Annotated in this window: 53 protein-coding genes (1 of these 53 running past the window's edge); 13 read left to right on the top strand and 40 right to left on the bottom strand. The window is 64.8% G+C overall.

Features of this window, described 5'->3' with window-relative positions:
- The 5 genes from C1876_RS13205 to C1876_RS13185 all read right to left on the bottom strand — a co-directional run.
- Positions 1-1629, bottom strand: partial view of a molybdopterin-dependent oxidoreductase gene (locus C1876_RS13205; protein WP_114547192.1) — the 5' portion only. Its footprint begins 1002 nt before the window's first position; 1629 of the gene's 2631 nt are visible here — the first part of the coding sequence; it begins with the start codon at positions 1627-1629; its stop codon lies beyond the left edge, outside the window.
- A 151-nt stretch (positions 1630-1780) separates the two neighbouring features.
- Positions 1781-2518, bottom strand: coding sequence for a response regulator transcription factor (locus C1876_RS13200; RefSeq protein ID WP_114547191.1), 738 nt, complete (start codon positions 2516-2518; stop codon positions 1781-1783).
- Positions 2496-4241, bottom strand: a complete 1746-nt coding sequence (locus C1876_RS13195) for an ATP-binding protein (protein ID WP_158544696.1) — start codon at positions 4239-4241, stop codon at positions 2496-2498. The genes C1876_RS13200 and C1876_RS13195 overlap by 23 nt, the downstream gene beginning before the upstream one ends.
- Positions 4242-4377: 136 nt before the next feature.
- Positions 4378-4962: a 4Fe-4S dicluster domain-containing protein gene (locus C1876_RS13190; protein ID WP_227112996.1), complete on the bottom strand. Its 585-nt coding sequence runs from the start codon at positions 4960-4962 to the stop codon at positions 4378-4380.
- Positions 4963-4974: 12 nt separating this feature from the next.
- Positions 4975-7599 carry a molybdopterin-dependent oxidoreductase gene (locus C1876_RS13185; protein WP_114547189.1) on the bottom strand — a complete coding sequence of 875 codons (2625 nt, stop codon included), beginning with the start codon at positions 7597-7599 and terminating at the stop codon, positions 4975-4977.
- A gap of 233 nt (positions 7600-7832) precedes the next feature.
- On the opposite strand from C1876_RS13185, the gene C1876_RS13180 reads away from it, so the two are divergent.
- On the top strand, positions 7833-8510 hold the full coding sequence (locus C1876_RS13180) for a TorD/DmsD family molecular chaperone (protein ID WP_114547188.1): 678 nt from the start codon (positions 7833-7835) through the stop codon (positions 8508-8510).
- Between the two features lie 62 nt (positions 8511-8572).
- Here C1876_RS13180 and C1876_RS13175 read toward each other — a convergent pair whose 3' ends face one another.
- Both C1876_RS13175 and C1876_RS13170 read right to left on the bottom strand, forming a co-directional pair.
- Positions 8573-9151, bottom strand: coding sequence for a 4Fe-4S dicluster domain-containing protein (locus tag C1876_RS13175; RefSeq protein WP_114547187.1), 579 nt, complete (start codon positions 9149-9151; stop codon positions 8573-8575).
- Between the two features lie 14 nt (positions 9152-9165).
- Complete coding sequence (locus C1876_RS13170; RefSeq protein WP_158544695.1) at positions 9166-11850, bottom strand: molybdopterin-dependent oxidoreductase; 2685 nt, start codon at positions 11848-11850, stop codon at positions 9166-9168.
- 246 nt (positions 11851-12096) lie between these two features.
- Here C1876_RS13170 and C1876_RS13165 point away from each other — a divergent pair, with 246 nt between their 5' ends.
- Positions 12097-13782, top strand: a complete 1686-nt coding sequence (locus C1876_RS13165) for an ATP-binding protein (RefSeq protein WP_114547185.1) — start codon at positions 12097-12099, stop codon at positions 13780-13782.
- Positions 13775-14485 (top strand): response regulator transcription factor, encoded by a 711-nt coding sequence (locus tag C1876_RS13160; RefSeq protein WP_114547184.1) that lies wholly within the window; start codon positions 13775-13777, stop codon positions 14483-14485. The genes C1876_RS13165 and C1876_RS13160 overlap by 8 nt, the downstream gene beginning before the upstream one ends.
- 85 nt (positions 14486-14570) lie before the next feature.
- Here the strand turns inward: C1876_RS13160 and nifJ are convergent, their stop codons facing one another.
- Positions 14571-18113, bottom strand: a complete 3543-nt coding sequence (gene nifJ / locus C1876_RS13155) for a pyruvate:ferredoxin (flavodoxin) oxidoreductase (protein ID WP_114547183.1) — start codon at positions 18111-18113, stop codon at positions 14571-14573.
- 165 nt (positions 18114-18278) lie between these two features.
- Positions 18279-18692 carry a very short patch repair endonuclease gene (locus C1876_RS13150; protein ID WP_227113003.1) on the bottom strand — a complete coding sequence of 138 codons (414 nt, stop codon included), beginning with the start codon at positions 18690-18692 and terminating at the stop codon, positions 18279-18281.
- Positions 18693-19045: 353 nt separating this feature from the next.
- On the opposite strand from C1876_RS13150, the gene C1876_RS13145 reads away from it, so the two are divergent.
- The 8 genes from C1876_RS13145 (at position 19046) to C1876_RS13110 (ending at position 28456) form a co-directional block, all read left to right on the top strand.
- Entirely contained in the window at positions 19046-20653 is a 1608-nt protein-coding gene (locus C1876_RS13145) for an ABC transporter substrate-binding protein (protein ID WP_227113004.1), read from the top strand.
- An 82-nt stretch (positions 20654-20735) separates the two neighbouring features.
- On the top strand, positions 20736-21629 hold the full coding sequence (locus C1876_RS13140) for an SGNH/GDSL hydrolase family protein (RefSeq protein WP_114547180.1): 894 nt from the start codon (positions 20736-20738) through the stop codon (positions 21627-21629).
- 185 nt (positions 21630-21814) lie between these two features.
- Positions 21815-22771 carry an ABC transporter permease gene (locus C1876_RS13135; RefSeq protein WP_114547179.1) on the top strand — a complete coding sequence of 319 codons (957 nt, stop codon included), beginning with the start codon at positions 21815-21817 and terminating at the stop codon, positions 22769-22771.
- Positions 22772-22775: 4 nt separating this feature from the next.
- Positions 22776-24803 (top strand): dipeptide/oligopeptide/nickel ABC transporter permease/ATP-binding protein, encoded by a 2028-nt coding sequence (locus C1876_RS13130; RefSeq protein WP_114547178.1) that lies wholly within the window; start codon positions 22776-22778, stop codon positions 24801-24803.
- The gene (locus tag C1876_RS13125) at positions 24800-25660 is read left to right on the top strand and encodes an ABC transporter ATP-binding protein (protein WP_114547177.1); all 861 of its coding nucleotides are present in this window, start codon (positions 24800-24802) and stop codon (positions 25658-25660) included. The genes C1876_RS13130 and C1876_RS13125 overlap by 4 nt, the downstream gene beginning before the upstream one ends.
- 150 nt (positions 25661-25810) lie before the next feature.
- Positions 25811-26803 (top strand): dihydrodipicolinate synthase family protein, encoded by a 993-nt coding sequence (locus C1876_RS13120; RefSeq protein ID WP_114547176.1) that lies wholly within the window; start codon positions 25811-25813, stop codon positions 26801-26803.
- A 13-nt stretch (positions 26804-26816) separates the two neighbouring features.
- Entirely contained in the window at positions 26817-27773 is a 957-nt protein-coding gene (locus C1876_RS13115; RefSeq protein WP_114547175.1) for an ROK family protein, read from the top strand.
- Between the two features lie 11 nt (positions 27774-27784).
- Positions 27785-28456, top strand: coding sequence for an N-acetylmannosamine-6-phosphate 2-epimerase (locus C1876_RS13110; protein WP_114547174.1), 672 nt, complete (start codon positions 27785-27787; stop codon positions 28454-28456).
- 5 nt (positions 28457-28461) lie between these two features.
- Here the strand turns inward: C1876_RS13110 and C1876_RS13105 are convergent, their stop codons facing one another.
- The 28 genes from C1876_RS13105 to rplB all read right to left on the bottom strand — a co-directional run bounded on the left by C1876_RS13105 (position 28462) and on the right by rplB (position 48847).
- Positions 28462-29871 (bottom strand): L-cystine transporter, encoded by a 1410-nt coding sequence (locus tag C1876_RS13105; protein WP_114547173.1) that lies wholly within the window; start codon positions 29869-29871, stop codon positions 28462-28464.
- Between the two features lie 451 nt (positions 29872-30322).
- Positions 30323-31468, bottom strand: a complete 1146-nt coding sequence (nagA, locus tag C1876_RS13100) for an N-acetylglucosamine-6-phosphate deacetylase (RefSeq protein ID WP_114547172.1) — start codon at positions 31466-31468, stop codon at positions 30323-30325.
- Positions 31459-32187 carry a glucosamine-6-phosphate deaminase gene (gene nagB / locus C1876_RS13095; RefSeq protein WP_114547171.1) on the bottom strand — a complete coding sequence of 243 codons (729 nt, stop codon included), beginning with the start codon at positions 32185-32187 and terminating at the stop codon, positions 31459-31461. Before nagB ends, nagA begins: the two co-directional genes overlap by 10 nt.
- Positions 32188-32229: 42 nt before the next feature.
- On the bottom strand, positions 32230-34407 hold the full coding sequence (locus tag C1876_RS13090) for a glycosyltransferase family protein (protein WP_114547170.1): 2178 nt from the start codon (positions 34405-34407) through the stop codon (positions 32230-32232).
- A gap of 94 nt (positions 34408-34501) precedes the next feature.
- The gene (locus C1876_RS13085) at positions 34502-35128 is read right to left on the bottom strand and encodes an adenylate kinase (RefSeq protein ID WP_114547169.1); all 627 of its coding nucleotides are present in this window, start codon (positions 35126-35128) and stop codon (positions 34502-34504) included.
- 124 nt (positions 35129-35252) lie between these two features.
- Positions 35253-37025: a molecular chaperone DnaK gene (gene dnaK / locus C1876_RS13080; RefSeq protein WP_114547168.1), complete on the bottom strand. Its 1773-nt coding sequence runs from the start codon at positions 37023-37025 to the stop codon at positions 35253-35255.
- Between the two features lie 222 nt (positions 37026-37247).
- Complete coding sequence (locus C1876_RS13075; protein ID WP_114547167.1) at positions 37248-38048, bottom strand: J domain-containing protein; 801 nt, start codon at positions 38046-38048, stop codon at positions 37248-37250.
- Positions 38041-38868 carry a DUF5685 family protein gene (locus C1876_RS13070; protein ID WP_114547166.1) on the bottom strand — a complete coding sequence of 276 codons (828 nt, stop codon included), beginning with the start codon at positions 38866-38868 and terminating at the stop codon, positions 38041-38043. The genes C1876_RS13075 and C1876_RS13070 overlap by 8 nt, the downstream gene beginning before the upstream one ends.
- A 2-nt stretch (positions 38869-38870) precedes the next feature.
- Entirely contained in the window at positions 38871-39311 is a 441-nt protein-coding gene (locus C1876_RS13065) for a MarR family winged helix-turn-helix transcriptional regulator (RefSeq protein ID WP_114547165.1), read from the bottom strand.
- 11 nt (positions 39312-39322) lie between these two features.
- Positions 39323-39739, bottom strand: coding sequence for a hypothetical protein (locus C1876_RS13060; RefSeq protein WP_114547164.1), 417 nt, complete (start codon positions 39737-39739; stop codon positions 39323-39325).
- 193 nt (positions 39740-39932) lie between these two features.
- Positions 39933-41213, bottom strand: a complete 1281-nt coding sequence (gene secY / locus C1876_RS13055) for a preprotein translocase subunit SecY (protein WP_114547163.1) — start codon at positions 41211-41213, stop codon at positions 39933-39935.
- The gene (rplO, locus tag C1876_RS13050) at positions 41207-41656 is read right to left on the bottom strand and encodes a 50S ribosomal protein L15 (RefSeq protein WP_114547162.1); all 450 of its coding nucleotides are present in this window, start codon (positions 41654-41656) and stop codon (positions 41207-41209) included. Before rplO ends, secY begins: the two co-directional genes overlap by 7 nt.
- Positions 41657-41795: 139 nt before the next feature.
- Positions 41796-41987, bottom strand: a complete 192-nt coding sequence (gene rpmD / locus C1876_RS13045) for a 50S ribosomal protein L30 (protein ID WP_114547161.1) — start codon at positions 41985-41987, stop codon at positions 41796-41798.
- On the bottom strand, positions 41987-42520 hold the full coding sequence (rpsE, locus tag C1876_RS13040) for a 30S ribosomal protein S5 (protein WP_114547160.1): 534 nt from the start codon (positions 42518-42520) through the stop codon (positions 41987-41989). Before rpsE ends, rpmD begins: the two co-directional genes overlap by 1 nt.
- Positions 42521-42535: 15 nt before the next feature.
- Entirely contained in the window at positions 42536-42904 is a 369-nt protein-coding gene (gene rplR / locus C1876_RS13035) for a 50S ribosomal protein L18 (RefSeq protein ID WP_101723119.1), read from the bottom strand.
- Between the two features lie 36 nt (positions 42905-42940).
- Complete coding sequence (rplF, locus tag C1876_RS13030) at positions 42941-43483, bottom strand: 50S ribosomal protein L6 (RefSeq protein WP_114547159.1); 543 nt, start codon at positions 43481-43483, stop codon at positions 42941-42943.
- Positions 43484-43499: 16 nt separating this feature from the next.
- On the bottom strand, positions 43500-43898 hold the full coding sequence (gene rpsH, locus C1876_RS13025) for a 30S ribosomal protein S8 (RefSeq protein WP_114547158.1): 399 nt from the start codon (positions 43896-43898) through the stop codon (positions 43500-43502).
- A gap of 106 nt (positions 43899-44004) precedes the next feature.
- Positions 44005-44190, bottom strand: coding sequence for a type Z 30S ribosomal protein S14 (locus tag C1876_RS13020; RefSeq protein WP_114547157.1), 186 nt, complete (start codon positions 44188-44190; stop codon positions 44005-44007).
- A 111-nt stretch (positions 44191-44301) separates the two neighbouring features.
- On the bottom strand, positions 44302-44853 hold the full coding sequence (rplE, locus tag C1876_RS13015) for a 50S ribosomal protein L5 (RefSeq protein ID WP_114547156.1): 552 nt from the start codon (positions 44851-44853) through the stop codon (positions 44302-44304).
- Positions 44854-44979: 126 nt separating this feature from the next.
- On the bottom strand, positions 44980-45300 hold the full coding sequence (gene rplX, locus C1876_RS13010; protein ID WP_114547155.1) for a 50S ribosomal protein L24: 321 nt from the start codon (positions 45298-45300) through the stop codon (positions 44980-44982).
- A gap of 15 nt (positions 45301-45315) precedes the next feature.
- On the bottom strand, positions 45316-45684 hold the full coding sequence (gene rplN / locus C1876_RS13005; RefSeq protein WP_009306346.1) for a 50S ribosomal protein L14: 369 nt from the start codon (positions 45682-45684) through the stop codon (positions 45316-45318).
- 51 nt (positions 45685-45735) lie between these two features.
- Positions 45736-45996 carry a 30S ribosomal protein S17 gene (rpsQ, locus tag C1876_RS13000; protein WP_114547154.1) on the bottom strand — a complete coding sequence of 87 codons (261 nt, stop codon included), beginning with the start codon at positions 45994-45996 and terminating at the stop codon, positions 45736-45738.
- Between the two features lie 29 nt (positions 45997-46025).
- Positions 46026-46220, bottom strand: a complete 195-nt coding sequence (gene rpmC, locus C1876_RS12995) for a 50S ribosomal protein L29 (protein ID WP_009306348.1) — start codon at positions 46218-46220, stop codon at positions 46026-46028.
- A complete protein-coding gene (gene rplP, locus C1876_RS12990; RefSeq protein ID WP_114547153.1) occupies positions 46221-46643 on the bottom strand; it encodes a 50S ribosomal protein L16 in 423 nt (140 codons plus the stop codon).
- Positions 46644-47357, bottom strand: a complete 714-nt coding sequence (gene rpsC / locus C1876_RS12985; RefSeq protein WP_009306350.1) for a 30S ribosomal protein S3 — start codon at positions 47355-47357, stop codon at positions 46644-46646.
- A 5-nt stretch (positions 47358-47362) separates the two neighbouring features.
- Complete coding sequence (gene rplV / locus C1876_RS12980) at positions 47363-47704, bottom strand: 50S ribosomal protein L22 (RefSeq protein ID WP_114547152.1); 342 nt, start codon at positions 47702-47704, stop codon at positions 47363-47365.
- A 13-nt stretch (positions 47705-47717) separates the two neighbouring features.
- Positions 47718-47993 (bottom strand): 30S ribosomal protein S19, encoded by a 276-nt coding sequence (gene rpsS / locus C1876_RS12975; RefSeq protein ID WP_114547151.1) that lies wholly within the window; start codon positions 47991-47993, stop codon positions 47718-47720.
- Positions 47994-48016: 23 nt separating this feature from the next.
- Positions 48017-48847, bottom strand: coding sequence for a 50S ribosomal protein L2 (gene rplB, locus C1876_RS12970; protein ID WP_114547150.1), 831 nt, complete (start codon positions 48845-48847; stop codon positions 48017-48019).
- A gap of 371 nt (positions 48848-49218) precedes the next feature.
- On the opposite strand from rplB, the gene C1876_RS12965 reads away from it, so the two are divergent.
- Positions 49219-49473, top strand: a complete 255-nt coding sequence (locus C1876_RS12965; RefSeq protein WP_148044577.1) for a hypothetical protein — start codon at positions 49219-49221, stop codon at positions 49471-49473.
- A gap of 138 nt (positions 49474-49611) precedes the next feature.
- Entirely contained in the window at positions 49612-51576 is a 1965-nt protein-coding gene (locus C1876_RS12960) for a GGDEF domain-containing phosphodiesterase (protein WP_158544694.1), read from the top strand.
- Between the two features lie 97 nt (positions 51577-51673).
- Here C1876_RS12960 and C1876_RS12955 read toward each other — a convergent pair whose 3' ends face one another.
- From C1876_RS12955 to C1876_RS12945, 3 genes are read right to left on the bottom strand one after another with little or no spacing between them, the layout of a single operon-like run.
- On the bottom strand, positions 51674-53017 hold the full coding sequence (locus C1876_RS12955; protein ID WP_114547147.1) for a trigger factor: 1344 nt from the start codon (positions 53015-53017) through the stop codon (positions 51674-51676).
- A gap of 47 nt (positions 53018-53064) precedes the next feature.
- A complete protein-coding gene (locus C1876_RS12950; protein ID WP_114547146.1) occupies positions 53065-56466 on the bottom strand; it encodes an FtsX-like permease family protein in 3402 nt (1133 codons plus the stop codon).
- An 11-nt stretch (positions 56467-56477) separates the two neighbouring features.
- Positions 56478-57179: an ABC transporter ATP-binding protein gene (locus C1876_RS12945; RefSeq protein ID WP_114547145.1), complete on the bottom strand. Its 702-nt coding sequence runs from the start codon at positions 57177-57179 to the stop codon at positions 56478-56480.
- Between the last annotated feature and the right edge of the window lie 492 nt (positions 57180-57671).

The following is a 57671-nucleotide window of genomic DNA, read 5'->3' as shown; positions in this document are numbered from 1 at the left end:
CCATTCCGTGGTCACCGGCAGGATGATGTCGGAGTAGCGGGCGTTCGTCGTCATGAACTGCGCGCGCGTGAGCACGAAGTCGACCGCGCGGTGCGCCTCGATGCCCGCCTTCTGGTGCAGCGACGTTTGCAGCGTGGCGTCCGTCACGTGGAAGATGCCCTTGATGGGGCCGAGCGTCGTGGGGATGGGCTCGTGGAAGCTGCCGTAGGAGTTCGACACGTCCAACACGTCGCCACCGCCGTTGAGGATGAGGTCGTAGAGCTGCGGCTGGCGCACGCCGGTGGAGCAGGGGTTCGTCGTCTTCGGGTTCTTCGCGCTGCCGGCGCTCACGAGGTTCGGACCGTAGTTGCCGCAGTTGGCGTGGTAGGCGCCGCCCGTCGCATGCCCCGACTTGCCCATGTGGCCGCCCATGGCGCCCAACGTCATGAGCATCTGCGGGATCATCTCGGCGCCGTTGCAGCGCACCATGCCGTAGTTGTGCAGCAGCATGGTCTTGTTGTTCTTGCCGAGGATGCGCGCGAACGCCGTAACCTGCTCGGGCGGAACGCCGCAGATCGGCTCGGCCCATGCGGGCGTCTTCGGCGTGTCGTCGTACGTGCCCAGAAGGTAGTCCTTGAGGTTCTCGTCGAGCTTCGCATCGGCCGGCATGTGATCGGCGTCGAAGCCCACCGTGTACGTGTTGAGGAAGTCCCAGTCGACGATGTCGCCCTCTTCGTCGTCGAGGCGCAGCATCTCGTAGGCGGTGGCCAGCATGAAGGCCATGTCGGTGCCGTTGCGCACGGGAATCCAGTCGGCGTCGAGCATCTGCGCGGAGGCGTTGTACAGCGGGTCGACACTCGTGAACTTGACGCCCGCCTCCTTCGCCTGGATGAAGTAGTACGTGGGCGTGCCGGCGGCCGACCACGTGGGGTTCGACGAGTACAGGATGATGTGCTCGGCGTTCAGCAGGTCGAAGCGGTCGTTCGCCTTGCCCGTGTCGGTGGGCGGCAGGCCGATCATGTCGCAGCCGAGCGTGTAGGTGCCGTGCGACGTGGTGTCCCACCCGCGCACGCAGCCGCACATCACGTTGATCACGGCATCGGGCGACTTGCAGTAGAAGCCGGTGGGGCCCAGCTCGTCGCTGATGCGCTTGATTTCCTGGCACGCGAGGTCGATGGCCTCGTCCCAGCTGATGCGCTCCCACTCGTCCTTGCCGCGCATCGCGCCGTTCGACTTCTCGCCGCCGCCGGGCTGCCACCCCTTGCGCTTGAGCGGGTAGAGGATGCGGTCGGCGCCGAAGCACTGTTGCTGCTGCGCCTTGCCGCGCACGCAGCCGCGCTGCTGCGGGAACTCGGCCGAGTCCTCATGCGAGTCGTCCGTCTTCTGGCGAACGACGGCACCTTCCTTCACCATCACCTTGTTCACGCAGCGGCCGCCGCAGTTGTGCCAGCAGGCGGCGGGCACCCACGTGCCGCCCTCCTCGGGGTTCACCGCCGGCGCGGTATCCCCTTCCTTCTTCTTCACCTCGGCCGACGGAGCGCAGCCGAACGAAGAGAGCGCTGCTGCGGATGCCGCAACGGCCAGGCTTCCCTTCATGAACTGGCGGCGGCTCCACGTCGTCGTAGGCGCACCAACGTCATGCGTATCCATACGTTTCCCCCTCTGATCTTCGTTTCACGTCGTTTGGTCGCGCCTCCGCCTCCGAGCTCCACCTCCCCCACGGATGCGCGCGTGCACTCGATCCCTCCCATTCTGGGTGCCTCCTATAGTACCGCACGAGGAGCCCCGGATGCACGTGCACTCACCCCGCCGCGGGTTCGTCCTCCGGCGGCTCGAGCATGCTCTCGTCTCCCAGGCGATATCCCTCGCGCCAGACGGTTTGCAGGTAGCGCGGTTTGGACGGGTCGTCCTCGATCTTGTTCCTGATCTTGCGCACGAACACCGCGATGCTGGCCGACTCGGGCATATACGTCGCGCCCCACACGTTCTCGATGATGCTCTGCGCGGTGAACACCTCGCCCACGTGGTTCGCCAGAAACGCGATGATCTGGAACTCCTTCGGCGTGAGGTTCACGTACTGCCCGTGCACGAGCACCTCGTTCTTTTTGAGGCGTATCTCCATGTCGGCAAGCCGCACGACGGCGCGGCTGCGCCGCTTCGACGCGCCGCTCTCCGCAACGCGCGCTCGGCGCAGGCCGGCCTCGATGCGCAGCAGCAGCTCCTGGCCGTTGAAGGGCTTCGCGATGTAGTCGTCGCACCCGGCGGCGAAGCCGATGCTCTTGTCCACGATATCGCTCTTCGCCGACAGCATGATGATGGGCAGCTTCGCGTCGAGCTGCCGAAGTTCCCGGCACAGATCGAACCCGTTCACGTCCGGCATCATGACATCGAGGATCACCAGGTCGGGGCATTCGGCGCGGTACGCGTCAAGCACGTCGGCGCCATCGCATACCGCCACGCACGTATGGTCGTGGCGCTCCACGATCTTGCACACGGCGTCGCACAGGTCGCGTTCGTCATCGGCAATCAAAATCTTCATCGTAGTCGTCCTCCTCCACGATACAAACGGGCAGCGTCACGGTGAACGTGCTTCCCACGCCCGCCTCGCTTTCCACCCGCACGGTGCCGCCCAGCATTTCGGCCGTTTTCTTCACGAGGGACAACCCCAACCCGCTGCCCCGGTACTTGCGGGAAATGGAGGCATCGGCCTGCACGAACCGATCGAAGATGCCCTCGAGGCGATCGGACGCAATGCCGATGCCGTCGTCGGACACCGCGAACACCACGCTCGTGCTCGGCGCATCGAACGTCGCCCGCAGCGTCACGTGCCCGCCCTCGTCGGTGAATTTCACGGCGTTGCTCATGAGGTTGCTCAGGATCTTGTGCACCTGCGCCCAGTCTTCCTTGATGAGCGGCACGTCGGGGGCAACCTCTGACAGGAGCGCGATGCCTTTGCCCCGCGCGATGGGGTCGGCCAGTGCGGCCACGTCCGTCACGAGGTCGACGAGGTCGATCGGCTCGCGCGCCAGCTCCACCGCGCCCGACTCCACCCGCACCATATCCAGCACGTTGTTCACCATCTCGAGCAGCGTGAGGCTGTGTGTTTTGATCTTCTCGATGCACGTGCGGCTTTCCTCGCTGTGCTCTTCGGGAGACGTTTCCCACAGATCCACGAACGCGAGGATGGCGGTGAGCGGCGTACGCAGCTCGTGGCTCAGGATGGCCACGATGTTCGTGCGGTACTCGTTTTCCTCCTGCAGCTTCTCGTTCGTCTCGGCAAGCAGCTCGTTGGCCTTCGCGATGCGTTCGCGCTGCTGCTCCAACTGCTCGTTCGCCTCGCGGTACAGCTTCGTCCTGCTGTCCACCTTCTCTTCGAGCGTCGTGTACAGCGCATCGAGCTCGCCGGCCATGGCCCGCACGCCCTCGGCGAGGTCGTTCAGCTCGCGCGTGTGCCCCACGTCGTCGATGTCCACCTTGAGGTTGCCCTGCCCCATGTCCACCATGGCCTCTTCGAGGTGCACGATGGGAGATGTGACGTTGCGGCGGAAGAACAGCACGCTGGCCCCGAGCGCCACCGACAGGAACAGCACGAAGAACAGCACCGTGCGCATCGTGTTGAGGTCGATGCCCGCCTGGTAGAGATCGGCCGGCGCCGTGATGGACACCGCGCCGCCGATGTCGCCCACTGCAAGGCCCTCCTTCGCGAACCCGGTCACGTCGAGCTCGCCCTTCGGCCCGCCGTGGCAATCCATGCAGCTGTCCGTGAGGTAGATGGCGCCCACGTAGCGGAACACCCGCTGCCCCTGCTCGTCCTCCACGAGACCGTAGTATTCCTCGTCGTCTTCGCGGTAGAAGCTGTCGAGCGCCTGGCGCTCGAACGCGTCGGGCTCGTCGAGGGCGTTGCGCGGGTCGATGCGCGTGTAGCGCAACGTGTACTGGTAGTCGGTGCTCATGGAGAATATCTTGCCCACGCTCTTGCCCACGAGCGAGCAGTACAGGCCCTTGAAGTTGTACGACCCGTCGCGGTCGTAGTTGATGTTGGGCTGCTCGTAATCGATGAAGTCCCAGGTGGCCTGCACCGATTTCTCAAGCACCCGCGCCTCCGACAGCATCTGCTCTTCCATTTGGCGGGTCTGTTGCCCGTACGACCAGGCGCTGTACGCCGCCACGAGCACCACGGCGATGCACGACATGAGCACGACGTACTGCACGATGAGCCTGCGTTTGCCGCGCGGTGCGGCGGAATCTCGTTGTGCTTTCATGCATCCCCTTCGCTGCATCCAACCCGCCCCCTGCGGGTCCCCCTTCAGCATGCCGAACGATACCCGGAAAACGGTCGCGCCGCAAGCCGGGAGGGAGGAGGCTTGCGGCGCGCGACGCCCGAACGGGCGGATGGATTTACAAGGTGATGGGCACTCCCAGCCCGTCGAGCGCTACGGGACGCGGCTTGATGTACGTGTTCGGCCCCGTCTTGCCCTCGCCCATGGCGGGCAGCGAGGTGACGAGGTCGGCGCCGTAGCGTTGCTGCAGCTCCTCGACATCGCCGAAGTCGAGCGCGCGGTAGGGGCACGCCTCCACGCATGCCGGCTGATAGCCCTGCTTGCGCAGTTCGATGCAGCCGTCGCACTTGTACGACAAACCCGACGCCTCGTCGATGCGCGGCACGCTGTACGGGCAGGCGTTCACGCACGAGGAGCATCCGATGCAGGCTTCATGGTCGATGACCACCGTGCCGTCGTCCTCGTCCTTCGTGATGGCTCCCACCGGGCACACATCCTTGCATGCCGGCACCTGACAGTGGTTGCAGGCGGCGGAGAAATGGTACATCTTCACGCTGGGGAACGTGCCCACCTGGTACGAGCGCACCTCGCGCAGCACCGTTCCCACCTCGAGGCGATTCTTGTCCTTGCACGCCACCTGGCATGTCTTGCAGCCGGAGCAGCGCGTTTGATCGTAGTAGAACCCCACTTGCTTCATAGCCATAGCCGTCCCCCTCTAACCCAGCTCGACGATACGCTGCGGCAGCGCGCAATCGGCGACGAGCGCCGCGCCCTCGTACCGCTCGTAGTTGCAGTTGTAGTTATTGTAGCCCGACGTGCCCATACCGCTGGTCACCGTGCCGCACAGCACGTTGTCGGTTCCCGCGTGGTCGATGCCCTCGTCCTCGTCGTAGTCGAGCCATGCGCCGTGCGGCAGGCCGACGCACCCCGGCATGATGATCTCGGTGACCGACGCCGTGCGCAGCGTGGCCCCGTGCGCGTTGTACACCCGCACGGTGTCGCCGTCGGCGATGCCCTTCGCGGCGGCGTCCGACGCGTTGACGAACACGGGGTTCGGCCACGCCTCGCGCAGCCAGGGCTCGTTGTCGAGCACCGGATGGGCGCGGCGCAGGTAATGGGGGTTGTACACGATGAAGGGGTACGCGCTCGCCTCGCCGCCGATGGCGCCGTCGGCGAAGGTGCCCTCGCGGCCCTCGGGTGCGGCCACGTAGTTCGGGTACGGCTTGAACGTGCCGTCGGGGCTGTAGCCCATGCTGTTCAGCGTGTCGGCCTTGTACTGGCAGTAGATTTCGAACTTGCCCGAATCGCTCGGTCGCGGGTTCGCCTCGGGGTCCTTGATATAGTCCTCGTACCCGATGCGCACGTAGGCGTCGCCCTCGGCGCGCTTGACGGTGTAGCAGCCGTTTTTCAGGAACTCGTCGAGCGCAACCACGCCCTCCTGCGGCTTGCCGTCGCACTGCCATGCGTCGATGTCGTCCTGGCTCACCGTGACGAGCGCCTGCTCGCTCCCCGCCTCATCGACGTACGTGCAGCCCAGAATCTGGTTGAAGAACTGCTGCTTTTCGCTGAGGGGCCAGATGGTCGACGGGTCGATGCCCACCTTCTCGGCCAGCAGCGTGCCGATTTCCTGATCGGTCTTGGCTTCGTACAGCGGCTCGGTGACCTGGGTGTACACGATCACCGTCTCGCGGCTGCGCTGATGGCCGGGGAAGCCGCCCACGCGCTCCCACTCGGTGGTGATGGGCAGCACGATATCGGAGAACTGCGCCTGCGCGTTGAAGAAGTGCGAGGAGCAGGTGACGAATTCGAGCGAGCGCAACGCCTCGATGGCCGTCACCGTGGAAGGCGTGTTCTGCACACGTGCCGCCCCTTCGAGCGACAGGTACTTGATGTCGGCTTCCTTGATATCCTGCGCGTTGAACGTGTCGGAATACGCGAAACCCGTGCTGTTGAACGATTTGTCGAGGATGCTCTGCCACAGCAACGGCGCGGTGATGCTCTCGGTCACCGGGTTCTCCACCGCCGGCAGGCCCGCATCGCCGAACGCCGCGAGCGCCGGTCCGTGCGATCCGGCGAACGTCTTGTAGGCGCCGCCCGTCGCATGCCCCGATTTGCCCATGTGGCCGCCCATCGCGCCCACGGTCATGAACAGCTGCGGCACGTTGTCGGCGCTCGTGCAGCGGGCAAGCGCGTAGTTGTGCAGCAGCATGACCTTGTGATCCTTGCCGATGGTGCCGGCGAACCACGCGATATCCTCCTCGGAGGCCCCGCAGATGGCGCTCGCCCATGCGGCGGTCTTCGGCGTGCCGTCGTACTCGCCCATCACGTAACCCTTGAAGTTCTCGTCGAGCTGTGCGTCGGCCGGCATGTGCTCGGCGTCGAAGCCCACGCAGTACGCGTCGAGGAACTCCTGGTCGATCACGCCCTGCTCGATCATCTCGTAGGCGACGCCCAGCAAAAACGCCGTATCGGTACCCGGGTAAATAGGAATCCATCGCGCGTCGAAGTACGCCGCGGTGGCGTTGTACGACGGCCCCACGTACACGAACTGCACGCCGGCCTCGATGGCCTGATCGAAGTTGTTCATGGTCGAGCCGCCCGACGACCACACCGAGTTGCCGCCCACGAGCACGATGGTTTCCGCGTTCTTCAAATCGAAGCGATCGTTCGTCTCGCCGAGGTCGGCGGAGGGAAGGCCCAGCTTCGTCATGTTGAACGAGTACGTGCCGCACGAGCTAGTATCGGTGACCTGCAGGTAGCCGCCCATGTTGGCCAGCACCTGCTCGATGCCGGGACCGCCGTTGCCCACCACCGCGCGCGGGCCGTACGTGTCGTAGATGCGCTTCGCCTCGTCGGCGATGTAGCCGATGGCCTCATCCCAGCTGATGCGCTCCCAGTCGTCCTTGCCGCGCAGCTCGCCGTGCGCGTTCTCGCCGCCACCGGGCTGCCAGCTCTTGCGCTTCATGGGGTACTTCAAGCGGTCGGCACCGAAGCATTGCTGCTGCTGAGCGCGACCGCGCGGGCACCCGCGCTGCTGCAGCCATTCGAAGCTGTCCTCGTGGGACGTGTCGCTTCCCTGGCGCACCACCACGCCGTTCTTCATGAGCACGCGGTTGACGCAGCGCCCGCCGCAGTTGTGCCAACAGGCGGCCGAGATCCACACGCCCTCGTCGTCGGCGGATTCCGCCGACCCCGTCGCCGAACCCGCGTCTTGCCCGCTCGGCTGGCACGCGACGAGCGACGACGACGCCGCAAGCGACGCGGCAAGCGCGGCGCTGCCGGCAACGAAGCGACGACGACTGAGCGCCTTGCCCGAGATCTCTTCGATGAGACTTCCCATAGACTCCCCCTACTCCTCTTCCATGACTCCGATGATCGCACAGGTTTCGAACGTCGCAGCGGGGGAATTCCAGCCCCGCCCCGCTCCGTTTTTTCCGGGTCTTGATCATCGGTCCCAACACGCTATACTATAGCCGCCCACTTTGCCGGGAACAAGCATATCCCCTGGTAAACAGCATAGTTTTTGGGAAATGAATCTTACTGTCCGGTAATATTTCACCGAGAGGATCAGCTATGGACCATCGCTCGGAGGTTGTGGAAACGCTCCTGCAAAACCGCTGCCTGCTGCTTCCGCTTTTCCGCCGCGTCTTCGCGTACGAGCCCGATGCCGCCTTCGTGGCGGTGCTTGCCGGCGACGAGGCAACCGGCGCGCTCGACCTCGTCGCGACCGACGAAAACGATCTGGCGTCCTTGGCCGGCTTCCTGCGCGCGCTGCCGACGGGCGACGGGACGGGCGCGTTCGTAGACGCCGCCCGAACGGAGTACACCAAGCTGTTCATCGGGCCGCAGAAAGCCCTCGCCCCGTTCTGGGAGTCGGTGTACCTCGACCCGCGCGAGCTGCTGTTCCTCGCAAGCACGGCGGACGTGAAGCGGCGCTACGAAGCCGAGGGCTTTCGCGTGAACGCCGAGGGGCACGAAGCCGAGGACAGCATCGCCCTGCAGCTCGATTTCCTCGCCTGCCTGGCGCAGCGCACCCTCGACGCGTTTCGCTCGGGCGATGCAGCCGAGTACGCGCGGCTCCTCGACGTGCAGCTGACGTTCGAGCGCGATCATATGCTGGACTGGCTGCCCGCGTTCGCCGCCCGCGCGTTGCAGGCGCCGAGCGCCCTGCTGTACCCGGCGCTGTGCGCCGGCGTGGCAAGCTTCACGGCAACTGACGCCGCCCTGCTCGAAGAGCTCGTCGCCGCATAGCGACGACGACGGCCGGAACCCCTAGAGGTTCCGGCCGTCGCGGGAGGGTGGTTCGAAGCGCGCTACAAGTGCAGCTCGCGGAAGGATTCCTCGAGGGCGCGCGGCTTCGCTTCGATGAGCACGCTCGGGGTAGTCTCAGACGACGAAGGAAAACAGGCGATGTCCGCCACCGCATCGGGATGGGCGGCTTGCAGCTCACCGAGGGGGCCGAACTCAATGGCGCGCTGGCCGCACGCCGCCACACAGGTGGGCGCGCCGTCGAAGTCGCGCGTGTCCTTGCAGGCGTAGCACTTCCCCACGATCTTCAGTTCGGGGAAGTAGCGCGGCACGCCGTACGGGCAGGCGTTGACGCACTGCTGGCACCCGATGCACACGTCGTCGTCATGCTGCACCGTGCCGTCCTCTTCGGACACGTGCATGGCGCTCGTCGGGCACGCGCGCACGCACGCCGGGTTTTCGCAATGGTTGCACGTGGTTGCCACGTGGTACATGGTGGCGTCGGGATAGGCTCCCACCTCGAAGGTGTGCACTTCGCGATACGTGATGCCCATCGGCAGGTTGTTGCGCTGTTTGCAGGCAACCTGGCAGGTCTTGCAGCCGACGCAGCGGGTCATGTCGAAATAAAAGCCAAGCTGTTCCATGGTGATTCCCCTTTCTACGCCGTGACTTCGATGGTCTGCTGCCACGCGCTATCGGGCTCAAGCGCCTCGCCCGTCCATTTCTCAACACGCACCCAGGCATTGTTCTGGCCGGTCATTCCCATACCCGACGGCTTGCCGCCGACAAGCGTGCTGCCGCACCCGCCGCGGTCGATACCGTCCTCGCCAACCTTGGGCCATAAGCTGTTGGGCAGGCCCACCGCGCCTTCCATGATCAGTCCGGTGACGCACACCTGGCGCAGCACCTTGCCAACCGGGCTGCTGATCAGCACGTCGTCGCCGTCGGCGATGCCCCGTGCGGCGGCGTCGTTCACGTTCATGAGGAACGGAGCTTCCCACGCCTCGCGCAGTGTCGGCACGTTCGTGTAGAACGAGTTGGCCGCACGCGGGTAGTGCGGGTTGAAACAGCGCAGTTCGTACCCTTCAACAGGGGAAACCTCATGATAGGTGGGGTACGGCTTGAACTGGCTGCCGTCGAAGCTGATCATGTTGTACGTGTCGGCTTTCGCCTGGCAGTACAGTTCGAACTTGCCCGACGCCGACGGCAGCGGGTTCTTTTTCGGGTTGGCGATGAAGTCTGCAAGACCGATATGGGTGAAGACATCCCCCGCCTGACGCTTGAACGTGTAGATGCCCTTCTCCTTGAACTCCGCAAGCGTGACAACGCCCTCCTGAGGCTCGCCTTCGACCCCCATGGCGTCGATGTCGTCCTGGCTGATGGTGAGCAGCGGCTCGTACTCCCCCTTCTCGTTCATCAGCTGCGATCCGGAGAACTGGTTGTACAGCGCCTGCTCGGGGCTGACCGTGTACACCTTCGAGGCATCGTAGCCCAAACGCTCCAGAAGCTGCTCGTTGATCCAGCGATCCGTCTGCGACTCGTCGTCGGGATTGAGCACCTCGGTGTAGTACACCAGCTCCTCGCGCTTGCTTGAGAGTCCTTCGGTTTGCTGACGGCCGCGCACGGGCAGGATGATATCGGCGTAGCAGCTATCGGGTCGGGGCACGTAGTCGCGCATGACCACGAAATCGACGCTTCTGAACGCCTCGATGCCCAACAGGTGGTTGGGAGCCGCTCGCAGTCCACCCGAGCGCTCTCCCCAAATCACATGGATGTCGCAATCCTTTTCCTCGAGGGGCTTCCAATTGCCGCCCCACGGGCTACCCACGTTATGGTATTTCTTGTCGAGCACGGCAGCATACGCCTCCAAGCCGCCGATGTTCTCTTCGGCCACGTGGGGAATCTGCCCTCCGGGAAGCGTCGCCAAAAACACCTGCTCCGGCTCGCACAGCGGCTCGCAGCCCGAGACGTCCCACCCCGCGTTTGCAGAGCCGGCCTTGACCAGGTTCTCACCGCCGCACGCGCTGTAGTCCACCCAATAGGGGCCGTACGCGTTGCCGGGCTTTCCGATGTGCCCGCCCAGGCAGGCTACCGTCAGATACAGCTGCGGCACGTCTTCGGACCCTGTGCAGCGCCCCGCGGCGAAACCGTGCGAGAGCACGGCGTCGGCCTGTTTGCCCACCGCTTGCGCAAAGTACGTGATGTCCTCGACGGGCGTGCCGCACAGCGGGCTCGCCCATTCGGGGGTCTTCGGAACGCCGTCGTAGTCGCCGCGCACGTAGCCCATCAGGTTCTCGTCAAGCTTGGCGTCGACCGGCATGGACTCGTCATCGAACCCGACGCAGTAGGAATGCACGAAGTCCCAATCGACGATGTCGCCCTGCTCTCCGTCCAAGCGCAGCATTTCGTACACCACGGCAAGCAGGAAGGGCGTGTCGGTTCCTGGCAGCACGCGTATCCACTTCGCGTCGAGCATGTTGGCGCTCGCATTGTTGAACGGGCCGACGCAGATGAACTCCGCCCCGTTCTCCTTCGCAGCGCGGAGGTTCCATGCCGCAAACGCGATGGCCGACCACGCGGGGTCCTGCGCATACAGCACGATGAGATTGGAGTTCTCGATGATGTCGAAGCGGTCGTTGATGGTGCCCACCCCGCCCATGCTCACCTCGGGCAACCCGAGCTGGGACAAGTCGGACAGGTAACTGCCGAACGAGCACGTGTCCCACGTCACCATGAAGCCTCCGCACGCATCGAGCACGGGAGACCGCACCCCCCACTGATCCCACGGATAGTACACGGCGCGCGGCCCGTAGGTGGTGTACACCTTGCGCAGCTGCTCGGCTATGGTGTCGAGCGCTTCGTCCCAGCTGATGCGCACCCATTCGTCCTTGCCGCGCAGCTCGCCATGCGGCTCTTCCGGGCTCCAATTCTTGCGCTTCAGGGGGTATGAAATGCGGTCGGTGCCGAACTCGAACTCGGCGGCACAGCGACCGCGCAGGCACGAGCGGAACTGCGGGTACTCCAGCGAGTCCTCGTGCGTGTCGTCGGTCTTCGTCCTGACGACCACGCCGTCCTTCACGAGCGCCTTGGTCACGCAACCGCCACCGCAGCCTTTGTCGCATTCCATGAACTTCCACTCGCCGTCGTTGAGGGTCGTCATGGCTTTGCCGCCCTCGAACGTTCCCTCGGGCGCGAACGACCCGCTTGCCGCACCCTCCGCCTTCCCCTTCGGCGCGCACCCCGTGAGCGAACCCGCTGCGGCCAGCGCCGTTGCCACGGCGGCGCCAGCCGCCACGAAACCCCTTCGGTCCAACATGCGATCGCTCGCCTTGCTGTCGGTCATCATCCACTCCTTCGTCCTATACCCTCAACCGATAGCCCCGAGTATAGAAACCGACGTGCGTAATAGACATTGACAGGGTATAACATTTTCCCGACCAGATATTGATGAATCATTACTTCCCAGTTCAGGGCACGAGTTTTCACCAACGCGACCCCACAGCACCCACGCCTGCGCCCGCGCCGCGCGCAGGGCGCGGGTGCTATACTGAGAACCCATCGGGGACTGCAAGCAGGGGATGCGGGGTCTATGAAATCGTCGGTGTCGCTTCGGGTGAAGTTTATCGTGCTTCTGGTATCGGTCATCGTGGCGATGCTGGGCATGAACGTGCTCTGGCAGCAGTACTCCGGCGGCCAACGCACCGAGCAGGAACTCACCGAGCAAGCTCGCGCGCTCTCGTCCAACATGGATGCGGTATGGTTCTTCATGACGGCCAACCAGGATCTCATCAACTACGATTCCGCTGGAAATTACGAGTTCAAAGGCCTGCAGTGCTCCATCGCCGGCCGCTCCATCGGGGCGCTGTTCTCGCGCGCGACCGATTACCGGACAAGCTACGTATCCCTCTCGCCGCGCAACGACTTCGACGAGCCCGACCCGTTCGAACGCGCCGGACTCGAAGCGTTCGCGAACAACCCGCAGCTCAGCGAATACTACGAGTACGATGAATCCGACGAGGGCACGTACTTCCGCTACCTCAGACGCATGAACATGGAAACCTCCTGCCTGCAATGCCACGGCGAGCCGGTCGGCGAGCTCGACGTGACCGGGTATCCCAAAGAGGGGTTGCGCGAGGGCGATTTGTACGGGGCCATCTCGCTGGCCATTCCCGCGAATACCTACATCGAATCGGCCCGCACCACCATGGAGCAGAGCGTCTTCCTGAGCGCGCTCGCCATCATCGCCAGCATCTCCATCATCTGGATCGCCCTCAGCTCGCTCGTCACTGCACCCATCGCTCAGGTAAAACGGGGCATGGAACGCTTCGAGAAGGGCGCGTACGACACCCGGCTGCAACCGGAAAAATTCTCGAAGGAGATCCAGGTTCTCACGCACGGCTTCAACAACATGGCTGACGAGCTGGAGAAATCGCACGCCATGCTCGAAGACACCGTGGAAGAGCGCACACAGGAACTCAGCCAGGCGAACGCGAAGCTCGAGGCGCAACGCCACGAGCTTGCGAAAACCAACAGCCGCCTGGCCGACGAGAACCAGTACAAGAGCGACTTCCTCGCCATGATGAGCCACGAGCTCAAAACGCCCCTCGCCGCGTCCATGGCCTTCTCGGGCATCCTCAAGGAGCGCAGCCGCCCCTCGGCCGACGACGAGCAGCTGTGGGCGGAACTCGAGATGAACAACCAAACGCTGCTTGCCATGATCGACAACATCCTGGTGATGGCCCGCCTCGAGGCGGGCAAGGAACAGCTGCAGCTCGAGCTCACCGACATGGTGGACGTCGTGTCCGCGCTGCAATCGACCATCGACGCCCTCGCCCGCCGCAAGGGCGTGAGCGTCGCCTACGACATCGCCGACGGCATTCCCCTGTTCGCTGCCGACGCCGAGAAGCTGCACCGCATCGCCGAAAACCTCGCGGGCAACGCCGTGAAATTCACCGACGAAGGCGGGCGCGTCCTCGTCGCCTGCCGCTACGACGATGCGCGCGAGCAGGTGGTGCTCGAAGTGGCCGACACGGGCATCGGCATCGAACGGGACGACCTCGCCCGCATCTTCGACAAGTTCACGCAAGCCGACGGTTCCATCAGCCGCTCGTACGGCGGAAGCGGTTTAGGGCTGGCCATGTGCAAGGAACTCGTCGAGCTGCACGAAGGCAGCATCGACGTGACCAGCACGCCGGGCGTCGGCAGCACGTTCACCGTGCGCATACCCGCCAACCTGCCCCTTGCGGGAGCAGACGAAGGAGCAGACCATGCATAACATCATGCTCATCGACGACGACCCCAGCCTGCAACTGGCCCTCGAGCGCATCATCCGCGACGAAGGCTACGCGTTCTGCTGCGCGTCGGACGGCCGCACGGGGCTCGAGATGCTCGGCCGCGAGCACCCCGACCTGCTGCTGCTCGACGTCATGCTGCCGAAGATGAACGGCTACGACGTGTGCCGCGAGATGCGCGCGCAGGGCCGGCGCATTCCCGTGCTCTTCCTCTCGTCCAAAGGAGACATCGTGGACAAGGGCATCGGCTTCAAGGCGGGCGGAGACGACTACCTGGTGAAGCCCTTCAACAACGAAGAGCTGCTCATGCGCATCGAGGCGCACCTGAACCGGCACAAGTCCGACCTCGCCTTCGCCCGTGCGAACGCCTTGGCGGGCACGAGCCTCATCGGCGATTTGGAAATCGACTTCAGCGGCTACGTCGTGCGCAAGCGCGGCGTGAAGCTTGACCTGACCAGCAAGGAGTTTGAAATCCTGGCGCTGCTGGCCGGCAACCCCGGCCAGGCGTTTTCGCGCGAGCAGATATACGAGCACATCTGGGGCGAGGACAGCGCGGTCGATACCAACTCCATCACCGTGTTCGTCCGCCGCATCCGCGAGAAGATCGAGGACAAGGCAAGCCAGCCGGCGTACGTGCTCACCGTGTGGGGCGTCGGCTACAAGTTCGCCGACCGCATCGACGCGTAGGAGCGACGGGCGGCACGCATGAAAGAAGCCCTTGGCATGGTGCCAAGGGCTTCTTTCGCTCCGCGTGCGGTATTCGCTTCGCGGCTTACGCTTCGGCGTAGAGATCCTTGAGCTTGAGCAGGTGCTCGTAGCGCTTGAGGGCTTCTTCCTCGTTGCGCTCGAACAGCTCGCCGGCGCGCTCGGGGAACTCGCGCGTCAGACGGCTGTAGCGCGCCTCGTTCATGAGGAACTCCTGGTAGCCGCCCGCGGGCTCCTTGGAGTCGAGCACGAACTTCTTGCCGGCCGGAGCCTCGGGGTTGAAGCGGAAGAGGTTCCAGTACCCGCAGTCCACGGCCTTCTTCATCTCGTCCTGGCAGTTCGCCATGCCGCCCTTGATGGAGTGCATCTCGCAGGGCGAGTAGCCGATGATGAGCGACGGTCCGGGATACGCCTCGGCCTCGGCGATGGCCTTGATGGTCTGCGCCGGCTTCGCGCCCATGGCAACCTGCGCCACGTACACGTAGCCGTAGCTCATCGCGATCTCGGTGAGGCTCTTCTTCTTGATGTCCTTACCGGCTGCGGCGAACTGCGCCACCTGGCCGATGTTGGAGGCCTTGGAAGCCTGGCCGCCCGTGTTCGAGTACACCTCGGTGTCGAACACGAACACGTTCACGTCCTGGCCGGACGCCAGCACGTGGTCGAGGCCGCCGTAGCCGATGTCGTAGGCCCAGCCGTCGCCGCCGAAGATCCAGACGGACTTCTTGGCCAGGTAATCCTTGTTCTCGAGGATGTCGGCGGCAACCGGGCAGCCGTCGGCAACCGCAGCCTCAAGCGCGGGGATGAGCGCCTTGGCAGCCGCAGCGTTCGCTTCGCCGTCCGTGGCGGAGGCCAGGTACGCGGCGATGAGCTCCTTGGTGGCTTCCGGCGTCTTGTCGCTGGCGGCCATTTCCTCGAGCTTGCCCACGAGGCGCGTGCGCACCGCTTCGTGACCGAGCAGCATGCCCAGACCGTGCTCGGCGTTGTCCTCGAACAGCGAGTTCGACCACGCCGGGCCGTGACCCTCCTTGTTCACCGTGTACGGCGACGTGGCAGCCGGGCCGCCCCAGATGGACGAGCAGCCGGTGGCGTTCGTGATGTACATGCGATCGCCGAACAGCTGGGTGACGAGCTTCGCGTACGCCGTCTCGGCGCAGCCGGCGCAGGCGCCGGAGAACTCGAGGAGCGGCTGCTTGAACTGGCTGCCCTTCACAGTGGCGTCTTCCAGCTCGGGCTTGTCGGACACGTGCTCCACGCAGTACGCGAACACGTCCTGCTGCGCAAGCTCCTCGGCCTGGTCGACCATCTTGAGCGAGTCGGACGGGCACACGTTCACGCACACGCCGCAGCCCATGCAGTCGAGCGGCGAGATGGCCAGCGTGTACTGCAGGCCGGCCGCAGCCTTGCCCTTCGCCGGGACGAGCTTCGTCGCCTCGGGGGCGGCGGCAGCCTCGGCCTCGGTGAGCGCGAAGGGACGGATGGTGGCATGGGGGCACACGAAGGCGCACTGGTTGCACTGGATGCATGTGGCGGCGTCCCACTCGGGCACGCTCACGGCAACGCCGCGCTTCTCGTAGGCGGCAGCGCCCTGCGCGAACTGGCCGTCCACATGCTCGACGAAGGCGGACACGGGCAGGCGATCGCCGTCCATGCGGCCGACCGGCTCCATGATGTCGGTGACCATCTTGACCACCTCGGGGCGGCCCGCACGCTCGGCGGCCGGAGCGTCGTCGACCGCGTCGGCCCAGCTGGCCGGAATCTCAACCTGCACGAACGCCGTGGCGCCCGCGTCGATGGCGCGGTGGTTCATGTCGACGACTTCCTGACCCTTCTTCAGGTAGGACTTCGTGGCGGCATCCTTCATGTACTGGATGGCCTCGGCCTGCGGCATGACGTTCGCCAGCGTGAAGAACGCCGACTGCAGGATGGTGTTCGTGCGCTTGCCCATGCCGATCTCGCGAGCGAGGTCGATGGCGTTGATGGTGTACAGCTTGATGTCGTTGTTGGCGATGTAGCGCTTGGCCTCGGCGTTCAGATGATGCTCAAGCTCTTCCGGCGTCCACTGGCAGTTGATCATGAACGCGCCGCCCGGCTTGACGTCGTTCACCATGCGGAAGCCCTTCGTCACGTACGAGGGGTTGTGGCAGGCGACGAAGTCGGCCTTGTTCACGTAGTAGGTGCTGCGGATGGGAGCGTCGCCGAAGCGCAGGTGGCTGATGGTCACGCCGCCGGTCTTCTTCGAGTCGTACTGGAAGTAGGCCTGCACGTACTTGTCGGTGTGGTCGCCGATGATCTTGATGGAGTTCTTGTTCGCGCCCACCGTGCCGTCGCCGCCAAGGCCCCAGAACTTGCACTCGATGGTGCCCTCGGCCGCCGTGTTGGGGCTGGTCGGGTCCTCGGGCAGGGACAGGTTCGTCACGTCGTCGACGATGCCCACGGTGAACTCGCGCGCCGGCGCGTCCTTCTCAAGCTCCGTGTAGACGGCGAACACCGAAGAGGGCGGGGTGTCCTTCGAGGCCAGGCCGTAGCGGCCGCCCACGACGGTGAGGTCGCTTCGACCCTCGTGCGCAAGCGCGTTCACCACGTCCATGTACAGCGGCTCGCCGAGCGAACCCGGCTCCTTCGTGCGGTCCATGACCGCGATCTTCTCGACGGTCTCCGGCAGCGCCGCCATGAACTTGCTCGACACGAACGGACGGTACAGGCGCACCTTCACGAGGCCCACCTTCTCGCCGTGCGCGTTCAGGTAGTCCACGACCTCTTCCACGACGTCGCAGAACGAGCCCATGGCCACGATCACACGATCGGCGTCGGGGGCGCCGTAGTAGTTGAACAGCTCGTAGTTCGTGCCCAGTTTCGCGTTCACCTGGTGCATGTAGTCTTCGACGACGGCCGGCAGCGCGTCGTAGGAGCCGTTGCAGGCCTCGCGGTGCTGGAAGAAGATGTCGCCGTTCTCATGGCTGCCGCGCATGGACGGACGCTCGGGGTTGAGGGAGTGCTCGCGGAACGCGCGCACGGCGTCCATGTCGCACATTTCGGCGAGGTCTTCGAAATCCCACACGGCGATCTTCTGCACCTCGTGCGACGTGCGGAAGCCGTCGAAGAAGTTGATGAACGGGATGCGGCCCTTGATGGCGGACAGGTGCGCCACCGCGGACAGGTCCATAACTTCCTGGACGTTGCTCTCGGCGAGCATGGCGAAGCCGGTCTGGCGGCAGGCCATGACGTCGGAGTGGTCGCCGAAGATGCTGAGCGCCTGGGTGGCCACGGTACGCGCGCTCACGTGGAACACGGTGGGCAGCATTTCAGCGGCGATCTTGTACATGTTGGGAATCATGAGGAGCAGACCCTGGGACGCGGTATAGGTGGTGGTCAGCGCACCGGCGGCAAGCGAGCCGTGCACGGCACCGGCGGCGCCGCCCTCGGACTGCATCTCGCACACCTTCACCGTGGTGCCGAAGATGTTCTTCATACCCGCGGCGGACCACTGGTCCACCAAGTCGGCCATCGGGCTCGACGGGGTGATGGGGTAAATGCCCGCCACCTCGGTAAACGCATAAGAAACGTACGCGGCGGCGTTATTGCCGTCCATTGATTTGAATTCTCTCGCCATAAGTCCTCTCCTCGACCTGGTCGAATACCACGGTGTATGATACCAGCCCAACTTTACCGCGCAGGAGTGCATTTGAACGGGGGGCAATCGTGAGGTGCAGCATTTCGGCAAACGGCCTCAATTGTGGCGTACCCGTGGAGGCGGACGGAAGCGAGCGCCTCCCCGTCAGAGGCTTTTGAGTTCTTTTCCTAGCTCTTCCGCCAATTGGGGCAACAGGTCGGCCATGGTGGCGTCGATAGTCTTTTTCTTGAGCTGGCACTCCCAAATCACGTGGACGGTCCACCCCTGTGCTTCGAGGGCCGCGCGGCTGCGCTCGTCGCGCTCCACGTTGCGCTCGAACTTCACCACCCAGTATTCCACGTTGCTCTTCGGCATGCTCGGCTTGCACCGCGGGCAGCGATGCCAGAAGCACCCGTTGACGAAGAGCGCCACCTTCTTGCCCGGCCACGCCACGTCGGGATGCCCCGGCACCTTCCACTGCAGGCGGTAGCCCGTCAGCCCGGCGGCGCGCAGACGCTCGCGCACGAGCAGTTCGGGCTTCGTGTTGCTGCGCTTGTTGCCCTTCATGGACTTGCGCACGGCCTCGCTCGACGCGGGCGGCGCTGACAATTTGACGGGAGCGGGCAGCGCCGGATGCGACAAACGGTCGACGAGGGCGGAAAACGGCCGAATTTCGTGGTCGGAGAACTCCGTTAGCCAACCGTTACTTTTATGTTGCTTTCGAATCATGCGGCGCATGATACCACTGATTTTCCCAGGTCATTTATTTTCTCATGGGAATAATAATAGTAATATTGAGTTTACAGGTTCTTTATTTTCTGCGGATTATCCCTGATAATGGGTGACGCTGTTGTGCGCGTGCGCAAGCACGCACGTACGTTCGGGGCGTCCTGCCCCGATACCGAAATGGAGGGAAACCAATGGAACAGCCTATGAAAGCATCTTTGTCTCGCCGCACGTTCTTGGCGGGCAGCGCCGTTGCAGCCGCAGCGGCCGGCCTGAGCCTTGCCGGGTGCAGCGGTGGCGGCGACACGACGTCCACGCCGTCGACTGATGCGGGCACGACCGACCCCGGTGCGGCCGCCCAGGGTGGCACGCTCACGGGTGCCTGCGCCTACACGAGCACGAACGTCAACCCGATTGGCAACAGCTCCGCGCTGATGCTGGGTGCCACCTGGCACGTGTTCGAGGGCCTGTACGACCTCGACCTGCACACCTACAAGACCTACAACGCGCTCGCCGCCGGCGATCCCACGAAGGTCTCCGACACCGAGTACGAGGTTGCGCTGCGCGACGGCGCCAAGTTCTCCGACGGCACGGACGTGACGTCCGCCGACGTGGTGAACGCGTTCGAGAAGAACATGGCCGACCCGACCTACGGCGCCTTCCTCGAGTTCATCGACACGGTGTCCGCGAAGGACGACAAGACCGTCGCCTTCACGCTGAAGTACCCCTTCGACAGCCTGCTGAAGGGCCGCATGAGCGTGGTCAAGGTGTTCCCCGCCTCGCTCACCGAGGACGACCTGAAGACGAAGCCCATCGGCTCCGGTCCGTGGATGTACGACACCATCAACGGCGACGACGGCGGCTCCATCGAGTTCGTGCCGAACACGAACTACAACGGCAAGTACGCGGCCACGGCCGACAAGATGCACTGGGACATCACGCTTGACAACACGGCCCGCACGACGGCGCTGCAGGAGGCCACGGTCCAGGTCATGGAGAGCGTGCCCGACGCCAACGCCGACCAGCTGGTGGCGGCCGGTGCCACGGTTGACTACATCCAGGGCTTCAACCAGGCCTTCCTGATGTTCAACACGCTGAAGGAGCCCTTCAACGACAAGCGCGTTCGCCAGGCGTTCTTCTACGCCATCGACGCGGACAAGCTCATCAACAACCAGATGGCCGGCCATGCGTCGCCCGTCACGGGCTTCCTGCCGAAGGAGCACGCGAACTACCACGAGGCCTCCACGGTGTACAAGCGCGACGTGGAGAAGGCCAAGAGCCTGCTCAAGGAAGCCGGCGTCGAGAACCTCGAGTTCACGATGGTCACCAACAACAACTGGGTGAAGGACCTCGCCGCCCAGATCCAGGAAGACCTCAAAGAGGCCGGCATCACGATGAAGAACGACGAGCAGAAGATCAACTGGAGCGAGTACGCCGAGTCCGCCGACGTCCTGCCCTACGACGTCATGCTCACCCCGGGCGACCCGACCTGCTTCGGCAACGACCCCGACCTGCTCATGTCCTGGTGGTACGGCGACAACATCTGGACCCAGGGCCGTACGTGCTGGAAGAAGGCCGGCGACGGCAAGTTCGAGGAGCTGCAGACCCTCATGCAGACCGCGCGCGAGGCCACGGACGAGAAGACGCAGCAGGAGACGTGGAACAAGTGCTTCGACCTGCTGGCCGAAGAAGTGCCGCTGTACCCGCTGTTCCATCGCGAGCTGGCCACGGGCTATCAGGCCGAGCAGATCACCGGCTTCGAGCCCATTGCCACGACGGGCCTGGTGTTCCTGGGCGCGAGCGTGAAGGCGTAAGCGTACGTTTCACCTGATGTAATGCTATGAATAGGCTCGCCCCCTTCCGGGGCGGGCCTTTCTTTTCCGAAAAGAGAGACCCATGCAGAACTCCCCCCGACGCGTTTCCATCCTCGGCGACTCCATCAGCACGTTCGACGGGTGCAACCCCGACGGCTTCCGCGTGTACTACACCGGCGAGCGCCGCGAGGAAACCGGCGTGCGCCTCCCGGCCGACACGTGGTGGTCCCAGGTGATCGAGCGCCTCGACGGGCAACTGCTGGCGAACGGCTCGTTTTCGGGCAGCCTCGTGGAGGGGGCGGGATTTCCCGCCGGAAGCAGCCAACCGCGCATCGACGCGCTGGCAAGCGACGGCGTGCAGCCCGATGTCGTCATCGTGTTCATGGGCATCAACGACTACGGCTGGGGCGGCGCGGCGGCGCAGGCCGCCGGCCGCGGCAACGCCCTGCCTGTCGAGCTCGACCTTGACGCCATCGAACCGTGCACCGCGTCCATCGCCGCACCCGACGCCGTCGAACGCTTCCGCGACGCCTACCGCCTGCTGACGCAGCGCCTGCGCGCCGCGTACCCGCAGGCCGCGGTGTGGTGCTGCACGCTCTGCCCCGGCCGCGTGGCCGGTTCGAGCCGCCCCACGTTCGCCTCGAACCTGCGCGGCGCGCCGTTCGCAGGCTACAACGACGCCATCCGCGACGCGGCACGCGCTCACGGCTGTCACCTCGCCGACGTCGCGGCGTTCGGCTTCGACTACGAGGCCCTCGACGGCACCCACCCCACCGCGCGCGGCATGCGGCAGCTTGCCAGCATGATCGCGACGGCCATCGAGGACGGCGCCTCCGACCCTCGCCGCCTGCCCGCCGCGCTCTTCGATGAGTCGCTGCGCTCGGTCGAGCTCTGCCCGGGGGCTTCGTGCATCGGATGCGCGCATGCCAAGAACACGGGAAACAGCTGGTTTCTCGTGTGCGAGAAGGACGCGTGAGCGAACCGGCGCGCCGTGCGCTCGTATTCGGTCCAAGATGGCTCTAATTCCCCGCCACAATCTGCGTTGATCGTATAAAATAGCCTCGTGGTTGTCTCAATCTCACCGCGCCTTTTTGCGCGCGATGCAGGCAGCAGTTTGTCAGTGCAAGCGGGCCTCGGCCCACGAAATGAAAGGGGGATACGGTGAGCAACCTCTTACGATTGATCGGACGTCGCCTCATAGCGCTGCCGATCATGATCTTCGGTGTCACCATCCTCGTCTTCTTCATTATGGCACTCTCCCCTATCGACCAAGCCTATTCGGTTCTCGGAGAGAATGCCACTGAAGCCCAAGCCCAGCAGTACCGCGAGGAACACGGCCTGAACGAGCCGGTCATCGTGCAGTACGGCAACTTCATCGTGGGGCTCGTCCAAGGCGACTTGGGCACCTACGGCGCGAACAACGCCTCCGTGGCCGACCGTATCGGCGAAGCGCTGCCCGTCACGCTGCAGCTCACGTTCTTCGGCCTTATCATCGGCGTGGTGATCGCCGTGATATTGGGCGTGATATCGGCGCTGTACCGCGATCGATGGCCCGACCAGGTCATCCGCGTGTTCTCCATCGCCTGCATCGCGACGCCGTCGTTCTGGCTCGCGGTGCTCATGATCCTGCTGTTCTCATCCATGCTGCACGTGCTGCCGGCCTCCGGCCAGCTGCCGGCGATCACGTCCGATCCGGGCGGTTGGCTTGCCCGCATGGCCATGCCGGCCATCGCGCTCGGCGTGCCCGTGGCCGGCCAGCTCACGCGCGTCATCCGCACGTCCATGGTCGAGGAACTCGACAAGGATTACGTGCGCACGGCCCTCGGCGCCGGCATCCCGAAGCGCGTCGTCGTGGCCCGCAACGTGCTGCGCAACGCGCTCATCACGCCCGTGACGGTGCTCGGTCTGCGCATCGGCTACCTCATCGGCGGCGCCGTGGTCATCGAGGTTATCTTCAACCTCCCCGGCATGGGCATGGCCATCCTTTCGGGTATCCAGTCCAGCTACACCATGCTCGTGCAGGGCGTGGTGCTGGTGGTGGCCATCACCTTCATCATCATCAACATTATCGTGGATATGCTTTATATCCTGATCGATCCGCGAATCAGGACGGTGTAGCAACATGGTGAAACTACGAGGAAACCTCACTGAGAAGATGGAAGCCAACCCCGGCAAGGTGCATTTCCGCCGCTGGAAGGCCATGAGCATCGGATCGCGCATCTCGCTGATCGTGCTCGTCCTTATCGTCATGATCGCCGTGTTCGCCAACATCCTGGCGCCGCACGACCCGTTCCAGATCTTCACGGCTCGCCAAGCACCCGACGCCGAGTTCCTGTTCGGCACCGACGACAAGGGCCGCGACGTGCTGTCGCGCATGATGTACGGTGCGCGCTACTCGCTCATCATCGGTCTCGGCGCCACCACCTTCGCGCTCATCTGCGGCTCCATCATCGGCGCTATCGCCGCGGTGTCGCGCAAGTGGGTGTCCGAAGTCATCATGCGCATCATGGACGTCGTCATGTCCTTCCCCGGCATCGCGCTGGCCGCCACGTTCGTGCTCGTGTTCGGCAACTCGGTGCCCTCGCTCATCTTCGCCATCGGCTTTCTGTACATCCCGCAGATCGCCCGCATCGTGCGCGCGAACGTGGTGAGCGAGTACAACCAAGACTACGTGCGCGCCGTCGTCGTTTCGGGCGCCCGCGCTCCGTGGATTCTCGTGAAGCACGTCATCCGCAACTGCATCGCCCCGGTCATGGTGTTCACCATCGTGCTCGTGGCCGATGCCATCGTGTTCGAGGCTTCGCTGTCCTTCATCTCGGCCGGCATTCCCGAGCCGACGCCGACGTGGGGCAACATCCTCTCCGACGCGCGCGGCGGCGTGCTTGCAGGCCGCTGGTGGCAGGCGCTGTTCCCGGGCCTCGCCATCATGATCACCGTGCTGTGCCTCAACATCCTGTCCGAGGGCATCACCGACGCCATGGCCGCAGCGCCGAAGGCGCCGGTCAAGGCCGACGACGCGGCCGTGCGTGCGAACCGCGAAGCCGACAAGATGGTTGCCGACCCGACACTGGCCTACGCCGCTCAGGCCGAGATGCTCGAGCAGCGCTTGACGCAGCTGCAGACCATCGAGAAGACGCGCACCGACCGCTTCGAAGCGCGCACCGACGTGCCGCCCATCCTGGAAGTCAAGGACCTGTGCATCAAGTTCCCGCGCCACGGCGACGTGAACGTGGTCGATCACGTGAGCTTCGTGGTGCGCCCGCGCCAAACCATGGGCCTCGTGGGCGAATCGGGCTGCGGCAAGTCCATCACCTCGCTCACCATCATGGGCCTGCTCGACCCGAAGGCGCAGGTGACCGGCGAGGTGCTGTACGACGGTCGCAACCTGCTCGACATGAGCCAGAAGCAGATGAACGAGCTGCGCGGCCGCGAGATCGCCATGATCTACCAGGACGCGCTGTCCTCGCTCAACCCATCCATGCTCATCAAGTCGCAGATGAAGCAGCTCACGAAGCGCGGCGGCACCCGCTCGGCCGAGGAGCTGCTTGAGCTCGTGGGCCTCGATCCGAAGCGCACGCTCGATTCCTATCCGCACGAGCTTTCGGGCGGCCAGCGTCAGCGCGTGCTCATCGCCATGGCGCTCACCCGCGACCCGAAGGTCATCATCGCCGACGAGCCCACCACGGCCCTCGACGTGACCGTGCAGAAGCAGGTCATCGACCTGTTGAACAAGCTGCAGAAGGAGCTGGGCTTCGCGATGGTGTTCGTGAGCCACGACCTGGCGCTCGTCGCCGAGGTGGCGAACTCCATCACGGTCATGTACGCCGGCCAGGTGGTGGAGCAGGGCCCTGTCACCGACATCCTGTGCCACCCCGTGCACGAGTACACCCGCGGCCTCTTGGGCTCGGTGCTGTCCATCGAAGCCGGCGGCACGCGCCTGCACCAGGTGCCCGGCAGCGTTCCCAGCCCGAAGGACTTCCCGGCGGGCGACCGCTTCACGCCGCGCTCGAGCCATCCCGATAAGGTCTCGCAGCTGCGCCCCGTGCTCAAGCGCGTCTCCAACAGCGATCATTACTACGCCGAGCTGCCCGACAGCGAGCTCAAGCGCCTCGGCATCAAACCGTACGTCCCAGGAGGTGCCATCATATGAGCGAGCAGGAACGCATGAACGCGGGCGTCCAGCCCGCTGCGGAGGGTGGCGAGCCCACCCCCATCATCTTCCTCGACGATATTCGCGTGACGTTCAAGACGCGCACGGGTTCCCTGCTGCATCCGAACAAGGTGCAGGCCGTGCGCGGCCTCACCCTCAAGCTCATGCCGGGTCAGACCCTGGGCATCGTGGGCGAGTCCGGCTGCGGCAAGTCCACCACGGCGAACGTCATGTGCGGATTGCAGCAGCCCACGTCGGGCAAGGTGTACTTCAAGGGCCAGGACGTGACGAAGCGTTCGGCCGCCGAGCGTCGCCTTATCGGCCGCGTGATTTCGGTGGTGTTCCAGGACCCGGCCACGGCCCTCAACGCGCGCATGAGCGTGCATGACCAGCTCATGGACCCGCTCACCGTGCACAAGGTGGGCGACAAGACGTCGCGCGAGCGCCGCGTGCTCGACCTCATCGAGATGGTGGGCCTGCCGAACTCCGTGCTGGATGCCCTGCCGGGCCAGCTGTCCGGCGGCCAGCGTCAGCGCGTGGCCATCGCCCGTGCCCTGTCGCTCGAGCCCGACGCCATCATCGCCGACGAGCCCACGAGCGCCCTCGACGTGTCGGTGCGTGCGCAGATCCTCAACCTGCTCATGGACCTCAAGCGCGACCTGGGCTTGTCCATGGTGTTCATCAGCCACGACATTCAAACCGTGCGCTACATCTCCGACGAGATCATCGTGATGAACGCGGGCGAGGCCGTGGAGCGCGGCGCGTCGAAGGACGTGTTCGAGCATCCGAAGGACGCGTACACGAAGCTGCTGCTGGGTGCCGCCCCGTCGCTGCTGCACCCCGATCTGGGCAAGTAACCCGTTTGCGTTGACACCGCATGCACCCTGCGCCCTCGACTGTTCGGTCGGGGGCGCATTTTATGTGGTGACCTGCCCTCATTCGTTGACGCTTGCGCTTGTGGAGTTTACCCTTTTACCGTTTACAGACAAACAGAGAGGCTTGCTCCTATGACTGATTCACCGTTTCGCGGCGTCATCCCCCCGGTCGTCATCCCGCTGACCGAAAAGCGCCAGCTCGACCTCGAGGCGCTCGAGCGCTCCATCAACCGCATGATCGAGGCCGGCGTCGACGGTCTGTTCTTCCTGGGCTCTTCCGGCGAGGTGGCCTTCCTCACCGACGCGCAGCGCTACCACGTGCTGCAGGAGGCCATCGCCATGGTGCACGGCCGCGTGCCGGTGCTCACGGGCATCATCGACATGGAAACCATGCGCGTGATCGACCAGGCCAAGCGCGCCACCGGCTACGGCGTGGACGCCCTCGTGGCCACGGCTCCCTTCTACGCCCTCGGCGGCCCGAAGGAAGTGGAGCGCCACTTCCGCGCCATCCGCGAGTACACCGATCTGCCCCTGTTCGCCTACGATCTGCCCGCCTGCGTGCACACGAAGCTCGATCCCACGATGCTCGTGCGCCTCGGCGAGGACGGCGTGCTGCAGGGTGTGAAGGACTCCTCGGGCGACGACGTGTCGTTCCGTTGGCTGTGCCTGCAAAACGAGGATGCCGGCCATCCGCTGCAGCTGCTCACCGGCCACGAAGTGGTGGTTGACGGCGCGTACCTGGGCGGCGCGGACGGCTCCGTGCCGGGCCTCGCGAATATCGACCCCGCCAGCTACGTGGAGCAGTGGCGCGCGGCGCAGGCCGGCGACTGGGAGCGCGTGCGCGAGATTCAGAACCACCTCGCCCGCCTCATGTTCGTCACGCGCGAAGTGAAGGCCACCGTGGGCTTCGGCGCCGGCGTGGGCGCATTCAAGACGGCGCTGTGGCAGATGGGCGTGTTCAACACGAACCAGATGCGCGAGCCCGTGTGCGCGCTCGAAGGCGAGGACGTGGAGCATATCGTGGACGTGCTCAAGGGCGCCGGTCTCATGGACGCCGACGCACCCGTGCGCCCGTCGCACTGGAATGCCTGCCCCGCCACCCCCGGCGCTCCGGCCTGCAAGTAGTCGGGAGCGCTGCATGGACGTCGCATACCCGCGCACGATAGTCGCCGTCGATGTAGGAGGCACCAAGATAGCCGGAGCGGTCGTTTCGTACGGCCGCTCCGGCGTTTCACCCGCCATCCTGCACGAGCGCACCATTCCCACCGACGCGTCGCGGGGCGGCAATGCGGTGCTCGACGACATCGTGCGCCTGGCGTTGGAGCTGATCGCCGCCTGCGACGAGCCGCCGCTCGGCGTGGGCGTGGGCACGGCCGGCTGCGTCGACCCCCTCGCCGGCTCCATCGCCTTCGCGAACGACCTCATGCCCGGCTGGACGGGTCAGCCCGTTGCCGCGCGCCTGCGCGAAGCGACGGCGCTGCCGGTTGCCGTCATGGGCGACGTGCACGCCCACGCCCTCGGCGAGGCTCGCTGGGGAGCGGCCCGCGGCATGCAGAGCTGCCTGTGCGTGGCGGCCGGCACGGGGCTGGGCGGCGCGTTCGTGGCCGACGGCGCGGTAATGCGCGGCTTCCGCGGCGCGGCCGGGCACCTCGGGCACGTGCAGAGCCCGCTTGCCGCCGGCATTCCCTGCGCCTGCGGGGCGTCGGGACATCTCGAATCCATCGCGTCGGGCACGGGCCTCGGCATCCTGTTCGACCGCCTGTTCCCCGCCCGTGCGGGCGAGGTGGCGGGCGGCGCCGACGTATCGCGCCTGGCCGCAGCGGGCGACGCCGACGCCATCGAGGTGCTGCAGGCCTCGGGCCGCGCACTGGGAGAAGCCCTGGGCTCCTGGGCCAACACCTTCGACCCCGAGGTGATCGTGCTGTCCGGATCGGTGCTGGCGGCGGGCGAACCGTGGCGCGCGGGCATGCGCGAGGGGTTCGCCTCCATGGTGATGCCGCTCATGCGCGACACGCCCATCGTGGACGCCGCTTTGGGCGGCCACGCTCCCCTCGTGGGAGCGTCCGAGAATCTGCTTGATACCGTTACCCTTTAAGGAGCACCAGCATGGATACTTTGATTGCCAGCTTGCAGGGCAAGCTCATCGTCAGCTGCCAAGCCTACGTGGGCGAGCCGATGCGCCACCCCGAAACCATGGCGCAGGTGGCCCTGTCCGCCGAGCGCGGCGGCGCGGCGGCCATCCGCTGCCAGGGCCTGGCCGATATCGCGGCCATCAAGGGCCAGGTGGAGGTGCCGGTCATCGGCCTGTGGAAGGAGGGACACGAAGGCGTGTACATCACGCCGACGCTGCGCCACGCTCGCGCCTGCATCGCCGCCGGCTCCGATGTGGTGGCCATCGACGCCACGTCCCGTCCCCGCCCCGACGGGCGCACGTTCGCGGAAACCGTGGAAGCCCTGCGCGGCGAGACGCTGATCATGGCCGACTGCTCCTGCATGGACGACGTGCACCGCGCCCTCGAGGCCGGCGTCGACATCGTGTCCACCACGCTTGCCGGCTACGTGCCGGGCGGCCGCGCGAAAACCGACGGCCCCGACCTCGAGTTCCTGCGCGAAGCCGTTGCCGTTGCCGGCGACACCCCCGTGTTCTGCGAAGGCCGCATCCACACGACGGCGGACGCGCGGGCCGCCATAGATGCCGGAGCCTTCGCCATCGTCGTAGGAACCGCCATCACCCACCCCCAGTCCATCACCGGATGGTTCGCCGGAGCGATCGGGTAACCTCCCTACACCTCTCCCTCCCCCGTCACGTACGCTTCTGTATCGTGCAGCACGGCCCGGTCGTAACCGCCGGTTGCGTGGGAGGCGGTGATGCCGGCCACCATGGAGTCGCTGACGTTGAGCGCGGTACGGCCCATGTCCACGAGCGGCTCCACCGACGCGAGGATGGCCACCACTTCGATGGGCAGGCCCATGGTGCCCAGCACGATGAGCGATGCGAACGTGGCGCCGCCGCCCACGCCCGCCACGCCGAACGAGCTGATGGCCACGACGAAGAAGAGGGGCACGAAGAACGTCGGCGACAGGACGTCGATGCCCACGGTGGGCGCTACGATGGTGGCCAGCATCGCCGGATACACGCCCGCGCAGCCGTTCTGCCCGATGGACATGCCGAAGCTGGCCGCCAGGTTCGCCGATGCGGCGTCCACGCCGAGCGCGCGATGCTGCGTCTCGATGTTGAGCGGCAGCGCGCCCGCGCTCGAACGCGACACGAACGCGAAGCTGAGCACGGGAAACGCCTTCTTGAAGTACGTCACGGGGCTCACGCGGTTCGCCAGGAGGATCAGCACGTGCACGCCGAGCACCGCGAACAGCGCCGCGTACGACACGAGCACGAACTTCCCCAGCCCCAGGATGGCGAGATAGTCGCTCGTCGCCATCACCTTCGCGATGAGCGCGAGGATGCCGTACGGCGTAAGCCCCAGCACCATGGCGACCACGCGCATGACGATGCCGTACAGGCTGTCGATGAGGCGCTTGAAGAAATCGGCCTGCTCGCCGTCCTTATCGCGCAGCTTGAGGTACGCCCATCCCAGAATGGCCGAGAAGATGACCACCGCGATGGTGGACGTGGAACGCAGGCCGGCCAGGTCGGCGAAGGGGTTCGTGGGAATGAACGAGAGGAGCTCTTGCGGCAGCGTGAGGTCGGCAACCTGTCCCTGCTGCGACGTGAGCGCCGACAACTCCGAGGCGTCGGGTGCGGCGCCGTCGAGAAAGCTCGCGTGCGTCAACCCCGAGAGCACCACCGAGCCCCAGCCGATGACGGCCGCAACGGTCACCGTGCCCAGCAGCACGGCGAGCACCACCCCGGCGATGCGGCCGAAGTGCTCCGTGACCTCCGCGCGCGTGAACGCGCCGAGGATGGCCACGAACACGAGCGGCATGACGAGCATCTTGAGCAGCGCGATATAGCCCTGCCCCACGATGGAAATCCAATCGAGCGCGACGGTAGTTGCCTCCCCGTCGCGGCCCATGAGCAGCTGCATGGCCAGCCCCAGAAGAATGCCCAGCCCCAACGCCGTGAACACGCGCACCGTGAAGCTGAGGCCTTTCGCACGCATGACCTTCAACACGACGAGCAAGGCGACGAACGCCGCCAATGCTCCGACGACGGGCATCACGACATCCATCGACATAGGCTTGCCTCTCCTTCTACCTGAACCGTACAAGGAAAGTATACGAGCCGAACAGCATCCCGAGAAAACAGCAGCCAACACGAAGCACGAGCGTCACCCTCCGGTTAGGGACGGGGCCTTGCGCCGGAGTACTACCTGGGCCTCACCTTGCGCCCGCGTACTACCTGGGCTTCCTCCATGGGCCGATGAACCTGCGCCTTTCCCATACGACCGAGAGCAACCTGGACCTTTCACTTTTGCGCCCGCGTACGACCTGCGGGAGCAATGCATTGCACGGCGGGCGCAATCTCGGCATCCCGCAGGTTATCCCGCCGCGCATAGGGGGGAGGGAGCAGGTTGCTCGCGGCTGCATGGGGAAGGCTCCGGCTGCTCGCGGCACATGGGCAAGGTGCAGGTTGCTCGCGGCTGCATGGGCAAAGCTCCGGCTGCTCGCGGGCGCCTCTTGTTGGCGCTACACTATGTTCCCGCGCACCACCACGTGCTTTACTTCGAGGTTCTCGTCGAGTATGACGGCGTCGGCTATCATGCCGGGCGCGATGGCGCCGCGGTCGGCTTCGATTCCCAGGGCGCGGGCCGGGTTGGCGCTTGCTGCGCGTACGGCGGTTTCCAGGGGGATGCCCATGTCGCGCACGGCGACGCGCACGCACGCCATGAGGTCGGTGGCCGAGCCGGCGATGGTGCCGTCGTGCAGGGTGGCCACGTTGCCGCGCACGGTGACGTCCTGCCCGCCGAGCGTGTATTCGCCATCGTCGAGACCGGTGGCCATCATCGAATCGCTGATGAGGATAACGCGGTCGCCGCCGAAAGCCGTGAACAGCAGGCGCACCATGGACGGGTGGATGTGCACGCCGTCGGCGATGAGCTCGGGCGTGACCTCCGGGTTGTCGAAGGCGGCGCCGATGGGGCCCGGCTTGCGATGATGGAGCGGCGGCATGGCGTTGCACAGGTGCGTCATCTGCCGCGCGCCGGCCTCGATGGCCGCGCACGTGGTGTCGTAGTCGGCCTGCGTGTGCGCGATGGATACGCGCACATCGGGCGCCACCGCAGCGATGAAGTCGAGGGCGCCGTCCACTTCGGGCGCCACGTCCACAAGCTTGATCAGGTTACCCGAACGCTCCTGCAGCCGGCGGAACATGGCCTCGTCGGGCAGATGGAGGTAGGCCGGATTCTGCGCGCCGATGTTGTCGGGCGAGATGTAGGGCCCCTCCATGTTGATGCCCACGAGCGCCGCGCCGTCGGGCTTGGCAGCGTAGGCGGCCGCGCAGTCCATGATAGGGCCGAGCACGTCCTCGGGATACGTCATGGTGGCCGGGCAGATGGCCGTCACGCCGCACGACGCTTCGTGCCGCGCGATGGCGTCCACCGCCTCTTCCGTGCCGTCGCAGAAGTCGTGCCCCACGCACCCGTGGAAATGCAGGTCGATGAGGCCGGGGATGACGTAGCACCCCGTCGCGTCGAGCACGGCCTCGTCGGCAGCGCCCGCAGGGGCAGCCGCCTCGTCCCGCGGCGCGACAGCCGCGAAGCGCTCGCCTTCGACGAGCACGTCGGCAGGGACGAACCCCTCCCCCGTCAGAACCGATCCGCCCGCTATTTGCACAGCGCACCCGCTGCCGGATCCACGATGACGGTGGCGTTGGGATGGAACTGCAGGATGGACGCCGGCACCTCGGGCGTCACCGGGCCGAAGAACGCCTGCTTCACGATCTCGGCCTTATGGGAACCCTCCACCACCACGAGCACGCTGCGCGCGGCCATGATGGTGCCGATGCCCATGGTGTACGCCTGGCGCGGCACCTCGTCGACGGAGTCGAACAGGCGGCTGTTCGCCTGGATGGTGCTCTCGGTGAGGTCGACGCAGTGCGTGGTCTTCGGGAACGTGTCCTCGGGCTCGTTGAAGCCGATGTGCCCGTTCGGCCCGAGACCCAGCAGCTGCAGGTCGACGCCGCCCGCCTCTTCGATGGCCTGCTCGTAGGCGGCGCACACGGCTTCGGCATCGGGGTTCGACCCTTCGGGCACGTGCGTGCGCGCCTGGTCGATGTCCACATGGTCGAACAGGTGCTGCTTCATGAAGTAGCGGTAGCTCTGATCGTGCTCGGGCGCGAGGCCGCGGTACTCGTCCAGGTTGAACGTGGTCACATCGGCGAAGCTGAGCTTGCCCTGCGCGCAATCGTCAACGAGACACGCGTACAGGCCGATGGGCGTCGTGCCCGTTGCCAGGCCCAACACGCACGAGGGGTCGGCCGTGACGAACGATGCGATGCGGTCGGCCGCCTGACGGCTCATGTCCTCAGTGCTCTCGGCGATGATGAATTCCATAGAACCTCTCTTCTCTCAAATCAAGCTGCTACGAATGCGAATCTATGTCCAGAACTGCGCGGTTTCCAGGATATTCCGATACGCCCACGGATACACGTCGGAATACCAACCTGTTTCGGGAACGAAGCACAACAGGGCCACGTACAGCACCGACAGCGCCACGAGCGCCAGCAGCACCCTCATGAGCAGGTTCTGCGTCGTGGAGCCGGGCGTCAGGTTCTCGTTCACGATGAACGCGAGCAGCACGACGGCCGCCAGGAACATGAAGCTGAAGTCGGCGAAGTAGCGTTGCAGGATGCCGGCCATCTCCGCATCGGCCAGCGCCACGATGACGCCGCCCAGGATGAGCACGATGATGACGCCGGCGATGGTGCGCGTGGAGCGTTGGCTGAACCGCAGCTGCAGGATGCGCTTCGCGAACGGCAGCACCCACAGCACGGGCAGGCAGGCCAGGATGCCGCCGAAGGTGACTTCCTTGATGGTCTGTCCCATGTACGTGGTATCGAACGGCGCCGGTTGCAGGTACGGGAACACGCCCGTCGCGCTCGGCGGTTGCAGGAAGTACGCGAAGAGCGCCGGCGCCAAGCGGCCGATGTTCCACCCGCGCTTCGTCATGTCGTTCACCGTGAGGTTGTAGTTCGCGCCGAAGTCCGTGAACGAACCGAAGCGCGCGTAGTTGTACCCCATGAGGCCCGCGGCCACCACGGCGTACGGCGCGGCCAAGCACGCGAACTCGCGTGCGCCCCGCGGCGTGAACAGCCGGCGCTTCGTGATGTACGTGCGCCAGAACAGCGGAAACGCCAGCAGCGACAGCACGAGCAGCTGCGGGCGGCACCCCGCCACGAGCGCCATGCACAGCGACCCGGCCAGGTACCACTTCTCGGGCCCCGACGAGGCGCGGCCCTTCATCCAGAAGTACAGGCCCCACACCGAGAACGCCAGCCCGAGCGCGATGGGCAGCGAGTAGAACGTCGGGAACTTCAGCAGGTACAGCACGCCGCAGCACATGACGAGCGGTATCTGCAGCAGCAGGTACAGCCCCAGGCTCACCCGTTTGAAGTGGTAGCGCGCGAAGCGGTCGAGTAGCGCCGAGCATCCCAGCACGAACGCCACCACCGCGATGAGCACGCCGATGGCCGTGGGGAAGTTCGCACCCGTGAGCAGATAGAACGGCAGGTAGAACAGGATGACCGGCACCACGCCGAAGTAAACGTAGTAGTGTCCGTCGTGGTAGGCCACGTCGAACAGGTACGGCTCCCCTGTCTCCTTCTGCGCCTCGTCGCGCGCGCCCTTGTCGTAGGGGTCGTCGGAGTCCTGCAGCCACTGCGGCGGCTCCTGCTCGAGGTACAGCTGACCGTGCGCCATCGCCTTCGCCAGCTCGGCGTACTGCTGCGCGTTGTCGCCGCCCACCTCGAAGGTGTTGACGATGCTCGTGCCGTCCCACGAACCGCTGTTGTAGCTCGACGTGGCCACGCCCACGAGGTTCGAGCCCAGGAACAGGTACGAGCTGAGCAGGCATACCTCGATGGCGACGGTGGCGATGATGGCCGCCTTCGACTTCCGCGGCTCGTCCACGATGCCGATGCGGTAGATGGCCGACCGCGGACGGAAGGCGAACGCAAGGCTGAACAGCCCGATGCAGAAGACGAAGCGCGTCATGTTGAAGTCGAAGGGATGGTGCGCGTTGAGGCACACGTCCGTCAGCTTGATGGGATAGCTCACGTCGTCGCCGGTGATCTCGATGCGCAGGTTCTTCACGAGGCCCGTGGTGTTGAGATTGATGTACTCGCTCTGATCCGAGAACGTGGACACCTCGACGGGCGGCACGCCCACCGTGTACTCGGTGGAATCGAAGTAGGTATGGTGCGCATCGTCGGTGAACTGGATTTTCACCGTCACCTCTTGCGCGGGCTGCAAATAGTCGAAGTTGAGCCAGATGTTGTGGACCTCGGTGTTGAGGTTCGAGAACTCCAGCACGTGGTTCACCGCGGTCACCTTGTACTGGTCGTCGGTGGTCTCTTGCAACGTGAGCTTGTCGTTGAGCGAGATGGTGTTGTACTTCGCCGACGTGAAGTAGTTCATATTGAACAGGAACGTCTCAAGCACGAGCGCGATCACCACGATGGCGAGCGCACTCTTCACGAGATGCCGCACGGCAGGCCGGTGCCTGCTCATGAAGCCCTGGTAGGCGTAGGATATGTTCTGTCGAACGGTAGGCATACTGGTAACGGATTATAGATGAAAAAAGGCGGAGGGGGCAGCTCAAGCCCCTTCCGCCTTCAAGAATGCGTGCAAAAAGCTGCGCGCGGCGCGCTTACAGGCCGAGCGCCTGCTTCACGTCGCCGTACACGACGTTCGGATCGCGGTCGCCGTCGATGGAGACGAGCAGGTCGCAGCCGCGATAGTAGTCGATGAGCGGCGCCGTGGACTTCTCGTACACGTCGAGGCGGTTGCGCACCGTGGCCTCGTTGTCGTCGTCGCGCTGGTACATCTCGCCGCCGCACTTCGGGCACGTGATGTCGGCAGCGGTGCCGATGTAGTTGCAGTCGCGGCACATGCGGCGCGACGTGAGGCGCTTGACAATGACCTCGGGGTCGACGTCCACGAGCAGGGCGGCGTCGAGCGGACGGCCCAGCTTCGACAGCTCGGCGTCGAGCGCGACCGCCTGGGCGGACGTGCGCGGGAAGCCGTCGAGGATGAAGCCCTTCTCGGTATCCGGGTCCTGCAAGCGCTCGGTGACGAGGCCGATGATAACATCATCGGGCACGAGGTCGCCCGCGTCCATGTAGGACTTCGCCTTCTGGCCCAGCGGCGTGCCGGCCTTCACCGCGGCGCGCAGCATGTCGCCCGTGGAGATGTGCGGCGTGCCGAACTCTTCAACCAGCTTGGCTGCCTGCGTGCCCTTACCGGCACCCGGCGCTCCCAACAACACGATATTCATGATGGTTCAATCCTTTCGACATACAATCGATGGGCCGTATTGTACCAAAGCCCATCGCGTCGCGACCGTCTTTCCCGCAAAACCCCGTCAAAAGCGCAGCAGGACGCTGAGGGTTGCAGGACGGCTAGGCCTGCTCGGCCATAAGCGCGCGGGCCCGGGCGCTCGACTGCTCGAGCTGCGCCGTCGCCGCGCGCAACGCATCGGCGTCGCCCGCGTCCAGCTTGTCCAGCTTCTTGCCCAGCAGCTTCTGCAGGCCTGCGACATCGGCTTTGATCTGCTTCTTCTCTTCCTTCTCCAGCTGTTTTCCCACCTGGGTGAGCGCGCGGTTGGCCTCGTTCGCGAGGCGTTGGCCCTCCTCGCGCAGCACCATGAGATCGCGGCGCTCGCCGTCCTGCGCGGCGTACTGCTCGGCGTCGCGGATGGCGCGGTCGATGTCGTCGTCGGACATGCGACCCGAATCGTCGATGGTGATGGACTGCTGCTTGCCCGTGTCGAGGTCCTTCGCCGACACGGTGAGGATGCCGTTCGCGTCGATGTCGAACGTCACTTCGATTTGCGGGGCGCCGGCAGGGGCGCGCTTGATGCCCTTGAGCTTGAACGTGCCGATGGCCTTGTTGTCGGCCGCCATGGGGCGCTCGCCTTGCAGCACCTTGATCTCGACGCTCGTCTGGAACGCCGCAGCCGTGCTGAACACCTGCGAGTAGTGCACGGGCAGCGTCGTGTTGCGCTCGACGAGGCGCGTGGCCACGCCGCCCACCGTCTCGATGGACAGCGACAGCGGCGTGACGTCGAGCAACAGGATGCTGTTGTCGGCCTTGACGAGGCCCGTCGCCGAGCCCGACAGCGTGGCGCCCTGCATGGCGGCGCCCATGGCCACGCACTCGTCGGGGTTGATGGAAGCGGACGGCTCCTTGCCCGTGAGCTTCTTCACGTGGTCCTGCACGGCGGGAATGCGCGTCGAACCGCCCACGAGCAGCACGCAGCCCAGCTCGGAAGCGGCGATGCCCGCGTCGTTCAGGGCGTTTTGCACGGGGCCCGTCGTACGCTCCACCAGATCGCGCGTCATGTCGTTGAACGCGGCGCGCGACAGCGTGGCCTCGAGGTGCAGCGGGCCGGCCGCGCCCTGTGCGAGGAACGGCAGGTTCACGTGCGCCGTGTCGAGGGACGAAAGCTCCTTCTTCGCCTCGCGCGCGGCCTCCTTCACGCGCTGCAGGGCCGCCTGGTTGCCGCGCAGGTCGACGCCGTGCTCTCGCTTGAACGCGTCCACGAGGTACGCGGTCACACGCTCGTCGAAGTCGTCGCCGCCCAGGTGGTTGTCGCCCGAGGTGGCCAGCACTTCGATGACGCCGTCGCCGATTTCGATGACCGACACGTCGAAGGTGCCGCCGCCCAGGTCGTACACCATCACCTTCTGCTGACGGCCGTTGTCCAAGCCGTACGCGAGCGCGGCGGCCGTGGGCTCGTTGATGATACGCAGCACGTTGAGGCCCGCGATGCGCCCCGCGTCCTTCGTGGCCTGGCGCTGGGCGTCGTCGAAGTAGGCGGGCACCGTGATGACGGCGTCGGTGACGTCCTGGGCGAGGAAGGCTTCGGCGTCGATGCGCAGCTTGCGCAGGATCATGGCTGACAGCTCCTGCGGCGAGTAGGCCTTGCCGTCCACCGTGGCGCGCCACGTGTCGCCCATGCGGCGCTTCACCGACTCGATGGTGCGATCGGGGTTCACCGCCGCCTGGCGGCACGCGATGGTGCCCACGAGGCGCTCGCCGTCTTTCGAGAACGCGATGACGCTGGGCGTGGTGCGCTCCCCTTCCGCGTTCGGGATGATGGCGGGCCGCCCGCCCTCCACCGCCGCCGCGCAGCTGTTCGTCGTGCCGAGATCGATTCCGATGGTAGCCATGAGTGCGTCCTTTCGGTTGGGTTTGCGGTGCGAATCGCAGGTAGTCACAGGTAGTACGGGTCGTTCGTAACGTCAGCGAGGATTTCCGTGGTGCCCGATATCGTGGGGAGGGCGAGGGCGAAGCGTACTTCGGTACGCGAGCCCTCGACCTCGCCGCGAGATCGGGTGCCACGGGAAGCCGCAGCGTCGGCTTCGTTCCGGCGGTCGGCAGACCGCCGGAACCTAGAAGCCGATAAAGCGGCAGAGCGTGGGGCCGCAGCACCAGATGCCGCAGCAGATGAGGCCGGGGTCCATCATGTTGATGCCGAAGCCCTGCGACTGGCTTTCCTGCTGGTAGGTTTGCCCCGCCTGTTGAAACTGTCGCTGGGCGCGCTGGTAATCGGGGTTGTTCGGGTCCATCTGCACCGCGCGGCGTATCTGCTCGAGCGCCATGAGCGTGTTGCCCACGCCGTCGTTGGCCAGCGCGCTCAGATAGTACCAGCGTGCCGTGCGCCCGCCGCTCGTCACGGCGTTCAGCACGTCCACCGCCTGTTGATGGCGGCCGGCGTTGATGGCGTCGATGGCGCTGCGCAGCGCGGGACTGTCGGTTGCGGAGGGCTCGGGATGGATGGGCGCGCGGCTGCCGGAACCCGAGCCGCCGAAGCCGAACAGGTCGTCGAAGTCGAACCCGAAGCCGCCGGTCCAGCCGTAGGGGCCGCCGCTGCCGTAGCCCGAGCCGTCGCCCCCCGCCCCGCCCGCACCTGTGCCGCCCGCATAGCCGCCGCCGTACCCGGAGTCGGCGCCGCCGTAGGGGTTCGCACCCGGCTGCTGCGCACCCGCACGGCGATCGCGCGCGGCGTACTTTTCGGGGTTGATGATGCGGTCGTAGGCCTCGTTGACCTTGTTCATCCGCTCGGCCGCAGCCGGATCGTTCGGATTGAGATCGGGGTGGTTTTCACGCGCCTTCTTGCGATACGCCTTCTTCACCTCGTCGGTGGACGCATCGCGGCTCACACCCAGCACGTCGTAGGGATTCTCAACCACGGCGCTTCTCCTTGTCGTTTTCCTTGGTGTTGTACTGCTGCCACACGCCCGCGTACACCACGCTGCGCAGCAGGTGCAGATCGCGTTCGAGCGGCAGCTTTTCGAACGCTTCGGCCACGCTCGCCGCCAGCAGCTCAAGGCTTTCGCGCACGGCCTCGGGAGACGCGTTCATGGCGACGAGCGGATTATAGCTTCCCGAGGCCGCGTCGTCTTCGTAGTCCATGGCCGCGTCCATCACGTAGATGAACTTGCCCAGGCGCGCGCCCAGCCGACGCAGGTCGTCGGCCCAGAAATCGGCCGGATCGTACACGAACAGCTCGCCCATGATCACGCCGAAGCGGTTCGCGGCCTCGTCGGGCGCCGTTTCCCCGCGCTCCTCAAGCTTTCCGATGTCGGCCATGCCGGCCTCCATCGCGGCGCAGATGCGCGGATTGCGCTCCTTCACCGCGTCGTAGGGCCCGGCGAGCGCCGTCGCGAACGCGCGCCCGCGCACGCTGCGGTCGTCGTGCCAGTCGTCGAGCGCCTTGTAGTACATGAGCGCCACCGTCACGTCGGCCGCGAAATCGGTGCAGCTCGTGCGCACGAACCCATGCGCTTTCACGGGATGCGGCACGCAGCGGCCCTCGCCGCGGGTTTCTTCCGGTTCGTAGAGCGAGCCCAGCAGCACCGCCAGAAACGTCAGATCGTACGTGAGCGCCAGCCGGCAGCGCTGCCCGCAGCGGTCTCCGAGCGCGCGGCATAGCCCGCAGTACGCCTCGTGGTACCGCAGCTGTTCGGCTTCGTTCAAATCCGCCAAGCTGGGAATAATATAGCCGAACATGGTCAGCCCCGCAGCTTCGCCGTGAACGCGTTGAGCGCGCGAAATCCGGCGATGATCGTCTCGAACGTTTCGGGCGACTCGCTTTCGAACGCGCTGCCGTAGCGGCGGCGCACCTCCGCATCCACGTCCAGAAGAAGGGCACGGCCCGCCTCGGTGAGCTGCAGCTCGAAGGCGCGCTTGTCAACCGCGCTGCGGCGGCGCTCCACCAGGCCGCGCGTCTCCAGCTTGTGGCACACCGCGGAGAAGTTCGTACGCAGGATGCCGGCTCGGTCGCTCGCCTCGCCCGCCGTGAGCCCCGGCGTACGCGTGAGTTCCAACAGCACGTGGAACTGCTGCAGCGTCAGATCGTGCTGCTGGCACACGGGCACCATGGTGTCGTGAAGCATGCGCTGCATGTCGCACGTCACGGCGAACAGGTCGCGCTTGAATTCGGCGATGTCCATGGCGAAGGACCTTACGACTTCTGCTTCGTCTCGGTTTTGCACTTCGGGCACACGACGCGCAGCGTGCCCTTGCCGCGCGGCACCGATAGCACCTGCCCGCAGCCCTTGCACGTGAAGTACCGGGTCGTCTTGCGGTTCGCCCACTTCTTGCGCGCGAGCGACAGCTGCTTCTTCGGCCCCGCCACGATACGTTCGAAGGCGGCGTTCTCGCGCTCGCGCGCCGTGATGTTCTTCGAGTAGCTGCGGAACAGCGAGTAGGCCAGCACCACAAGCGCCACCCACGACAGCATGTCGAGGCCCGGGACGATGGACCCCAGCAACAGCACGATGCCTACCACCATGAGGAAGTTCGAGAAGCTGTCCGTGCCGCGCCGGCCCTGCATCATGCCCGCAAGCTTCCACTGCATCCGTTCGAGAAAACCCTTCACGATCCGTCGCGCTCCTTCGGTCTTTGCCGTTCAACAAGGTTAATACTCTTAAAATAAGACTATTCCCCCGCCAAGACCGCCAGAACCCCGATAGCCATGCAACCCAAACAACTCAGACACAACTTGCACACAGAAGGACCGGGCCAAAAAGAAAGGGGCCCGCGGGCCCCTTTCTTGATGCTGCGATTGGCTCCTACTTGAAGAACCCATCGTAGTTGTGCATCTTCAACTGGCTTTCCACCTTGTTCATGGTGTCGAGGGCCACGCCGATCATGATAAGGATCGAGGTGCCGCCGAACGCCTGAATGAGCGTGTTGCCGGTGAAGTAGAAGATGATGGTCGGCACGACTGCGATAGCGGCGATGAAGATGCCGCCCGGCAGCGTGACGCGATGCAGCACGTTCTTGATGTACGTCACCGTCGCCGTGCCCGGGCGCACGCCGGGGATGAAGCCGCCCTGCTTGCGCAGGTTGTCGGCCGTCTCCTCCGGGTTGAACACCATGGAGGTGTAGAAGTACGCGAAGAACACGATGAGCAGCACCGTGAGGATCCAGTTGACCCAGCCGGTGGAGATGGCGTCGGCCACAGCCGTGAGCCATTCCACGTTGAACAGTGCCGCCAGCTGCGCCGGGAAGTAGATCAGGCAGCTCGCGAAGATGATGGGGATAACGCCCGCCGCATTCACCTTGAGGGGAATGTAGGTGGACTGCCCGCCCATCATTTTGCGACCCTGCACGCGCTTGGCGTAGTTCACCGGGATGCGGCGCTGCGCACGCTCCACGAAGATGATGGCCGGGATGCAGGCAAGCACCACGATGAGCGTGAGGATGGTGATGGCAATGCCCATGCCCGTGTCGGCCGTCAGGTTCATCGACGAGAAGATGGCGCTCGGCACGCGGGACACGATGCTCACGAAGATGATGAGCGACATGCCGTTGCCGATACCGCGCTGCGTGATGAGCTCGCCCATCCACATGATGAACGCGGTGCCCGCGACGAGGGTGAACACGACGAGGATGTCGGTGAGGACCTCCGGCACGGCCGTGGAGAACACCACGCCGTACTGCGGGGACTTGAACAGCAGCAGGTAGCCCACCGCGTTGATCAAGCCGAGGCCCAGCGTCAGGTAACGCGTGATCTGCGTGATTTTGCGACGACCCGTCTCGCCCTCTTTGGCCCAGCGGCCGATGGCGGGAATAACGCCCTGCATCAGCTGCATGATGATGGAAGCCGTGATGTAGGGCATGATGCCCAGCGAGAACACCGAGAAGTGCGACAGCGCACCGCCGGTGAACAGGTCGAGCATGGTCATGGACACGCCGGAGCCCGCGAAGGACTCCGCGAACTCCTTAAACGGGATACCAGGAACCGGCACATACGCGCCGAAACGATACAGCGCGAGGATGGCCAAAGTGAACAAGATTTTCTTGCGCAGCTCCGGTACCTTGAATGCATCGATGATCGAGCTTAGCAAGGCTCTTCGACCTTTCCTCCAGCTGCTTCGATTTTCGCTTTGGCCGAAGCAGACACCTTATCGACCTTGACCGTGAGGGCCTTGGTGATCTCGCCGTCGCCGAGCACCTTCACAAGCGCATCTTCGTGCTTGATGATGCCCTTGGCCTTCAGGCTCTCGCCATTCACCACGTCGCCAGCCTCGAAGGTCTCCTCGAGACGCTTCACGTTGACGGGCAGGTACTCCACGTGGTTGATGTTCTTGAAGCCCGGGAGCTTCGGCAGGCGACGCGCGAGCGGCGTCTGGCCACCCTCGAAACCGGCGCCCTTGCCGCCACCAGCGCGCGACTTCTGGCCGTTCATGCCGCGACCGGCGGTCTTGCCCGTGCCGGAGCCGTTACCGCGACCAACGCGCTTGCGGGGCTTGCGCGAACCTTCAGCCGGCTTGAGATCCTTGAGTTCCATGTTGTTTCTCCTTCTTTCGCTGTCCGGGCCTCGCCCGGCGCTGGCAGCTCGCCGCCAGCAAACTTCCGTAAATCGACCATCGGCGTGCCGCTCCGGCACGCCGATTGATCATTATATCTTACCTGCTATGGTGCAAGGTTTAGATTTCCTCAACCTTGACGAGGTGCTTGATCTTGAAGATCATGCCGCGGACGGACTCGTTGTCCACCTGGTCCACGGTGCGGTTGATCTTGCCGAGGCCGAGAGCGCGCAGCGTCTTAGCCTGATCCTCTTTATAGCCGATGGAGCTCTTCACCTGGGTGATGCGCAGGGTCTTCTTTGCGTCAGCCATTAGTTCTTCTTCTCCTTCCAGCCATAGATCTGAGCGACCGGCATGCCGCGGCGCTGCGAGACCTGCTCGGGGCTCTCCATGTTCTTGAGGCCCTCAGCGGTGGCCTTGACCACGTTCATGACGTTGTCGGTGCCGAGCGACTTGGCGAAGCAGTCGGTCACGCCGGCCAGCTCCATGACGGCACGAGCCGCACCGCCGGCGATAACGCCGGTACCGGGCGTAGCCGGCTTGATGAGCACGCGACCAGCGCCGTACTCGCCGATGATCTCATGCGGGAGGGTCTTCTCCTCCGTCAGCGGCACGCTGAACATGTTCTTCTTCGCGTCCTCGACGCCCTTCTTGATGGCGATGGGCACTTCCTGGGACTTGCCCATGCCCACGCCGACGCGGCCGTTGCCGTCGCCGACCACCACGAGCGCGGTGAGCGCGAAGCGGCGGCCGCCCTTGACGACCTTCGACACGCGGTTGATGTAGACGACGCGCTCCTGAAGCTCGGGGACCGCGGCGTTGTCTTGTCTGTTGTTACGAGCCATAGACCTTAACCCCTTCTAGAATTTCAAGCCTGCTTCGCGAGCAGCATCGGCCAAGGCCTTGATGCGCCCGTGATACAGGTTGCCGCCACGGTCGAACACGACTTCCGTGACACCGGATTCCTGCGCCTTCTTGCCCACGATCTCGCCGAGCGCGGCAGCGCCCTCGACGGTCGCGCCGCTCTTGCCCGTAGCCTTGAAGTCCGGCCCGAGCGTGGAGACGCCGCAGATCGTCTTACCGGCGACGTCGTCGATCACCTGCACGTACAGGTTGCTATTGCTGCGCGTGACGCACACGCGGGGACGGGCCGCCGTACCGGCGATCTTTCCGCGAACGCGACGATGGCGACGAGCCAGCGCAGCCTGCTTTTTCTGAAGCTTGTTCATGATAATCCCTTCGATCTCAATCGTTCGCGGCTACGCTTAGTCGCCCTTAGCGGCCTTGCCGAGCTTACGGCGGACCAGCTCGCCCTCGTAGCGAATACCCTTGCCCTTGTACGGCTCGGGCTTGCGCCACTTGCGGATGTTGGCAGCCACCTGGCCAACCTGCTCCTTGCTCGGGCCCGACACGATGATCTCGGTCTGGCTCGGGACTTCGAACGTGATGTTCTCGGGGGCTTCAATGGAAACCGGGTGCGAGAAGCCGAGCTGCAACTCCAGATCCTTGCCCTTGAGCGCGGCACGGTAGCCGACGCCAACGAGCTGGAGCTTCTTGGAGAAGCCGTTGGACACGCCCTCCACCATGTTGGCGATGAGGGTGCGCACGAGGCCGTGGAAGGCCTTCGCTTCGCGCGAGTCGTCCGGACGCTCGACGAGGATGTCCTCGCCTTCGCGCTTGATGGTCATGATTGCGGGGAAGCTGCGGGTGAGCTCGCCCTTGGGGCCCTTAGCCGTTACGGTGTTGCCGTCGATGGTCACATCGACGCCGGCGGGAACGGTGATGGGCTGCTTGCCGATACGAGACATGTCAAACCTCCCTTTCCTACCAGATATAGGCGATGACTTCGCCGCCGATGCCCTTTTTACGGGCGTCGCGGTCGGTCATAACACCGTTGCTCGTCGAAATGATTGCCGTGCCGAGGCCGCCGAGCACGCGGGGCAGCTCGTCCTTGCCGGCGTAGATGCGCAGACCGGGCTTCGAGATACGCTTGATGCCGCGGATGGTCTTGGCCTTCTTGTCGCCGTACTTCAACGTGATCTCGAGCGTAGCGCGCGGCTCGCCCTCAACGACGTCGTAGCCCTGGACGTAGCCCTCTTCCTGCATGATGCGGGCGATCTCGACAAGTTTCTTGCTCGACGGCATGGAAACCGTCTGCTTGCCGGCAGAGTTAGCGTTACGCACGCGCGTAAGCATATCTGCAATGGGGTCGGTCATGGTCATAGTGATTTTCTCCTTTGGTCCGTGATGAGCCGGTCGGTTCGGTTCGTCGGCGCCCATAACGCCTCCGCCTGAACCGTGGCACACCCGAGCGTACTAGTCGTATCGTTTACCACGAAGACTTGGTCACGCCGGGCAGTTCGCCTTTGTTGGCCAACTCGCGCAAGCAGATACGGCACAGGCCGAACTTGCGGTAGTAGGCGCGGGGACGTCCGCAGCGCGTGCAGCGGTTGTGCTGACGCGTCGAGAACTTCGGCTCGCGCTTGGCCTTGGCGACCATCGATTTCTTAGCCATGCAAATCCTTCTTTCTTATATCCCAGCCCGTCCGATCATCCGAACGGGCTCGAGTGCACATTGTAGCGCAGGCGGCGGGCAATCGCAGCCTTGGGTGGGGTTTCGCGGCTGTTATTCCTTGTCCTTGAACGGGAAGCCCAGCGCGTCGAGCAGCGCGAAGGCGTCGTCGTTGTTCTGAGCCGACGTCACGAACGTGATGTCCATGCCGCGCGTGCGATCGATCTTGTCGTAGTCGATCTCCGAGAAGATGAGCTGCTCGGTGACGCCCAGCGTGTAGTTGCCACGGCCGTCGAAGCTGGTCGGCGAGATGCCGCGGAAGTCACGGACGCGAGGCAGAGCCGTGGCCAGCAGGCGGTCGAGGAACTCCCACATACGCTCGCCGCGCAGCGTGACCTTGCAGCCGATAGGCTGACCCTCGCGCAGGTGGAAACCGGCGATGGACTTCTTGGCACGCGTGACGCAGGGCTGCTGACCCGTGATGATGCGCAGGTCGCCCATGGCGGCGTCGAGCAGCTTATGGTCGGCCGCAGCGGCGCCCACGCCCATGTTCACGACGATCTTCTCGAGACGCGGAACCTTGTTCACGTTATCGAGGGCGAGGTCCTTCTCGAGCTTCGCCACGATCTCGTTGTTGTACTTTTCCTTCAAGCGAGGAGCAGTCATGTGTTCTTAATCCTTTCGATGAATTAAACGCAGGATTTCCGACCCTGCGTCCCCAACCGCTCACGTCGAGCAGCGGGGGTCATTGCTCAAAGAGGCGCGGCTCCGAAGCGCCGCGCCGCCTTCAATTTAGTCGATATCCTTGCCGCACTTCTTGCAGACGCGGATCTTCTTGCCGTTCTCGTCACGCCTGCTGCTCACGCGCGTGGGCTGCTTGCAGCTCGGGCAGATCACCATGACGTTCGAGACATGGAGAGGAGCTTCCACCGAGGAGATGCCGCCCTGCGGGTTCTGCTGCGTCGGACGGAGGGCCTTCTTGACGACGTTGACCTTCTCCACCACGACCCGCTGCTTCTGCGGGAGCGCGCGCAGGACCGTGGCCTCTTTGCCCTTGTCCTTGCCGGAAAGGACCTTCACCTTATCGCCCTTTTTGATGTTCATGCTATTCATTATGCGCACACCTCCTTAGAGCGTTTCCGGTGCCAGGGACACGATCTTCATGTACTTCTTGTCGCGCAGCTCGCGGGCGACGGGCCCGAAGATGCGCGTGCCGCGCGGCGCGCCGTTCGTGTCGATCAGAACGGCAGCGTTCTGATCGAACTTGATGTAGCTGCCGTCAGCACGACGAACTTCCTTCTTCACGCGCACAACCACGCAGCGGACGACGTCGCCCTTTTTCACGTTGGTGTTCGGCGCGGCTTCTTTAACGCTGCAGATGATGACATCGCCCAGGCCTGCGTAACGGCGCTTGGAGCCGCCCAGGACCTTGATGCACTGCACCTTGCGAGCGCCGGAGTTATCGGCCACTGCGAGCATGGTTTGCATCTGAATCATTGCTTCAACCTAACTTTCATCTCGGTAATCCGGTCGCGTAAACGCGATGGACTACTTGGCCTTCTCGATGATCTCAACCAAGCGCCAGCGCTTCATCTTCGACAGCGGGCGCGTCTCCATGATGCGCACGGTGTCGCCGATGCCGGCTTCGTTGTTCTCATCGTGGGCGTGGAACTTCTTCGTGGTCGTCATCATCTTGCCGTACACGGGATGCGGCTTGCGCTCCTTGACTTGCACAACGCAGGTCTTGTCGTTGACGGCGCTTACCACGACGCCCTGACGGACCTTGCGGGAATTACGATCTTCGCTCATGTGTGTATCCAACCTTCCTAGCCGACGAGCTATGCGCTCAGCTCGCGGGCGCGCATCTCGGTCTGAATACGCGCGATGTCCTTTTTGACCTGCTTCACGCGGGCGGTGTTGTCAAGCTGGCTCGTAGCCATCTGGAAGCGCAGGTTGAAAAGCTCCGCGCGCGCTTCCTTGAGTTTCGCCTGCAAATCGTCGGCAGACAGCTCACGGATCTCTGCTGCTTTCATTTATTCCTGCCCTTCCGTTTCCTTCGAAACAACCTTGCACTTGATGGGCAGCTTGTTGATTGCAAGACGAAGCGCCTCTTTGGCGGTTTCTTCGTCGACGCCGCCGATCTCGAACATGATGCGGCCGGGCTTGACGACCGCGACCCACGCCTCGGGGTTGCCCTTGCCGGAACCCATGCGGGTTTCAGCCGGCTTCTGCGTGATGGGCTTGTCCGGGAAGATCGTGATCCACACCTTACCGCCACGCTTCATGTAGCGGGTCATGGCGATACGAGCTGCCTCAATCTGGCGGTTGGTGATCCATGCGGCTTCGAGCGCCTGGATACCGTATTCGCCGTGGTTCAACCGGGTACCGCCTTTGGCCTTACCCTTCATGGAACCACGCTGCACCTTACGGTGCTTAACGCGCTTAGGTACGAGCATTTACTTTGCCCTCCTATCGTTACGATCGTTGCGACGGGGACGGCTCGGACGAGAACTACCCTCGAGCGCCGGCTGGGGAGCCTTCTGGCCGGGGAGCACTTCGCCGTGGTACACCCACACCTGCACGCCGATGGAGCCCATCGTCGTGGCAGCCGTGGCGAATCCGTAATCGATCTTCGCACGCAGCGTGTGCAGCGGCACGCGACCCTCGCGATACCACTCGCGGCGGCTCATCTCGGCACCGCCGAGACGACCGGAGCACTGGATACGAATGCCCTTGGCACCGCTCTTGCGGGCGGACTGGACGGCCTTGCGCATGGCGCGACGGAAGGCAACGCGGCCTTCGAGCTGCTCGGCCACGGACTGCGCGATGAGCGCAGCGTCGAGTTCGGGGCGCTTGACCTCGACGACCTCGATGGACACGGGGCCGTTGGCAACCTTCTCGAGCTTCTTGCGCAGAGAATCGATCTCAGCGCCCTTCTTGCCGATCACCACGCCCGGACGGGCCGTGGTCACGATGATCTTGATCTTGTCGCCAGCGCGCTCGATCTCGATCTTGGAGACGGCGGCACGGGCGAGCTGCTTGTCCAAAAACTTCCTGATGGCCAAGTCGTTTGCCAGGTTCTTGGCGTAGTCCTTGTCGGCGTACCAGCGGCTGCGCCATTCCTCGGTGATGCCGAGACGGAACCCGGTGGGGCTTACTTTCTGACCCATGCGGCTTATGCCTCCTCTCGCGGTGCAACGATGATGGTGATATGGCTCGTGCGCTTGCGGATGCGCGATGCGGAGCCCTTGGCGCGCGGACGGATGCGCTTGAGCGTGGGGCCTTCGTCGGCGAAGGCCGCTTTCACGACGAGCGTTTCCGGACGCACGTGATGCAGGTTCTCAGCGTTGGCCACGGCGGAGTTCAGCGTCTTGGCCACAACCTCAGCGATGTCGCGATCGGAGAACTGGAGGATCTCGCGAGCGTTGACCACGGACTTGCCGCGGATCAGATCGATGACGATGCGAGCCTTACGGGGCGAAACGCGGACGTAGCGTGCAATTGCTTTAGCTTCCATTGTTCACCCCTTCCTATCTCTTCTTGCCCTTGTCGGCGGAGTGACCCTTGAACGTGCGGGTCGGGGCGAATTCGCCCAGCTTGTGGCCGACCATGGATTCCGTAACGTATACCGGCACGTGCTTGCGGCCGTCGTGCACGGCGATGGTGTGACCCACCATTTCCGGGAAGATGGTGCTCGAGCGCGACCAGGTCTTCACGACGTTCTTCTCGCCTGCTGCGTTCATCTTCTCGACGCGGTCAAGAAGGCGCGGTTCAACGAAAGGACCCTTCTTCAAACTTCTACTCACTATTACTCCTTAACGTCTTTCCGCTACTTCTTACGACGACGAATAATCAGACGGCTCGAAGCCTTCTTCTTATTGCGGGTACGGTGACCCTTCGTAGGAACGCCCCACGGGGTGACCGGGTGACGACCAGCGGACTTGTTCTTGCCCTCGCCGCCGCCGTGCGGGTGGTCGACCGGGTTCATGACGGTACCGCGAACGCTCGGGCGGATGCCCTTCCAACGGTTGCGACCGGCCTTGCCGATCTTGATGTTGGAGTGCTCGGCGTTACCGACCTCGCCCACCGTAGCGCGGCACGTGACGAGCACGCGACGCATTTCGGAGGAAGGCATGCGCAGGATGGCGTAGTCGCCTTCCTTGCCCATGAGCTGGATGCTCGTGCCAGCGGAGCGGGCGATAGCGGCGCCCTTGCCCGGCTGAAGCTCCACCGCGTGGATGAGCGTACCAACGGGGATGTTGGCCAACGGCAGGGCGTTGCCCGGCTTGATGTCGGCCTCGACACCGCTCATGACGGTATCGCCCACGCGGAGCCCCTTCGGATGAAGGATGTAGCGCTTCTCGCCGTCGACGTAGTGCAGCAGGGCGATGCGGGCGCTGCGGTTCGGGTCGTACTCGATGGTCGCGACTTTCGCGGGGACGCCGTCCTTGTTGCGCTTGAAGTCGATGATGCGGTAACGGCGCTTGTTGCCGCCACCCTGGTGGCGGGTGGTGATGCGGCCGTTGTTGTTGCGTCCTGCCTTGTTAGACAGCGGCGCAAGCAGGGACTTCTCCGGCTTGTCCGTCGTGATCTCGGCAAAATCCGAGACCGTCTGGAAGCGTCGGCCGGGGCTGGTCGGCTTGTACTGTTTGACTCCCATTGCTTTCCTTTCTGCGGATTCTCGCTCGCACGCCTCTCCGTACACCGAAAATCCTTCGTCTCTTCGTGGCTCCGATTGCCGCTTGGGTACCGCAGGGAGGCTGGGTACGTGCGACTCCGGTTGCCACGCGTCCGGGTGTATCCATCAAAGTCCAGACGCAACCGAGAATTATACGCAGAAAACGTCTCGTATTCAAGAAGCAATTTGACGGACACAACCTGCGCACAAGTACGTCACCCCGCAATGCCGTCCGGACGCTGCAACCTTTGCTACCAACCCGTGAACAACTTTTAACGATAAACGATAAATATTCGCGTATCATGCTCATGGTGCCCCTCCGCCCCTCCCTCCCGTTTCCGAAAGGTCGCGCGATGAACGACATGCTGCTCGTGAACGTGTTGCTGCCCGCAACGTGCGCGGCCTACGACGTTTGGGTGCCTGCCACGTTGAGCGCCGGCGAGGCGAGCAGGCTCATCGCGGCCATCCTCTCGTGTCACGATCGCGGGCACCCCGACGCCGTGCGCAGCACGGCCCTCATGTCCGAGGACACGGGCTGCTTCATCGACCCGAACAGCACCATCGGCGAGCTGGGGCTGGCCCCCGGTGCACGGCTCGTACTGGTGTAGCCCTCAACTGCGAAAAGAACCCCTCCCCCCTGGCGAAAGCGTGGGTCTTTTCCACGGCGCGGTACGCTACAATGTATGCACATGTATGCGTTGGCATAGATGAGGCAAGCGCGTGGAAAGCGTGGGCAAGAAGACACTATGATATGGAACGTTTCGGCGGAGGCCATCGCCTTCATAATCGTGCTGATCATCTCGGTGTATTCGCGCAGAAGCCACGCGGTACCCTCGCGCAAGAACATGCTGTTCCGCCTGTGCCTCATCACCACCATCGGCGCCATCGGCACGAACCTCGCCTCCACCCTCATGATCGCCTACGCGCCGGCTACGCTGCTGCCGCTCACCTACATCGTCACCGCCGTCTACTTCGTGCTCACGCCGCTGCTGGGCACCGTCTACTTCTACTACGCCGTGGCCGTGGTGGGCGAGGCGCGCGCCGTGCGACCCTGGCAGATCATCGTGAGCGCCGTGCCGTGCGCCCTGTACGCCCTCATCGTCATCGCGAACTTCGCCACGCACTGCCTGTTCTGGTTCGACGGGAACGGCGGCTACCATCAAGGGCCGCTCATCCTCACCACGTATCTCGTGTTCTACTTCTACTGCATCGCCTGCTTCGCGCTCGTCGTGTTCACCCGCGCGCCCATCGATCCCACCATCAAGCGCATCCTGGCGGTGTTTCCGCTCATCGCCGTCGTGGTGATCGCCGTGCAGCAGATGTTTCCCGCGTACCTGCTGTCGGGTTCGGCCGCAACCTGCTCGCTGTTGATCATCTACCTGTACCTCCAGAACAAACGCCTTTCGGTGGACCTGCTCACGGGCGCGCCGAACCGCCAGGAGTTCCTGTCGATGGTGGCGCTCATGCACGACAAGAAGCGGCCCTTCACGGCGCTGCTCGTGTCGTTGTCCAACTTCAAGTTCATCAACGACAAGTTCGGCCACGACAACGGCGACCGGTTCTTGCGCGCGTTCGCGCAGTTCCTGGAGACGCTCGGCGCCGGCACGCGCCTGTACCGCTACAGCGGCGACCAGTTCGCCCTCGTGGTGGACGAGGAGGAGGCGCAGGCGGGACACGGCACCGACGTGGCCGCCGTGCTCGACGCGCTGCACGAACGGCTCGAGCGCCCGTGGCGCATCGGCGGGCATTCGTTCACGATGGCGGCCGCCGTGGGCGTCGTGTCCTACCCCACCATCGCGCAGACCCCCGCCGACGTGGTGGCAGCCCTCGAATACGCCGCAACCGAGGCCAAGCGCCTCGAGCCGGGCACGCCGTGCGTGTGCACGCCAGCCCTCATGGACGCCATCCACCGCCGCAGCACCATCGCCGACATCGTGCGCGAAGCGGTTGCCAACAACGGCTTGAGCGTGCACTTCCAGCCCATCTGGTCGGAGAAGGCCAAGATGTTCGTCACGGCCGAAGCGCTGTGTCGCCTGACGGACGACGAACTGGGCCCCATCCCGCCCGACGAGTTCATTCCCATCACCGAGCAGATCGGCCTCATTCCCGAGCTCACGTACGCGGTGCTTGACCAGGCATGCTCGTTCGTGAAAGCGTACCGCGACGCGCACCCGAACACGTCGTTCCGCGGCGTGTCGGTGAACTTCTCGTCGGTGCAGTTCGTGCAGAACGACCTGGCCGAGAAGGTGCTCGCCATCGTGGAGCGGCACGGCATCCCCGCCTCCTGCGTGCGCATCGAAATCACCGAGACCGCCATCATCGCGAACCGCGATGCCGTGCACGCCTTCATGCGCACGATGAACGAGCACGGCGTGAAGTTCTACCTCGACGACTTCGGCACGGGTTACTCGAACGTGTCCACCCTCCTCGACCTGCCCATCGACGTGGTGAAAATCGACAAGAGCATCCTGTGGGCCACGAGCACCGACAACGACGACACGTCGTTTCTGCGCTACCTCATCGCCTGCTTCTCGTCCATCGGCAGCGAAGTGCTGTCCGAAGGCGTGGAAACCCAGGAGCAGCGCCAGTTCCTTGCGCGCTGCGGCTGCTCGCTCATGCAGGGGTACCTGTTCGCCCGCCCCATGCCGCCTCAAGACGCCGCCGCCTACATCGCCGGCAGCGAGTCTTGGGCCGACCAGCAGGGAGCTTGAGGGAGTCGCGCTCTCTGCCTCGCCCCCTCCCCTCTTTCAACGCAAAAAAGCACCCGGCCGCGGCCGGGTGCTTTTTGCTGTACGGGAGCGATGCGCGCTATTCGGCGGCGGGCTCGGGCTGCGAGGCCTCGGGCGCTTCGGGCGCTTCGGGGGCCTGCGGGGCCTCCACCGTGACGTTCGCGTGGTCGAGGAGCCACTGGTTGGCCTTCATGCGCTCGGCCGCCTCGCGCAGGGCGAAGCCGCGGCCGTTCTCCTCCATCTCGCGGCGCGTGGCCTCGGGGTTCTGCGGGTTCATGGAACGGCAGGCCGCGTCGATGTCCTCGTCGGTGAGCGTGAGCTTCTCGTGGCGGAACAGCGCGTCGAGCGCGTAGCCCTGCACGAGCATCTCGCGCGTCTGCATCATCATGAGCATGCCGAACTGCTGCTCGCCGCCCTGGCTCTGCACGAACTGCTCGAACGGGATGCCCTGCTGCTGCAGCTGGCCGCGCATATTGGCCAGCAGCGTCTTCTGCATGGCCTCGTACACCTCGTCGGCAATGCGGCCCTGGAAGCGCTTCGCAAGCTCGGCAGCGGCAACTTGCAGCTTGTAAGCCTCGTACTGCGCACGGCGATCGGCCGTGAGGCGGTCGTTGATGCCGCCGCGCAGGGCGGCCGCATCGCGGTACATGGGCAGGTTCTTCGCCACCCACTCGTCGTTGATCTCGGGAATGACCTTCTTCTGCATCTCCTTGATGGTGACGGTGCAGTCCACGGCATCGCCGGTCTCGCCTTCGGCGGCGCCCGGCAACGCGAACGAGAACGACTTCGTCTCGCCCACGTTCATGCCGATGAGGTGCTTCTCGAAGTCCTCGGGCATGAGGCCCATGCCGGTGAGGTACGTGCGCCCTTCGGTGGACAGGTTCTCCATCTTCTCGCCGTTCTGGGACGCCTCGAGGGCCAGCATGAAGCCGTCGCCGTCGGCCACCGGATGCGGCTCGTCGGCCACGAACTCGGCGTAGCTCTCGGCGATCTGGGCGATTTGCGCCTCCACCTCGGCCTGCTCGATCTCGAACGGCGGCACGGTGATGGACACGGGCTCGTAGGACGTCAGCTCGTAGTCGGGCTTCGGCGCCACGCGCAGCTCAAAGGAGAACGTCTGGCCGCGCTTGAGCGGCGCTTCCACCTTCGGCTCGGCGGGATAAGCCGGCATGATGTTGCGCTTGTCGATGGCGAACGGCACGAGGTACTCCACGGCCTGCTGCTGCACGATGGCGTCGAGGTCCTTGATGCCCAGCTGCTGCTCGGCGGCCTGCGCCACCGACATGCCCGGCATGATCTGCATGCCCATCTGCTGCGCGAACCCGTACTGGGCCATGGTGAGCGCATGGCTTACCTCGGCAGTGGAGGCAACGGCCTCGAGCAGGATGCGGCCGTCGTCGAGCTTCTTTTCGGTTACCTTCATGAAAGATCCCCTTCTGTTTTTAATCGTCAAGCGCTCATTGTAGCGCATTACTCGTTCGACTTGAGGCTCTCCACCATGTCGATGCGGTGCAGCTTGCCGCGCATGGCCAACATGACGAGCACGGTGAACAGCATGGTGAGCACAAAGGCGATGACGAAGCTGGCCGGATGGATGGTGCGGCCGAACATGATCTGGTCCACCTCGGCCGTGACCACGACGAAGCTCTCCATCCACACGCCCAGCACGAGGCCCACCGCGCAGCCGATGGCCGCGAGCAGGAATATCTCGCGGAAGATGTAGGCATTCATCTCGCGCGGCGTGAAGCCGAGCACCTTGAGCGTGGCGATCTCGCGCATGCGCTCGGTGATGTTGATGTTGGTGAGGTTGTACAGCACGATGAACGCGAGCGCGGCGGCGGCCACCACAAGCACGACCACGATCATGTTGACGCTCGACATCATGTCGCGGTAGGCGTCGATGGTCTCGTCGTTGAACGCGACGGTCTTCACGCCGTCGATAGCCAGAAGATCGCTGCTGAACGAGGCGCGCAACGCAGGATCGGTGGTGGTGATGGCCAAGACGGTGCGGTAGTCGGCCGCGTGCCCCATGAGCTGCTCGTACAGCTTCGGCCCCATATAGGCGTAGTGGTAGACGTAGTTTTCCACGATGCCCGACACGGTGGCCTCGTAGGAGTCGTTCGTCGCGTTGCCGATGGCGTCCTGTTCGGTGAACGTGACGGTGTCGCCCACGCCGACGCCCAGCTCGTTCGCCATCTTCTCGGTGAGCAGCAGCCCGTCGGCGGCGAGCGCGAGCGGCTCCTGCCCCGTGCGCGTGCGCAGCGTGACGTACTGGTCGAAGGCACCGGGATCTTCCGGCACCACGAGCTCCATGTGCATGTCCTTCTTGTCCGGGCCGGTGGCCAGCAGGTTCTGACGCATGACCGCGGTATGCGCGCTCACTACGGCGTCGTCGTCGAGCAGGTGGTCCACCTGGGCCTCGTCGGCATCGGAGATGTCGTCGGCCAGCGTGACGGTGGCGTTGTACTTCGTGATCTCGCCGAACTGCTTGTCGATGATGTCGTTGATGGCGTCGGACAGGCCGAGCCCCGTCAGCAGCAGCGCCGTGCAGCCCGCGATGCCGATGACCGTCATGATGAAGCGCTTCTTGTAGCGGAACAGGTTGCGGAACGTCACCTTCCACGAGAACGAGAGGTGGCGCCACACGGGCCCGATGCGCTCGAGCAGGATGCGCTTGCCCGCCTTCGGCGCGCGCGGCAGCATGAGCAGCGCCGGGCGCTCGCGCAGCGTGGCCGTGACGGCCGCCCAAGTGGCGAACAGGGTGACGCCCACGCCGAGGCCGGCCGCGAGCCCGGCGAACCAGGGATCGATGGGCAGCGGCAACGGCAGCGCCGGGACGAAGTAGATGATGCCGTAGGCTTTCATGATGACGGCGGGCAGCACCTGCGACAGGATGACGATGCCCACGAGGCTACCCGCGCCGCTGGCCACGGCGGCGTACACGAGGTACTTCGAGGCGATGCGCATGCGGCGGTAGCCGAGCGCTTTGAACGTGCCGATGAGCACGCGCTCCTCCTCCACCATGCGTGTCATGGTGGTGAGGGCCACGAGAGCCGCCACGAGGAAGAAGATGAACGGGAACACGGCTGCGATGCTGTCCACGCGGTTCGCGTCGGCCTCGAAGCTGGCCACGCCGTAGTTCGCCGTGCGATCCATGATGAGCCACTCGGGGGATTCAAGGTCGTCGATTTGCTTCTGCGCGTCGGCGAGCTGGCGCTCGGCATCGGCCAGCTGCTCGTCGGCATCGGCCTTCTGCCGGTCGTATTCTTCCCGCCCGCTCTCGTAGTCGGCCTTGCCCTGCTCGAGCTGGGCCCGGCCGTCCTGCAACTGCGCGGCGGCCGCGTCGAGCTGCTGCTGCGCAGCGGACACCTCGTTGTCGGCCTGGGTGCGGGCGGCGGCGAGGTCGGCGCGCGCCTGCTCGAGCTGCGCGGCGCTCGCGTCGAACTGGGCCTTGCCGTCGTTGTATACCGCCTGCTGCTGGTCGAGCTGCGCCTTCGCGTCGGCGAGCTGCTGGCGGGCGCCGTCGACGCTCGCCTGCGCAGCATCGAGCTGCTGTTGAAGGGCGGCCATCTGCTGCTGGAGCGCCGCAATGGCCGCGGCGTTGGTCTCGGGGTCTTTGTTGAGCTCGTCGAGTTGCGCCTGAAGCCCGACGAGCTGCTGCTTGCCGGCGGCGATCTGCGCCTCGACGGGCTTCAGCTCCTCTTCCGCCTGCGCCGCCTGGGCATGGTAGGCATCCCAGGCCGCCTGCAGCTGCGCGGCGCCGTCCTCGAGCGTCGGACGCTGTGCGTCGAGCTGCGCCTGGCCGTCGGCGATCTGCTGCTCGGCGTCGGCCATCTGCTGCTGGGCGCTCGCCTTCTGCTTCGCGAGTTCCGCCACGCCGTTGTCGTAGGAGGCCTGGCCATCGGCAAGCTGCTGCTCGCTCGTGGCGATGGCGGCGGCCGCGTCATCGAGCTGGCGCTGCGCGTCGTCGAGCTGCGCAAGAGCGTCGGCCTTCTCGCGCTCGTAGTCGGCGCGCTTCTCGTCGAGCTCCTTTTGGGCATCGGCCTTCAGCGCGTCGACGCGTGCCTGCTCGCGCTCGGGAGCGAGCGCTTCGATGCGTTCGGTGACCTCGGCCACGCGCTGGTCGTATGCATCGCTCGACGAGGCTTCGGACGCGGCGCCGCGCACGGTCAGGAACGCCTCGGTGTACGGCAGGTCGGACGAGAAGTCGCTTGCGGGCACGTACATGTACTCCTGGATGGAGCCCGATCCGAGCGTGGTGTCCCCCATGCTGGAAGAGGTGGCGTAATACGAGGAGTTCACGAAGCCGACGATGGTATACGTGCGGGTTGCGAGCGTGTCGTCTACGTCCTGCGTGCCCTCGGTGATGGTCACCGTGTCGCCGATGCTCACGGAGTCGTTCACCACGAGGTTGGAGGACAGCACGCATTCGCCCTCGGTTTGAGGCCACGAGCCCTCGGTGAGGATGGGGCGGTTCAGGTAGTCGGGGTCGTCGGAGTACGCGTGCACGCCGTCGGAGGAGTCGCTCGTGCGCGCGGCATCGGGCAGCGAGTGCACGCGCGTGGCGTACTGCTCGCCTCCGATAGTGGCCATGACGTCGGTCTCGCGCGCCGGCATGACCGCCTCGACGCCTTCCACGTGGCGCAGGGCCGTGATGTCGGCGTCGGTGAGGCCGAGCGTCGAGATGATGCGGACGTCCATGAGCGACGTGCCGTCGTAGAATTCGTCGGCCGCCAGCTTCATGTCGGGAGCCGTCATGCGCAGGCCCGCGTAGAAGCCCGTGCCGAGCGCGACGATGGCCGCGATGGCCAGGAAACGCCCGAGCGAATGGGTGATGGAGCGGATGGTTTCGGTGTTGAACGCGTTCTTCACTCGTGCGCCGTCTACCACTCGATGGATTCGGCCGAGGCGGGCGCCTCGTTCACTTCGACACTTGCCACCCGGCCTTCGCGGATATAGATGACGCGGTCGGCGATGTCGGTGAACGCCGAGTTGTGCGTGATGAGCACTACGGTCTTGCCCGTGTTGAAGCACGTGTCCTGCAGCAGCTTGAGGATGGCCTTGCCGGTGTGGTAGTCGAGCGCGCCGGTGGGCTCGTCGCACAGCAAGAGCTTCGGGTTCTTCGCGAGGGCGCGGGCGATGGCCACGCGCTGCTGCTCGCCGCCCGACAGCTGCGCCGGGAAGTTGTCGAGACGGTGAGCGAGCCCCACCTGCTTGAGCACGGAGGCCGCGTCGAGCGGGTCCTTGCATATCTGGCTGGCCAGCTCCACGTTCTCAAGCGCCGTGAGGTTCTGCACGAGGTTGTAGAACTGGAACACGAAGCCGATGTCGTAGCGACGGTAGAACGTGAGCTCCTTCTCGGTGAACGCGCTGATCTCGCGCCCGTCCAGCATGATGGTGCCCGACGAGCAGGCGTCCATGCCGCCTAGCATGTTCAGCAGCGTCGTCTTGCCCGCGCCCGAAGGCCCCACGACCACGACGAGCTCGCCCTGCTCGATGTCGAACGTCATGCCGTCGACCGCGGCCACCTCGACCTCGCCCATGCGATACACCTTGCGCACGTCGCGAAACTCCACGAACGCCATGCCGTCCTTCTTTCATCAGCCCGCTTTGCTTAGACGCCTTACGATACACGAACCCGTGTGGAAGCGCCAGTTACAATGGGTCTTCAATGGATTTGGGAGGGATGCGAAGGCTCCCCGCTTTCATGGGCGCGTGGTGGCGCCCCCTCCCCGCATTCGCGCGCGGTGGCGACCCCTCCTCCCATTCGCGCGCGGTGGCATCCCTCCTCTTATTGGCGCGCCTGGAGGGTTGCTTGCCGTTGAGGCGCTGCGCGCCTTTGGGGCGACCGGCGGGTTCGCCGGACGGCGTGCGGGGCGCATGTTCGACAAGCACGCGCACAGGCACGCCATGGTGGGGGGGCACGATGGGGGGCACGCCGCGATGACGCAATCATGAACCACCCTTCAAAAGGGTGGTTTGCTCAGGGCCTATAAGGCCGAGGGATGCCGGGCGGCGTCTCAAGGCGCTGCCCTTCCCTTCGTTCAGGGCGCACCGCCTTTGACTCGTCGCCGCCG

It is taken from the genome of Eggerthella sinensis (assembly GCF_003339815.1).
Lineage (GTDB): Bacteria > Actinomycetota > Coriobacteriia > Coriobacteriales > Eggerthellaceae > Eggerthella > Eggerthella sinensis.
Note: the sequence above shows the minus strand (reverse complement) of the source record. Positions and strands in the feature narration are given on the sequence as shown.

What these genes read in the sequence shown, in the direction of transcription:
- C1876_RS13125 (WP_114547177.1), top strand. Translation starts at nt 24,800, where the DNA reads ATGAGCGAGCAGGAACGCATGAACGCGGGCGTCCAGCCCGCTGCGGAG.
- rplF (WP_114547159.1), bottom strand. Translation starts at nt 43,483, where the DNA reads ATGTCTCGTATCGGCAAGCAGCCCATCACCGTTCCCGCCGGCGTCGAT.
- C1876_RS13105 (WP_114547173.1), bottom strand. Translation starts at nt 29,871, where the DNA reads ATGTCGATGGATGTCGTGATGCCCGTCGTCGGAGCATTGGCGGCGTTC.
- C1876_RS13170 (WP_158544695.1), bottom strand. Translation starts at nt 11,850, where the DNA reads ATGACCGACAGCAAGGCGAGCGATCGCATGTTGGACCGAAGGGGTTTC.
- C1876_RS12955 (WP_114547147.1), bottom strand. Translation starts at nt 53,017, where the DNA reads ATGAAGGTAACCGAAAAGAAGCTCGACGACGGCCGCATCCTGCTCGAG.
- C1876_RS13200 (WP_114547191.1), bottom strand. Translation starts at nt 2,518, where the DNA reads ATGAAGATTTTGATTGCCGATGACGAACGCGACCTGTGCGACGCCGTG.
- rplB (WP_114547150.1), bottom strand. Translation starts at nt 48,847, where the DNA reads ATGGGAGTCAAACAGTACAAGCCGACCAGCCCCGGCCGACGCTTCCAG.
- rplE (WP_114547156.1), bottom strand. Translation starts at nt 44,853, where the DNA reads ATGACTGCTCCTCGCTTGAAGGAAAAGTACAACAACGAGATCGTGGCG.
- rplR (WP_101723119.1), bottom strand. Translation starts at nt 42,904, where the DNA reads ATGAACAAGCTTCAGAAAAAGCAGGCTGCGCTGGCTCGTCGCCATCGT.
- rplV (WP_114547152.1), bottom strand. Translation starts at nt 47,704, where the DNA reads ATGGAAGCTAAAGCAATTGCACGCTACGTCCGCGTTTCGCCCCGTAAG.
- C1876_RS13020 (WP_114547157.1), bottom strand. Translation starts at nt 44,190, where the DNA reads ATGGCTAAGAAATCGATGGTCGCCAAGGCCAAGCGCGAGCCGAAGTTC.
- C1876_RS13120 (WP_114547176.1), top strand. Translation starts at nt 25,811, where the DNA reads ATGACTGATTCACCGTTTCGCGGCGTCATCCCCCCGGTCGTCATCCCG.
- rpmC (WP_009306348.1), bottom strand. Translation starts at nt 46,220, where the DNA reads ATGAAAGCAGCAGAGATCCGTGAGCTGTCTGCCGACGATTTGCAGGCG.
- dnaK (WP_114547168.1), bottom strand. Translation starts at nt 37,025, where the DNA reads ATGGCTACCATCGGAATCGATCTCGGCACGACGAACAGCTGCGCGGCG.
- C1876_RS12965 (WP_148044577.1), top strand. Translation starts at nt 49,219, where the DNA reads ATGAACGACATGCTGCTCGTGAACGTGTTGCTGCCCGCAACGTGCGCG.
- C1876_RS13190 (WP_227112996.1), bottom strand. Translation starts at nt 4,962, where the DNA reads ATGGCTATGAAGCAAGTGGGGTTCTACTACGATCAAACGCGCTGCTCC.
- rpsE (WP_114547160.1), bottom strand. Translation starts at nt 42,520, where the DNA reads ATGGCTCGTAACAACAGACAAGACAACGCCGCGGTCCCCGAGCTTCAG.
- C1876_RS13110 (WP_114547174.1), top strand. Translation starts at nt 27,785, where the DNA reads ATGGATACTTTGATTGCCAGCTTGCAGGGCAAGCTCATCGTCAGCTGC.
- C1876_RS13070 (WP_114547166.1), bottom strand. Translation starts at nt 38,868, where the DNA reads ATGTTCGGCTATATTATTCCCAGCTTGGCGGATTTGAACGAAGCCGAA.
- rplO (WP_114547162.1), bottom strand. Translation starts at nt 41,656, where the DNA reads ATGGAACTCAAGGATCTCAAGCCGGCTGAAGGTTCGCGCAAGCCCCGC.
- C1876_RS13180 (WP_114547188.1), top strand. Translation starts at nt 7,833, where the DNA reads ATGGACCATCGCTCGGAGGTTGTGGAAACGCTCCTGCAAAACCGCTGC.
- rpsC (WP_009306350.1), bottom strand. Translation starts at nt 47,357, where the DNA reads ATGGGTCAGAAAGTAAGCCCCACCGGGTTCCGTCTCGGCATCACCGAG.
- rpsH (WP_114547158.1), bottom strand. Translation starts at nt 43,898, where the DNA reads ATGACCATGACCGACCCCATTGCAGATATGCTTACGCGCGTGCGTAAC.
- C1876_RS12945 (WP_114547145.1), bottom strand. Translation starts at nt 57,179, where the DNA reads ATGGCGTTCGTGGAGTTTCGCGACGTGCGCAAGGTGTATCGCATGGGC.
- C1876_RS13195 (WP_158544696.1), bottom strand. Translation starts at nt 4,241, where the DNA reads ATGAAAGCACAACGAGATTCCGCCGCACCGCGCGGCAAACGCAGGCTC.
- C1876_RS13065 (WP_114547165.1), bottom strand. Translation starts at nt 39,311, where the DNA reads ATGGACATCGCCGAATTCAAGCGCGACCTGTTCGCCGTGACGTGCGAC.
- C1876_RS13085 (WP_114547169.1), bottom strand. Translation starts at nt 35,128, where the DNA reads ATGAATATCGTGTTGTTGGGAGCGCCGGGTGCCGGTAAGGGCACGCAG.
- nagB (WP_114547171.1), bottom strand. Translation starts at nt 32,187, where the DNA reads ATGGAATTCATCATCGCCGAGAGCACTGAGGACATGAGCCGTCAGGCG.
- C1876_RS13140 (WP_114547180.1), top strand. Translation starts at nt 20,736, where the DNA reads ATGCAGAACTCCCCCCGACGCGTTTCCATCCTCGGCGACTCCATCAGC.
- C1876_RS13175 (WP_114547187.1), bottom strand. Translation starts at nt 9,151, where the DNA reads ATGGAACAGCTTGGCTTTTATTTCGACATGACCCGCTGCGTCGGCTGC.
- rpsQ (WP_114547154.1), bottom strand. Translation starts at nt 45,996, where the DNA reads ATGAGCGAAGATCGTAATTCCCGCAAGGTCCGTCAGGGCGTCGTGGTA.
- rplX (WP_114547155.1), bottom strand. Translation starts at nt 45,300, where the DNA reads ATGAATAGCATGAACATCAAAAAGGGCGATAAGGTGAAGGTCCTTTCC.
- rpmD (WP_114547161.1), bottom strand. Translation starts at nt 41,987, where the DNA reads ATGGCTGACGCAAAGAAGACCCTGCGCATCACCCAGGTGAAGAGCTCC.
- C1876_RS13145 (WP_227113004.1), top strand. Translation starts at nt 19,046, where the DNA reads ATGAAAGCATCTTTGTCTCGCCGCACGTTCTTGGCGGGCAGCGCCGTT.
- rplP (WP_114547153.1), bottom strand. Translation starts at nt 46,643, where the DNA reads ATGCTCGTACCTAAGCGCGTTAAGCACCGTAAGGTGCAGCGTGGTTCC.
- C1876_RS12960 (WP_158544694.1), top strand. Translation starts at nt 49,612, where the DNA reads ATGATATGGAACGTTTCGGCGGAGGCCATCGCCTTCATAATCGTGCTG.
- C1876_RS13160 (WP_114547184.1), top strand. Translation starts at nt 13,775, where the DNA reads ATGCATAACATCATGCTCATCGACGACGACCCCAGCCTGCAACTGGCC.
- nifJ (WP_114547183.1), bottom strand. Translation starts at nt 18,113, where the DNA reads ATGGCGAGAGAATTCAAATCAATGGACGGCAATAACGCCGCCGCGTAC.
- C1876_RS13185 (WP_114547189.1), bottom strand. Translation starts at nt 7,599, where the DNA reads ATGGGAAGTCTCATCGAAGAGATCTCGGGCAAGGCGCTCAGTCGTCGT.
- rplN (WP_009306346.1), bottom strand. Translation starts at nt 45,684, where the DNA reads ATGATTCAGATGCAAACCATGCTCGCAGTGGCCGATAACTCCGGCGCT.
- C1876_RS13165 (WP_114547185.1), top strand. Translation starts at nt 12,097, where the DNA reads ATGAAATCGTCGGTGTCGCTTCGGGTGAAGTTTATCGTGCTTCTGGTA.
- C1876_RS13115 (WP_114547175.1), top strand. Translation starts at nt 26,817, where the DNA reads ATGGACGTCGCATACCCGCGCACGATAGTCGCCGTCGATGTAGGAGGC.
- C1876_RS13130 (WP_114547178.1), top strand. Translation starts at nt 22,776, where the DNA reads ATGGTGAAACTACGAGGAAACCTCACTGAGAAGATGGAAGCCAACCCC.
- C1876_RS13090 (WP_114547170.1), bottom strand. Translation starts at nt 34,407, where the DNA reads ATGCCTACCGTTCGACAGAACATATCCTACGCCTACCAGGGCTTCATG.